Here is a 55,037-nt window from a genome sequence, read left to right as displayed (position 1 = left end):
AGGTCCAGGTTCCCGGCCTCGAGGGAGCCCCACGCGTACACGATGTTGTGGGTGCCCTCGGCGAGCTCGAGATCGGCGGGGCCGATGACGGGCTCGGTGGTGCCCGCGGCGGCCACGGACGCCGAGACCGTGCCGGCGTCGACCGGGAGGGTCTCCTCGTTCGGGTTCTCGAGCCCGGTGATGATCGCCTGGTCGCCCGCGAGGACGTCCACGGCCGGGGCCGCGGCCACGTGCCGGACGGTCAGGTGCGACTTCCCGGCCTCGATCTCGGACATGTCGTTGGTGAACAGCGCGGCCGTGGGGTTGCCCTCGGCGTCGAGGTGGGCCGCGGCCGTGTAGCTCATCCCGGTCTGCAGATCGGCGGTGACGGGACCGATGATCGGCTCCGAGGCGTCGGCGGCGTCGGGGGCCGTGATGGCCAGGTCGTAGCTGCCGGCGGGCAGCTCCAGCGGGCCGGCCAGGGTGCCCGGCTCGAAGTCGTCGAGGGTGAGTTCACCGTTGACGTAGACGTCCACGACGGTGTCGGGGACGCCGTGGAGCACGGAGAGCTCGGCGTGCTCGGCGGCGAACGCCGGGCTCATGCTGAGGGCACCGGCACCGAGGCCGAGGACTGCTGCGGCGGAAAGGGTCTTGCGCATGGTAACTGCTCCTTGAACGGGCTCCCTGGCGGAAGCGGAATCGACCTTGCACCCGTACTACCGCCGTGGACCCCTCCGTGGATGCAGCAGGTCACATTTTTTCCGGGAAGTTTTTCCGGGCCCGTTCCGCACCACCATGAAGAGGGCGGCGCCGTGGCCCGCGCGGCGATCCCGCTGCTCCGGGCCTCCGGACGGGACGCGATCGTCAACGTGGCCTCCGAGGCGGCCCTGCGCGGCTCCGCCGCGGGCGCGGCCTACACCGCCTCCGAGCACGCCGTGGCCGGGCTGACGAAGAGCACCGCCCTCATGCACGCCGCGGACGGCATCCGCACCAACGCGGTCGCCCCCGGCGCCACGGCCACGGCAGAGCAGGTCGCCGCCGTCATCGCCTTCCTCGCGAGCGACGACGCCTCCAACGTCAACGGCGTGATCATGCCCTCGGACGGCGGCTGGTCCGCGGTGTGACGCACCGCGCGGGGTCCTTGCCCCCGCGCGGTGCGCGGCTCACTCCTCCTCGAGCGTGGAGACCTCCTGCGGCTCGTCGAGCACGACCTCCTGGTCCTGCTCCACGAGGTCGTCGGGGTTCGCCTCGAGGGAGGACGCCTCCGAGCGGTCGGGCGCGTGCACCGGAGCCTCCTCGTCCTGGTCGTCGAGATCCTGCTGATCGGCGTCGATCGACTGCTCGAGCCGGTCGGCCTCGTCGTACTCGGGTACGTCGCTCATGACTGCCTCCTGCGTCGTGGGACCTGCGGGACCACCGGCCGTGGGGCCGGTCGTGTGCCTCCGACCCTACTCGTCGGGTCGTCTGTTCCCAGCCCCCTGGTGGTCGGATAACGTGGTCTGCACCACAGGAAGCACCGCTCAACAGCAGGAGTTGTCGATCATGACGAGCCGATTCCACCGCTACGCCGAACTGTTCAAGAGCAAGGGCCCCTGGTGCACCGTGTACACGGACATCAGCACCGGCACCGTCGACTCGCTGCACGCCATCGACGTGCTTCCGGAGAACATCTGCCGAGAGCTGGAGCGCCAGGGTGCGAGCAAGGCCGACCTCGCCGCGGTGGAGGCCGCCGTGCGCCCGGCCGAGGGCGTGCCGGACCCGGTGTGCCGGTACCTGCTGGTGCGCGGAGGCACCGTGGAGATCGACGAGGTCCTCCCCGGGCCCCGGGCCGGCAGCGGTGTCGTCCAGGTGGAGGACGTCCCCGATCTCACTCCCCTGTTCCGGCACCGCCCGGACGACTTCCCGTACGTGGTCGCCGAGGTGGGCCGGGACGGCGGCGAGATCTGCCTCCAGCACGCCAGCCGCGTCCGGGCCGCGGACGAGCAGCAGATCGAGGGCGAGACCGAGCACCTGAAGAAGTTCCCCGGGGGCGGCTGGTCGCAGGGGCGCTGGCAGCGGCACACGGAGGACGTGTGGCGGCGCAACACCGAGCAGGTGGCCGAGCAGATCGACAAGGTCGTGGCCGAGAGCGGGGCCCAGCTCGTCGTCCTGGCCGGGGACCTGCGGGCCCGGGGCCTGGTCGAGGAGCAGCTGTCCAAGGCGAGCCGGGGGATGCTGAGCGTCGTGGACGCCAACACCCGGGCGGAGGGCAGCAAGTCCGCCGACTTCGACCACCAGGTCGAGGAGCGCGTGGCGGAGGTCGTGGCGCACCGCCAGCAGGCGCTGCTCGAGCGGCTCGCCGAGCAGCAGGGACGCGCGGACCCCACCGCCGTCTCGGGGATGGCGCCCGTGGTCTCCGCCCTGCAGCAGGCCCAGGCGGAGACGCTGCTGATCGACGACACCCACCTGGACACGGAGCAGCAGCTCATCGCCCTGGACGCCGAGCCGTGGATCGCCCTGGAGGAGTCGGAGGCCGTGGGCGCCGGCGTGCTGGGCCGGGTCTCCGCCGACGCCGCGCTGGTGCGCGCCGCGGTGCTGACCGACGGCCGCCCCGTCTTCGTGCCGCCGGGGGCGCTGCCCCACGGCACGGACGTCGCGGCCCTGCTGCGCTGGAGCGCCGCACCGGCGTCCTGACGCGGCACGGACGAGGGGCCCCCGCACGCGGGGGCCCCTCGTCCGTGCCCTGCCCCGTGCTCCCGGCGGAGCCGCGGGGTCAGGGGACGGGGGTCAGAGGGCCAGCTGGCGGGCGGGGGTGTCCGCGGCGGAGGGCCTGCCCGCGTAGGCGCCCCGGAACGCGGCGGCGGGGTGGGTGCCGAGCACCTTGGTCTGCCCCTTGCCGTAGAGGTTCTCGCGCAGCGTGGTGCCCTCGTAGCCGGTGCGGTAGCGGCCGCGCTTCTGCAGCTCCGGCACGACCCACTCCACGAAGTCCTCGAACGAGCCCGGGGACACGTGGTAGGCGAGGTTGATGCCGTCCAGCCCGCCCTCGTCGATCCACCGCTCGAGCTCGTCGGCCACGGTCTGCGGGGACCCGACGATCGGCACGCCCATGCCGCCCATCGAGATGTGCTTGGCGACCTCCTTGATCGTCCACTTCTTGTGCGGGTCGGCCGTGGTGAAGGGGGTCAGGAAGGACTGGATCGAGTCGGTCTTGATGTACTCCAGGACGTCGTTCTCGTCGTAGCGGCCCAGGTCCAGCCCGGACCAGCCGCCCACGAGGCCCAGCGCGCCGTCGGTGTCCGCGTACCGCTCGTAGTCGCGGCGCTTCTGCTCGGCCTTCGCGTCGGTCTCGTCGACGATCACGTGCAGCATGGCGAAGATCTTGAGGTCGTCCCGGTTCCGCCCGCCGGCCTCCGCCTCGTCGCGCAGCTTGTCGGTCACCACCCGGGTCAGGTCCGGGCGGATGCCGCCCACGAACACCGCCTCCGCGTGGCGGCCGGCGAACGCCCGCCCGCGGGAGGAGGCCCCGGCCTGGAAGATCAGCGGCGTGCGCTGCGGGGACGGCTCGGTCAGCCCGATGCCGGGGACGTCGAAGTACCTGCCGTGGTGCTGGATCGGGTGGACGAGCGCCGGGTCGGCGAAGACCCCGTTGACCCGGTCGCGCCGGACCGCGCCGTCCTCCCAGGAGCCCTCCCAGAGCTTGTAGCAGACCTCCATGAACTCCTCGGCGATCTCGTAGCGCTCGTCGTGGGAGATCTGCTCCGTCAGCCCGTGGTTCTCGGCGGCCGACTTCAGGTAGGACGTCACCACGTTGAAGCCCATCCGGCCCTTCGTGAGGTGGTCGAGGGTCGCGAACTTCCGGGCGAGCGGGTACGGCTGCTCGTAGGTGATCGCGCTCGTCACGCCGAAGCCGAGGTGCTTCGTCACGGCCGCCATCGCGGAGATCTGCATGAAGGGGTCGTTGACCGGGATCTGGGTGGCGTCCCGGATCACCGGGGCCGCGGAGTTCTGGTAGACGTCGTAGTACCCGACGACGTCCGCGAGGAACAGCGCGTCGAAGAGCCCCTTCTCCAGGACCTGGGCGACGTCCGTCCAGTACTCGATCGTGTTGTACTCGTCCGCCCGGGAGCGGGGGTGCTTCCACAGACCGGGGGCCTGGTGGCCCACGCAGGTCATGTCGAAGGCGTTCAGGGCGATGCGCTTGCTCATGGGGTGTTCCTCCCGGGTCGATGCCGACCCGCGCCCGTGCGTCGTGGAGACCTGCCCGCGGGTCCGACGCACTGGTGGGCGCCGTACTTGCCGCGGAACACGTGCACCGCGGCCCGATGTTCATCTGGGGCACCCCGCTACGGGAGAGGGTTGCCGCCCGACCAGCCAGAGCTTCGTGTCGGGACTCGTCATCGTCGTCGGGGGACAGCTTAGCGGGTGGCCCCTGACCGGGTGCAACCCCTGTGCGGTCCCGCCGCACGGGGACGGTCCCGGCCCGCATCGGGCCTGCGCCCACCCGGTTCGGGCGGCTCCGCCGGGTCGCTCAGCCGGGTCGTTCAGCCGGGCGGGGCGAGCGGCGGGGTCCGGCCCGGGTCCAGGGTCCAGCCCCGCCGGAGCAGGGACCGGAGCTCGATCAGGGGGCAGGTGTCCATGACCACGTCGAGGCCGGCCCGCTCCGCCCGGGCGGCGGCGTCCTCGTCGACGACGCCCAGCTGCAGCCACACCGCGGCGGCGCCCACGGCGATGGCCTGGTCCACCACCGCGCCGACGCGGCGGGAGTTCACGAAGCAGTCCACCACGTCGATCGGCCCCGGGACCTCGGCGAGCGTGCGGTGGCCGGGCTCGCCGTGCACCGGCTCGCCCTTCGGGTTGACCGGGACGATCGTCATGCCGAGGTCGTCCCGGATCCGCTTCGCCACCGAGTGCGCCGGACGGGCCGTGTTGCCGGTCAGCCCCACCACGGCCCACCGGCCGGGCCGTGTCATGAGGCGGTCGATGACGGCGGGGTCGTTGCGGCTCATGCCCCCAGCCTGGCACGGAACCCGTTCCCCCTCCTTCTTCCTCCGCGGGATTGCACGTGTCGGCGACCTCGCGGAGGGGGGAGGGTCAGGAGAAGAGCGGCAGGAGGTCCGCGTGCGCGCCCAGCTCCGCACGCTCCTGGGCGGTCAGCTCCGCCCGGCCGGTGCCCACGCGGGCGAAGTGCTCGTCGCTCCAGTGCTCGAGCGGTTCCCGCTCCCACAGGTCGGTGAGGACCCGGCGGACCTCGGCGAGCCCGTCCACGGCGGGACCCGGGGAGCCGTCCAGGTGCTGGATCAGGTCCAGGTGGTGGACCGTGGCCTCCACCGCGAGGGTGCTCAGCAGGTCCTCGACGCCCAGCACGTGCCCCTGGGTGCGGACCGCGCCGTCGCCGCAGTGCTGCGCGGCGTGCACGAGCGCCCGGGTGGTCTCGCGGTGGAGGGCGCGCACCGGCTCCCAGTCCAGGACCATGGACGCGGCCACGCGGGTGTGGCGCCGGGCCTCGGCGGCCCCCGCGGGATCGCCGCCCCAGTCGGTCCAGTAGGTCGCGGCGTCCCGGTCGGGGCGGGCGGTGGTGGGCGTGTGCAGCGCGACCAGCCCCCGCAGGGCGTCCATCGCGCAGTGGTGGGTGAGGTCCCGGACCGACCACCCCGGGCAGCCCGTGGCGGCCCAGGAGTCGTCGTCGCCGAGCCCGTCGAGGACCGCGCCGAACGCCGCGCAGGCGTCGCGCACCAGGTCCGCCCGGGCCGGGCTTCTGCGGCTCGTCATGGGTCCATGGTGGGGCACGGAGGGCTCCCGTGCCAGCGATGTGTCGCGATCACCACGGATGCGACGGATTTGCCAGGGAACACGCCGAGGACGTTCAATTGGTGGTGTAACCATCCGGAGCGGCTGAGAGACCTGGCTCGTCGACGTCGCAGCAACCGGCACGGATCCGTCTGATCCTCCGTGCGAGGTGCTAATGCCAGGACCGATGGAGTTGATCATGAGCACTTCCCTGCTGGGCTCTGCGCCGGCCACCGCACCGGGCACCGCGAAGCGCGCCTTCTCCGTGGCCTTCGAGCGCGTCGGCAAGGCCTTCCCGTCCGGCCGCGAGACCCACTACGTCCTGCAGGACGTCGACGTCACGGCCCGGCCCGGCGAGGTCCTGGCGGTCCTGGGGCCCTCGGGGTGCGGCAAGTCCACGCTGCTGCGGGCCGCCGCGGGGCTCGACACCGCCTCGGCCGGACGGGTGCTCATCGACGGCACCCCCGTGTCCGGCATCGACCCGCGCTGCGCGGTCGCCTTCCAGGAGCCCCGCCTGCTGCCGTGGCGCTCGGTGCGCGAGAACGTCCGCCTGGGCCTGCCCCGCGGACTCCCCCGGGACGAGGGGGACGCCGTGATCGACGACCTGCTGCGCCTGGTGGGGCTCACCGCGCACGCCGGCCACCGTCCCCGCGCGGTCTCCGGCGGCATGGCCCAGCGCGCGTCCCTGGCCCGGGCCCTGGCCCGCAATCCCGGGGTCCTGCTGCTCGACGAGCCCTTCGGCGCGCTCGACGCCCTGACCCGCCTGCAGATGCAGGACCTGCTGCTCACGATCCACGCGGCCCAGCCCACCACCGTCCTGCTCGTCACCCACGACGTCGACGAGGCGCTGCAGCTCGCGGACCGGATCGTGGTCCTGGGCCGGACCGGGCCCACCGCCCCGGCCTCGATCAGCACGATCCTCGCCGTCCCCGGCGAGCGCCCCCGGGACCGGGCCTCCGAGGTCCTCGCCGAGCTGCGCGTGCAGCTCCTCGGCCACCTCGGCGTCGACACCCACCACCCCGCGACCCGCTGACGCGGCCCGCCCCCACCCCGACTCCCCTCCCCGGACCAGCGGCGGCACCCGCCCGCGCCGCCCGGCACCGTCCGTCCACCACGAAAGGCTCCGCCATGCCCCTGCCCCAGCGCTCCGTCCGCACCGTCCCCGCACTCGCCGCCGTCCTGGCCCTGGGCCTGACCGGGTGCATGGCCGGTGAGGGCTCCGGTGAGCCGCCCGCGGAGGCCGCCGGGGACGGCACCGTCCGCGTGGACTGGGCCACCTACAACCCGCTCTCCGTGGTGATCAAGGAGAAGGGCTGGCTCGAGACCGCGTTCGCCGAGGAGGGCATCGAGGTGGAGTGGGTGCAGTCCGCCGGGTCGAACAAGGCCAACGAGGCGCTGCGTGCGGAGGCGGTGGACATCGGCTCCACCGCGGGCTCCGCGGCGCTGCTGGCCCGCAGCAACGGCACCCCGATCCGGGTGATCGACCTCTACTCGCAGCCGGAGTGGTCCGCCCTGGTCACCACCGCCGGCAGCGAGGTGCAGGAGGTCGCGGACCTCGAGGGCCGCACCGTGGCCGCGACCAAGGGCACCGACCCGTACTTCTTCCTGCTCCAGGCCCTCGACGAGGCCGGTGTGGACGCCGGGGACGTCACGATCCAGAACCTGCAGCACGCCGACGGCCGCGCCGCCCTGGAGAACGGCCAGGTGGACGCCTGGTCCGGGCTCGACCCGATCATGGCCGCCGCGGAGGAGAACGGCGCGGAGCTGTTCTACCGCAACGTCGACTTCAACACCTACGGCTTCCTCAACGCCCACGAGAGCTTCCTCGAGGAGCAGCCCGAGGCCGCCCAGACCGTGGTGGACGTCTACGCCTACGCCCGGCAGTGGGCGCAGGAGAACACGGAGGAGACCGCGCAGCTGCTCGCCGAGGCGGCCGGGATCGAGCTGTCCGTGGCCGAGAAGGTGCTCGAGCGCACCAACCTGGACATCGACCACGTGCCGGGCGACGAGCAGCTGGCGGTCCTCGAGAAGGTCGGGCCGATCTTCGTGGAGTCCGACGACGTGGCCGGCCAGGAGCAGATCGACGAGGCGCTCGGGAGCATCGTGGAGAGCTCCTACGCCGAGAACGCCGACGCGTCCCGCGCGGCCGAGCTGGTCGGGGCCGGGCAGTGACGCAGCCCCTGTCCCCCGCCGAGGAGGCGGAGCGGTTCGACGACGCCCCCGCCGCGGCCCCCCGGCGGCGGCCGCTGCTGCGCACCGGCCTGGGCCTGCTGCTGCCCGCCGCGCTGCTGCTGCTGTGGCACGTGCTGTCCACCGCCGGGGTCTTCAGCGCCGTGCAGCTGCCGGCCCCGCTCGCGGTGCTCGAGGCCGGGATCGGCCTGCTGGCCGGCGGGGACCTGTGGACCCACGTGGGCATCTCGACCCAGCGCGTGCTGATCGGCTTCCTGATCGGCGCCGGGCTCGGCCTCGTGGCCGGGTCCTTCATCGGCCTCTCCCGCTGGGGCTCCACACTGGTGGGCCCCACGATCGGGGCGTTCCGGGCGGTGCCGTCCCTGGCGTGGGTGCCGCTGCTGCTGCTGTGGATCGGCCTCGGCGAGGACTCCAAGGTCACGCTGGTGGCCATCGGCGCGTTCTTCCCGGTCTACACCACCGTCTCCGCGGCCCTGCAGCACGTGGACCGCAACCTCATCGAGGCGGCGCGGGCGTTCGGGCTGCACGGGCTGCGCCTGCTCACCGCGGTGCAGCTGCCGGCCGTCATGCCGTCGGTCATCTCGGGGCTGCGCCTGGCCCTGGCCCAGGCGTGGCTGTTCCTCGTGGCCGCCGAGCTGCTGGGCGCCTCCATGGGCCTGGGCTGGCTGCTCACCGACTCGCAGAACAACGGCCGCACCGACCGCCTGCTCCTCGCCATCGTGCTGCTCGCGGTGCTCGGCAAGGCGACGGACGCGCTGCTGGGGGTCTTCGAGAAGTGGGCCGCCAAGAAATGGGCCTGACACGTGCGCCTGGCACAGTGGAACCGTCGTCCGTGCCGGCCGGAAAGGACAGCAGCACCGTGAGCTTCAGCTGGAGCGACCCCTCCTCCCCCACCCCCAATCCCGCCCTGGTCTCGGACGAGGCCCGGATCGCCTTCTGGGAGGCGCAGGCGTCGCGCCTCGACTGGGCGCGGCCGTGGACCACCGCGCACCGCTTCGAGGCCCCGCGGCGGCTCGGGACGGACGAGCAGGGCGGCCCCACCTGGTCGGTCCCGGAGATCGCGTGGTTCGAGGGCGGCAGGCTCAACGTGGCCCACAACTGCGTGGACCGCCACGTCGAGGCCGGCCGCGGCGCCCACGTGGCCCTGTACTTCGAGGGAGAGCCCGGGGACCGGCTGGTCTACACCTACGCCGACCTGCAGCGGGAGGTCTCCCGCGCCGCCAACGCCCTGCTCGCCCTGGGCGTGGAGCAGGGCGACCGGGTGGTGATCTACCTCCCCGTCATCCCGGAGACCGTCATCATCACGCTGGCCTGCGCCCGCATCGGCGCGGTGCACTCCCTGGTCTTCGGCGGGTTCTCCGCCGAGGCGCTGCGCTTTCGCGTCGAGGACACCGGCGCCAAGGTCCTCGTGACCACGGACGGGCAGCACCGGCGCGGCGCCGTGGTGCCCGTGAAGGCCGTGGCCGACGAGGCCTGCAGCGGTGACAACGCGGTCGAGCACGTCGTCGTCGTGCGCCGCACCTCCCGGCCCGGACGCACGGACCTGCCGCGGGGCACCCGGGGGACGCACTCCAAGGAGGAGGACGCGGTCCCGTGGACGCGCGGGCGGGACGTGTGGTGGCACGAGCTGATCGCCGACCAGTCCGACGTGCACGTGCCCGAGGCGTTCGACGCCGAGACGCCGCTGTTCATCATCTACACCTCCGGGACCACCGGACGGCCCAAGGGCCTGGTGCACACGATGGGCGGCTACCTCGTGCAGACCGCCTACACCCACGCGCTGCTGTTCGACCTGCTGCCCGACGTCGAGGACGAGGACGGCGTGCTGCGCCCGGACGAGCTGGCCACCGTCAACGACCCCGCGAAGGTGGACTCGACCGTCCACTGGTGCACCGCGGACCTCGCGTGGGTCACCGCGCACACCTACGAGATCTACGGGCCGCTGGTCAACGGCGTGTCCGAGGTGATCTACGAGGGCACCCCGAACACCCCGCACTGGGGCCGGCACTTCGAGGTGGTCGAGCGCTACGGGGTCACCGCCTACTACACGGCGCCCACGCTGATCCGCTCCCTGATGGGCGCGTTCCCGAAGGGCGTCCCGCCGCTCTACAACCTCAACTCGATCCGGCTGCTCGGCTCCGTGGGCGAGTCGATCAACCCCGAGGCCTGGCGCTGGCTGCGCGCGCAGCTGGGCAGGGACGAGGTGCCGTTCGTGGACACGTGGTGGCAGTCCGAGACCGGCGCCACCGTGATGTCCCCGCGGCCGCACGACCCCCAGTTCGCGCCCCCGGGGACGTTCGACGACGGAGCCCCGCGCACCGCGCTCAAGCCCGGCTGCGCGACCCGGGCGGTCCCGGGGATCTCCACCCGCGTGGTCGACGAGGCCGGGGAGACGGTCCCGCCCGGGGTGCAGGGCTTCGTGGTGGTGGACCGGACCGGTCCCTCGATGGCCCGCACCGTGTGGGGCGACCCGCAGCGCTACCTCTCCTCCTACTGGCAGGCCTACGCCGAGCAGGGCTGGTTCCTCGCCGGGGACGGCGCCCGCTACGACGAGGAGGGGGACATCTACATCCTGGGGCGGGTCGACGACGTCATCAACGTCTCCGGGCACCGGCTGTCCACCATCGAGATCGAGTCGGCGCTCGTCACCCACCCGTGGGTGGTGGAGGCCGGCGCGGCACCGGTGCGCGACGAGCTGACCGGGCACGCGGTGCTCGCCTACGTGGTGCTGACCCCCGAGGCCGCCCGGGTCCCGGCGGAGGAGCTGACCGCTGCCCTGCGCGAGCACGTGGCGCACGAGATCGGGCCGATCGCCAAGCCGCGGGCGGTCGTGGCGGTCCCCGACCTGCCGAAGACCCGGTCCGGGAAGATCACCCGGCGGCTGCTCGCGCAGCTGTGGGAGGGCGCCCCCCTCGGCGACCGGTCCTCGCTGCAGAACGAGGAGTCCCTCGAGCGCATCGCCGACGTCCTGGCCGCACGGCGCTAGCCCCCGCCGCGAGGGGTCGCTTCCGGCGCTCCTCCGGCCGCGGGGGGTCGCTTTCGGTCGGAATGAGCTGCTCGCACCGGCGGAAAACGACCCCTCGCGCCGCCGCGGAGGCGGGAAACGACCCCTCGGCGCGGCTCCGTGACGGTCCGCGACCCCCTCCGCAAGGACGTTGAGACTTGTGACGTCTCAGCCCGCACCGCCCCTAGGATGAATGCCGTGAACGACTCCCCCCGCCCCGCAGGCACGGCCCGCTCCGCGCCGGACGGGCTGCTGCCCGCCCTGCCGAACACCGACCTCAAGCTCGCGATGGCCGCCTCCGGCGCCCTGTTCTCGGGCTACGTGCTGGTGCACATGCTGGGGAACCTGAAGGTCTACCAGGGCGCGCAGAAGTTCGACGCCTACGCCGAGCTCCTCCGCACGGCGGGCGCCCCCGTGCTGCCGCGCGGCACGGTGCTCTGGGCGGCCCGCGGCGTGCTCGCAGCCGGCCTCGTGGTCCACACGGGCGCCGCCGCGGTGCTCACCGCGCGGTCCTGGGCGGCGAACGGGACGCTGCTGCCGCGCACCGGCCGGCGTCCGCGGGGCCGTCGTCGCTCCCCGTGGACGGTGGCGAAGCGCTCGATGCGCAGCACGGGCGGCGTGCTCGGGCTGTTCACCCTCTTCCACGTGCTCGACCTGACCCTGGGCGCCCGGCCCGCCGCGGCCCGGGGCTTCGAGCACGGCAGCGCCCACGCCAACCTCGTGGCCAGCCTCTCCCGCCCGCCGGTGGCCGCCGCCTACGCCCTGTCCATGGCGGCGCTGGCCGCCCACCTGGTGCACGGCATCCCGGAGATCGCCAATGACGTGGGCGTGGGCGGTGACCGGCGCTTCCAGCGGCGGCTGCGGATCGCCGCGAACGCGTTCGGCGCCGCGGTGGCCGCCGGCAACACCACGATCCCGGTGGCCGTGCTGACCCGCGCGGTGCGCTGAGCCCCGTGGCCGCCCTTCCCCGCCTGCGGGACGACCTCCCGCGGGACGCCCTGCTGCGGGACGACGTCCTGCAGGACGACCTTCTTCGAGACGACTTTCTTCGAGACGACAAGGACCCGAGCGAGTGAGCACCTTCTCCCTGACCGTGGACGTGTGGCGCCAGCCCTCCCCGGAGGAGCCCGGGGACTTCACGGCCTACGACGTCCCGGACGCGAGCCCGGACATGACCGTGCTCGAGCTGCTCGACCGGATCAACGCGCAGCTGGAGGCCGCCGGAGAGGACCCGGTGGTCTTCGACGACGGGTGCCGCGAAGGGGTCTGCGGCAAGTGCGGGGTGACGGTCGACGGCGTGGCGCACGGCCCCGAGCGCAACGCCGCGAGCTGCATGCAGCACCTGGGGGCCTACCGGGACGGGGACCGCGTGCGCATCGAGCCGTTGCGGGCGGCGTCCTTCCCGGTCAAGCGGGACCTCTCCGTGGACAAGAAGGCGCTGCGCCTCGTGGCGAAGGCGGGCAAGTTCCCGGTGGCGATGAAAGCCCTGGCCAACGGCGGCTGCATCAGCTGCGGGGCGTGCGTGGCGTCCTGCCCCAACGGGTCCGGCCAGCTGTTCGTGGGCACGATGCTGCGGGAGCTGCCGCCGCTGGCCAAGGACGACGCCGAGCGCCGGGAGCGTTCCGCCCGGGTGATCGACGCCTCCGAGGAGCAGTTCGGGCCCTGCTCCCTGCTCGGCGACTGCGTGGAGGTCTGCCCGGCCGGGCTGCCGATCGAGAACCTCTCCGCGGTGGCGCAGGAGAACCTGCGCAACCGTTTCCCGCGCCGGAGCAGGGACGCCCCGGACCCCGGATGACCCGGCGCGGCGCGCCTTGCCGCCCGGTGACGTGACTGCTACCTTTCGGGCACGCCCCCGAGACCATGAGGTGGATCACATGAGCGAGCGCCCCGGAAAGATCGTCCCCGAGCAGGGCGAGTTCGACTACGAGCCCGACGACCGCGAACCTGCCCGCCCGGCGGCGAAGACCTGGCTCTTCCGCGGCCTCGGCCTGCTGCTGGCCTTCCTGGTCTGGTTCCTGCTCGGCGGCGCGGACGTCTCGGCCGACGCCCGGGTGGTGGGTGCGGTCGCCACGCTGATGGCGGTCTGGTGGATGACCGAGGCGGTGCCGCTGTCCATCACCTCGCTGCTGCCCATCGTGCTCTTCCCGGTGCTCACGGCGCTCACCGTGGCCGAGACGACCGCACCCTACGCCAACCCGATCGTGTTCCTGTTCCTCGGCGGCTTCCTGATCGCGATCGCGATGCAGAAGTGGAACCTGCACCGCCGGATCGCGCTGCTGACCCTGCGCCGGGTGGGCACCCACCCGCGGCAGATCATCCTCGGCCTGATGATCTCCACAGCCTTCCTCTCCATGTGGGTCTCCAACACCGCGACCACGCTGATGATGCTGCCGATCGGGCTGTCCGTGCTGACCCTGGTGGTCGAGAACAGCCGCAACGCCGGCACCCGGGCCGAGACCGAGGCCATGGGCGAGGACATCCGCGGCGGCAAGGCCATCAGCGACGTCATCGACGATCGCGACGTGCGCCTGTTCGGCGTGGCCCTGGTCCTGGCGATCGCCTGGGCCGCCACCATCGGCGGCCTCGGCACCCTGCTGGGATCCCCGCCCAACGCCATCGTGGCCGGCTACATCAGCGACGAGCTGGACCGGACCGTGGGCTTCGCGCAGTGGATGATGCTCGGCGTGCCGATCGTGGTGGTCTTCATCGGCCTCGCCTGGCTGCTCATCACCCGCGTCATCTTCCGCTTCAACCTGGCGGAGGTGCCCGGCGGCAAGGAGCTGATCAACGAGGAGATCGCCGCCCTGGGGCCCATGAGCAAGGGCGAGAAGACCGTGCTGGCCGTGTTCGTCATCGCCGCGTTCTTCTGGATCGTCCCGGGGCTGCTGTCCGGCATCGGCACCATCGGCGAGCAGCTGCCCTGGCTGGACCTCTTCGACGACACGGTGGTCGCCATCGGCGCCGGCGTGCTGCTCTTCCTGCTCCCCGGCGACAAGCAGGGCAACATGACCCTGGAGTGGAAGGACGCCGAGGAGGGCCTCCCGTGGGGCGTGCTCCTGCTCTTCGGCGGCGGCCTGTCGCTCGCCGCGGCCGTGGCCGGCACGGGCCTGGACGCCTGGTTCGGCGCGCAGGTCTCCGGGCTCGGCGCGCTGCCGATCGTCCTGCTGCTCGCGGCGGTGGTCACGATCGTCCTGCTCCTGACCGAGATCACGTCCAACACCGCCACGGCGGCCACGTTCATCCCGATCCTGGGCGGCGTCGCCGTCGGCATCGGGGTGGACCCCATGACGCTGCTCATCCCGGCGGCGCTGGCGGCCACGTGCGCGTTCATGCTCCCCGTGGGCACCCCGCCCAACGCCATCGTCTTCGCCACCGGCCAGGTCAAGATCGCCGAGATGGTGCGCGGCGGCATCGTCCTCAACATCGTGGGCGTCATCCTGATCACGATCTTCACCGTGCTCATCGGGCCCTTCGCCCTGGGCCTGGTGATCTAGCCCGTCCTCGTCCCGGCGCAGGGGGGCCCGTGGTGTCCACGGGCCCCCCTGGTCGTGCCACCTCCTGCGTCAGGGGGCGTCGGTGCACCGGGCCAGCACGGCCTGCGTGAACTGCTCCGTGCTCGCCGTCCCGCCGAGGTCCCCGGTCAGGGTGCCGCCGGCCATGGTCTGCTCGAAGGAGGACTCCAGGTGCCGGGCCGCCCCGGTCTCCCCGAGGTGGTCCAGCATCATGGCGGCCGCCCACATCGTGCCCACGGGGTTGGCGATGCCCTGTCCGGCGATGTCGGGGGCGGAGCCGTGCACCGGCTCGAACATGGACGGGTGGGTCTTCTCCGGGTTCAGGTTCGCGCTGGGGGCGACACCGATCGAGCCGGCGGCCCCGGCGGCGAGGTCGGAGAGGATGTCGCCGAAGAGGTTGGAGGCGACGATCACGTCGACGCTCCGCGGCTTGAGGACCATCCGGGCGGCCAGCGCGTCGATGAGGACCTTCTCGACCGTCACGCCCGGGTACTCGGCGACCGTGGCCTCCACGACCTCGTCCCAGAACGGCATGGTGTGGATGATGCCGTTGGACTTCGTGGCCGAGACCAGCCGGCCCGTGCGGCGCTGGGCCAGCTCGGCGGCGTAGCGGGCGATCCGGGTGACGCCGGCGCGGGTGAACACGGACTCCTGGACGGCCATCTCCTCGGGCCGGCCGCGGTAGAGCCGGCCGCCGACCTCGGAGTACTCGCCCTCGATGTTCTCGCGGACGACGACGAGGTCCAGCTCGTCGAGCCCGCGCAGGGGCGAGGTCACGCCCGGGAGGATCCGGATCGGCCGGAGGTTGACGTACTGGTGGAACTCGCGGCGGATGGGGATCAGCAGGCCCCACAGGGTGACGTCGTCGGGGATGTCCGGGGCGCCCACCGCCCCGAGCAGGACGCCGTCGCCGGAGGCGAGCTGCTCGATGCCGTCGACGGGCATCATCCGGGAGTGGGCCCGGTAGTGGTCGGAGCCCCACCCCCGCTCGCGCCAGTCGACGGTGAAGCCGTGCGCCTGCGCCAGCGCGTCGACGCAGCGCAGCGCGGACGGCATGACCTCCTGGCCGATGCCGTCACCGGCGATCACGTCGATGGTGTAGTGCCGTGTCCTCGTCACCAGGTCCTCCGCAGCGTCGTGGGCGCGGGAAAGGCGGGCGCCTTCCGCGCATGGCGCAGATCATAGCGCTCCGGCCGGCCCGCCCGGGGTGCGGGCGGCGCCGCCCCGGGCCGGCGGTTGGCGCGGGGCGGCCCCGGGCAGCACAATGGGAGGCAGCCATCCCGAGCGGCCGAGGGACCTGGACCGACGACGCCGCAGCAACCGTGGTCGACGTCGCAGACCGCACGGTGCTACCGCCAGGACCGATGGGGCACCGCACCCCCGGCACCCCCGCCGGGACCCTCCTGACGCCCGGGACCGTCCAGCGGCACCACTCGCACGAGGAGCTTCCCCATGGCCGACCACCAGTTCGGGTTCCGCACCCGCGCCCTGCACGCCGGGGGCACCCCCGACGCCGAGCACGGCGCCCGTGCGGTCCCGATCTACCAGACCACCTCGTTCGTCTTCAAGGACGCCGACGACGCCGCCAACCTGTTCGCCCTGCAGAAGTACGGCAACATCTACTCCCGCATCGGCAACCCGACCGTCGCGGCGTTCGAGGAGCGCGTCGCGTCCCTCGAGGGCGGCATCGGCGCCGTGGCCACCGCCTCCGGCATGTCCGCCGAGTTCCTCGTGTTCGCCGCGCTCGCCCAGGCCGGGGACCACATCGTGGCCTCCGCCCAGCTCTACGGGGGCACGGTCACCCAGCTGGACGTCACCCTGCGCCGCTTCGGGATCGAGACCACGTTCGTCCCCGGCACCGACCCCGCCGACTACCGGGCGGCGGTGCGCCCGGGCACCAAGGCCGTCTACACGGAGGTCGTTGCCAACCCCTCCGGCGACGTCGCGGACCTGGAGGGCCTGGCGGCGGTCGCGCACGAGGCCGGCGTGCCGCTGGTCGTCGACTCGACCATGACCCCGCCGTACCTGGTCCGTCCGATCGAGCACGGGGCGGACATCGTCATCCACTCGGCCACCAAGTTCCTGGGCGGGCACGGCACCACGCTGGGCGGCGTCGTCGTCGAGTCCGGCCGCTTCGACTGGGCGAACGGCAACTTCCCGTCCATGACGGAGCCGGTGCCCACGTACAACGACGTCACCTGGTGGGGGAACTTCGGGGAGTACGGATTCCTGACCCGGCTGCGCACCGAGCAGCTGCGGGACATCGGCCCCGCCCTGGCGCCCCAGTCCGCCTGGAACCTGATCCAGGGCGTGGAGACGCTGCCGCAGCGCATGGACGCGCACCTGGCCAACGCGCGGGCCGTCGCGCGGTGGCTGGAGGAGGACCCCCGGGTCTCCTACGTCAACTGGGCCGGGCTGCCGAGCCACCCCCATCACGAGCGGGCCCGGCGGTACCTGCCCCTCGGCCCGGGCTCCGTGTTCGCGTTCGGGGTCTCCCCCACGGAGCGGCTCGGAGGGCGGGAGGTCGGGGCGCGCTTCATCGAGAACCTGCAGCTGGCCAGCCACCTCGCCAACATCGGGGACGCCCGCACCCTCGTCCTGCACCCCGCCTCCACCACGCACCAACAGCTGAGCGCCGAGCAGCTGGTCGGCGCGGGGGTGCGGGAGGACCTCATCCGCCTGTCGGTGGGCCTCGAGGACGTCGAGGACATCCTCTGGGACCTCGACCAGGCCCTCACGGCGGCCACCGGCCTGCCCCGGGAGACCCCCGGCCGCGCGGCCGGCGCCCCGGCCGGCGCCACCGCCGACGACACCGCTGCTGCCGACGCCGACGTCACGACCGAAGGAGCGCTCCGATGACCGCCGAGACCCGCACGTGGACTGGGCCGAGCGCGCCCGAGCGGCTGAGCATCCTGCACGGCACCGAGTCGATCGCCGTCGTGGGCGCGTCCGACAAACCGTCCCGCGCCTCCTACTTCGTCTCGACCTACCTGCTGTCCTCCTCGCCGTACCGGGTGTACTTCGTCAACCCGGCGCTGCGGGAGATCATGGGCCGGCCCGTCTACCCGTCCCTCGCGGACCTGCCGGAGACGCCCGACGTCGTCGACGCGTTCCGGCGCCACGACGACCTCCCCGGCGTGGCCCACGAGGCCGTGGCCGTCGGGGCGAGGACCCTGTGGCTGCAGCTGGGGTCCTGGCACGAGGAGGCCGCCCGGATCGCCGAGGAGGGCGGGCTCTCCGTGGTCATGGACCGCTGCCTGAAGATCGAGCACGCCCGCTTCCACGGCGGGCTCCACCTGGCCGGCTTCAACACCGGGGTCATCTCGTCGAAGCGCCAGGTCCTGTCCTGAACGCGGAACGGCTCCGTGCGCCCTGAGGCGCACGGAGCCGTACCGCGACCGGCGAGGGTGCGGCCGCTACACGCGCTCGACGACGAACGCCACGTCCGTGTTCAGGCTCTGGCTGACCACGCAGTACCGCTCGGTCGACTTGGCCAGCCGCTGGAGGGTGGCGTCGTCGGCGTCGGTGTCGAGGCGGACAGTGAGGACGACGTCCTGGACCCCCACGGCCACGGACCGGTCCAGGCCCAGCGTCCCGCGGGCGTCGAACATGCCCTCCGCGCGGAGCTCGGCCGACCGGATCGGCACGCCCATGGCCGTCGCCACGCTGCGCAGGGTCACGCCCGCGCAGGCCGCGAGCGCGTCGAGGAGCATGTCCCCGGAGCAGGCGTCGCTGCCGTCACCGCCGGTGGCGGCGTGCAGGCCGGCCCGCACCGGCCCGGCCCACGAGTCGACGGTGGTCGTGAGCCCGGTGTCGCGGAAGTCGCCGCGGGCGTGCAGGGGTGTGCGGGCCTCCTCGGGGTGCTCCCGGTAGCGTTCCTTGAGGGGGGCCTGCAGCTGCCGCAGGGCCGAGGCGTCGATGTCCGTACGAGATTCCATGACCTCACTGTAGAGGGGCCGGGGCCGGGGCCGCCACGCGGTCCCGGCCCCGGCCTGCTGCTCCGTGCCCGTCAGCGGGTCCTCGTGGGCTTCTGCGCCAGCTCGTCCCAGTAGCCGCGGGTGGTCACCACGTCGGTGCCGTCCCACGCGCCGAGCCCGGACAGGCCCGGGACGTCGCCGCTGTGGAAGATCGGCTCGAGCCCCTGCTTGCGCTGGGCCTCGTAGTTCCGGAGCACCCGGACGGCCACGCCGGCGAGCAGCACCAGGGCCACCAGGTTTATGGTGGCCATGACCGCCATGAACAGGTCGGCCAGGGACCAGACGAGGTCCAGGGCCAGCACGGCGCCGCCGAAGACGAACACCAGCACCAGCACGCGGTAGGCGGTCATCGCCGCGGGCGAGCCCGTGAGGAAGCGGACGTTGGACTCGCCGTAGTAGTAGTTGCCGATCACGGAGGTGAACGCGAACAGGAAGATCGCCACGGTCAGGAAGTGCACCGCCCAGTTGCCCAGCTGCAGGGCCAGCGCGGACTGGGTCAGGGACGCGCCCTCCCGGCCGCCGAACTCGGGGTTGGAGAGGAGCACGATGAACGCGGTGATCGAGCAGATCAGCCAGGTGTCGAAGTACACGCCGAGCGCCTGCAGGAAGCCCTGCTTCGCCGGGTGGGACACGGACGCGGTGGCGCCGGCGTTGGGGGCCGACCCCATGCCGGCCTCGTTGGAGAACAGGCCGCGCTTCATGCCCTGGATGATGACGCCGATCAGCCCGCCGGTGACGAACTCGCGGATGCCGAAGGCCCCCTCGAGGATCTGGCCGAGCACGGCGGGGACCTCGCCGAGGTTCAGGAAGACCACGAGCAGGCCCAGCAGGAGGTAGAGCACCGCCATGATCGGGACGACGATCTCGGAGACCGCGGAGATCCGGCGGATGCCGCCGAAGATGATCGCAGCGGTCAGCCCCACGAGCACGGCGCCGACCAGGATCCGGAACCACAGGGCCTCCGCCGCCGCGATGTCCACGCCCAGGGAGCCGCCGAGCGCGTCCACGATCGAGTTGGACTGCACGGAGTTGAACACGAACCCGTAGGTAAAGGTGATGACGACCGCGAAGAGCAGCCCCATCCAGCGGGCGCCGAGGCCGCGCTCCATGTAGTAGGCGGGCCCGCCCACGTAGCCGGTGGGCGCCTTGACCTTGTAGAGCTGGCCCAGCAGGGACTCCGTGAACGCGCTGGCCGCGCCGATGCCGGCGATCACCCACATCCAGAACACGGCGCCCGGCCCGCCCAGGCTGATGGCGATCGCGACGCCGGCGATGTTGCCGGTGCCCACCCGGGACGCGGCGGAGACGGTGAAGGCCCGGAACGCGGAGATGCCCTTCTGGCCGTCCTCGGCCAGACCGGGCTTGTCGTTGAGCACCCGGAACATCTCCGGGACCAGCCGCAGCTGCACGACGCCGGTGCGGACGGTCAGGTAGAGCCCCACCCCGATGAGGATGGCGAAGACCACGTTCCACACCCAGCCGCCGAGGGTGCCCACGAGATCGGTGACGAGTTCCATTGCAGCTCCGAACTGTGACGGACGCGGGTCCCCGGCGTGGGGTCTGCGGGGCCCGCGTGAAAGACCGGGCGCAGCGGTTGCGCGCCCCGACGGAACTCTAGTGGAAGTGACCCGCGTCTCGGTGCCCTGCGGGCGCCGGAATCACGGCCGGAGGGGTCAGATCACGCGCACGGCGCCCTTGTCCGCGGAGGTGACCATCGAGGCGTAGGCGCGCAGGGCCTTGGAGACCTGGCGCTCGCGCGGCTTCGTGGGGTACCACGGGGCCGGCCCCCTGGCCTGCCGCCGGGCGGCCAGCGTCGCGTCGTCCACGTTCACGCGCAGCACGCGCCGGGCGACGTCGATCTCGATCTCGTCGCCGGTCTCGATGAGGCCCACGGCGCCGCCGGCGGCGGCCTCCGGGGAGATGTGCCCGATCGAGAGGCCGGAGGTGCCGCCGGAGAAGCGGCCGTCGGTGATGAGCGCGCACTCCCGGCCGAGGCCGAGGCCCTTGAGGTAGGAGGTCGGGTAGAGCATCTCCTGCATGCCCGGACCGCCCTTGGGGCCCTCGTGGGTGATGACCACGATGTCGCCGGGCTCCACGTTCTTGGACAGGATCTCGAAGACGGCCTCGTCCTGGGACTCGACCACGAAGGCCCTCCCCACGAAGTGGAACAGCTCCTCGTCGATGCCGGCGGTCTTGATGACCGCCCCGTCCTCGGCGATGTTGCCGTAGAGGATCGCCAGGCCGCCGTCCCGCGTGTAGGCGTGCTCCACCGAGCGGATGCAGCCGTCCTCGCCGTCGAGGTCGAGGGACTCGAACGTGTTGGCCGTGGAGAACGCCTGCGTGGTGCGCACGCCGCCGGGCGCGGCGTGGAAGAGCGCCCGGGCGCGCTCCGAGGACCGGCCGCTGCGGACGTCCCACTCGTCCAGCCAGGTGGCCAGGTCCGGGGCGTGCACCGAGTGCACGTCCTCGTTGAGCAGGCCCGCGCGGCGCAGCTCGCCGAGGAGCGCGGGGATCCCGCCGGCGCGGTGCACGTGCTCGATGTGGAACCGGGTGGAGTTCGGCGCGACCTTGCACAGGCAGGGCACCCGGCGGGACAGGGCGTCGATGTCCGGGAGGGTGAAGTCGACCTCGCCCTCCTGGGCCGCGGCGAGGATGTGCAGGATCGTGTTGGTGGACCCGCCCATGGCGATGTCCAGGGCCATGGCGTTCTCGAACGCGGCCTTGGTGGCGATGTTGCGCGGGAGCACGGACTCGTCGTCCTGCTCGTAGTACCGGCAGCACAGGTCCACCACCCGGCGGCCGGCCTCGAGGAAGAGCTCCTTGCGGGCCACCTGGGTGGCCAGCGTGGTGCCGTTGCCGGGCAGGGACAGGCCGAGGGCCTCGGTGAGGCAGTTCATGGAGTTGGCGGTGAACATGCCCGAGCAGGACCCGCAGGTGGGGCAGGCGTTGCGCTCGATCTGGCCCAGCTGCTCGTCGGTGACGGACTCGTCGACGGCCATGGACATCGCGTCCACGAGGTCCAGGCGGTGCTCCACGACGCCCTCGACGGCCTCGCCGGACTCCATGGGCCCGCCGGAGACGAAGACCACCGGGATGTTCAGCCGCAGCGCGGCCAGCAGCATGCCCGGCGTGATCTTGTCGCAGTTGGAGATGCAGACCAGGGCGTCGGCCCGGTGGGCGTTGACCATGTACTCCACGGAGTCCGCGATGATGTCGCGGGAGGGCAGGGAGTAGAGCATCCCGTCGTGGCCCATCGCGATGCCGTCGTCGACCGCGATGGTGTTGAACTCCTTGGCCACGCCCCCCGCCTCCCGGATCGCGGAGGCCACGAGGTCGCCCATGTCCTTGAGGTGCACGTGGCCCGGCACGAACTGCGTGTAGGAGTTCGCGATCGCGACGATCGGCTTCCCGAAGTCGTCGTCGCCCATGCCGGTGGCACGCCACAGGGCGCGGGCGCCGGCCATGTTGCGGCCGTGGGTCGAGGTGCGGGAGCGGAGGTGGGGCATGGCGGAGCTGGGTCTCCTCGGTCGGGGATGTCCGGTGGCGGGGCGGACGGCGCACGGGCCGTGGGGCACCCGGGCCGGCCGCCGGCGGTCCGCCGTCCAGAATACGCTTTTCGACCGCAACGTCCTGGTGGGCGGACTCGCGTCTCACGATGTGACCGTCGCTCCGCGCCGCCTCCTACACTGGGGCCAGCCGCGCAGCCCCCAGGAGGAGCCGACCATGAGCCACCACCCGACGCCCCCACGGCCGGACGACGGCGCCGCGTTCAGCGTGGACCTGCGCGAGGCCCTCGATCCGCTGGTGATGGCCCTGGACGTCGGCTCCACGGGCAGCCGGGGCGGTCTGCACGACGCCACGGGGACCCCCGTGCGGGGCTACCGGCACAAGATCGAGCACGAGTTCACCACCGCGGCGGACGGGACCTCCGTGATCGACCCCGACCAGGTGACGGAGGAGCTCGCGGCGGTCCTCGACCTCGTCCTGGCCGACCCCGCACTGGCCGGCCGGGTGACGGGCGTCGCCCTGGACACCTTCGCGTCCTCGCTGGTGGGCGTCGGGACCGACGGCGCCGCGGTCACCACGTGCTTCACCTACGCCGACTCCCGGTGCGCCGAGCAGCTGGCCGGGCTGCGCGGCGAGCTCGACGAGCCCGCCGCCCTGCAGCGCACGGGCGCCCGCCTGCACACCTCGTACCTGGCCCCGCGGCTGCGGTGGCTCCGGGAGACGGACCCGGAGGCGTGGGGGCGGGCCCGGCGGTGGATGTCCCTGGGCGAGTACGTGCACCTGCGCCTGCTGGGCACCGCGCGCGCCGGGACCGCCACGGCCGCGTGGACCGGGATGCTGGACCGCCGCACGGGCCGGTGGGACGAGCCCCTGCTCCTGGCCTGCGGGCTGGACGCGGAGCAGTTCAACCCGCTCGCCGACCCGCACGAGCCGATCCCGGACGTCGCCGCGTCCGTGGCCGAGCGCTGGCCGGTCCTCGAGGGCGCGGCGTGGTTCGCGCCGGTGGCCGACGGGCTGAGCGCGAACCTCGGCACGGGCGGCACCGACGCCTCGACGATGGTCGTCTCCACCGCCACCTCGGGGGCCGCGCGCGTGCTGCTGCACCGGATCCCCGAGCGGGTGCCGGCCGGGCTGTGGTGCTACCGCGTCGACGCGCGGCGGTGCCTGCTGGGCGGGGCCCTCAACGACGTCGGCCGGGCGCTCGCCTGGCTCGAGCGCACGGTGGCCCTGCCGGAGGGCACCACGCTCGCGGACGTCGCCGCCGCGGACGTGTCCGGATCCACCCCCGTGGTCCTGCCGTTCTTCACGGGCGAGCGCTCGACGGGCTGGGCCGGCGGCGCCCGGGCGGTGTTCGTCGGCGTCTCGGCCTCCAGCACCGGGGCCGACCTGGCCCGCGGGGTGCTCGAGGGCGTCGCGGTCTCGTACGCCCGGGTGGCCGAGCAGCTCGAGGACGCCGCCGGCGGCGTGGACCGCGTGGTGGCCTCCGGCAGCGCGTCGCAGGACGTGCCGGAGCTGCTGCAGCTGCTCGCCGACGCCCTCGGCAAGCCGGTGGCGCGGGCCGAGTTCAAGCGGGCGACCCTGCGCGGCACCGCCCTGCTCGCCCTCGAGAGCCTCGCCCCGGACGTGGAGCGGGCCTCCCCGCCCTACGGGCCGGAGCACCGGCCGGTGCCCGGACGCGCGGAGCACTACCGCACCGCGCGCGCCCGCTTCGAGGAGCTCTACGGGGCGGTCGTCGGCTCCTGACCCGGCCGGGCGGCTCGGCGTCGCCTGGGTGCCGGCCGGGTGTTCCCTCACACTCGGACACAATGGTGTACCTCCGCTAATACCGTGGCCCCGGCCCTGCCGCCTTCCTACCGTGGAGCCTGTGGATGCGGGGCGCGCTCCCTCCGGAGTTCGAGCACCCTGCTGCCGCACCCCCTACCCCCGCACCCCGCACCGCACGGAAGGAACCACGATGGAGGACTCCCTGGGCCGGGAACAAGTAGTCGGACTGCACCAGGCGCTCGAGCGGGCGTCGATCGGGCACCGCCGGCTCTGGGTCCGCTACCTGTACCTGGGCGGGACGGCCGACGAGCTCGAGGTCAGCGCGTACCTGCACCAGTGCCTGGACCTGCCGGTCCGCGAGCGGGACCTGCTGAGCTGGGCGGCCAACACCCTCCTCGACCGCCGGTACCACCCGCGCGTGCCCTCGAGCGCCGACTTCCTGCGCCACGGCACCGGCCGCGGCGCCCCGGAGCGCACCGCCTGAGCACACGCTCCCCGGCCGCCGCGGCACGGATCCAGCGGCACGGAGCCGGCGGCGCGGGCCGAGGCCCGCTCAGCCCGCGCCGACGAGCAGCAGGGTCGCCCCGAACACCAGGCCCGAGACCACGAGCACCACGGTGGTGTAGCCCAGGATGTCGCGGATCTTGAGCCCGGCGATGGCCAGCAGCGGCAGCGCCCAGAACGGCTGGATCATGTTGGTCCACTGGTCGCCGTAGGAGATCGCCATGATCACCACGGCCGGGTCCACGTCGAGGCGGGCGCCGGCGTCCAGCAGGATCGGGGCCTGCACGGCCACCTGCCCGCCGCCGGAGGGGACGAAGAAGTTCACGAGCCCCGCCGAGAGGAACGCGAGCAGCCCCAGCGTCTGGGGCGTGGCGACGGCCACGACCGAGTCGGAGAGCACCTGGATCAGGCCGGTCGCCGCCATCATCCCCATGATCCCGGCGTAGAGCGGGAACTGCAGGAGGATGTCGCCCACGTTCGCGGCGGCGTTCTTGACCAGCGCCATGACCTCGAAGGCGTTGTGCGCGAGCAGGAAGATCAGGCCCAGGAACATCCAGTTCACGACGTCGAGCGTCACCGTCCCGCCCTCGGCGAAGTGCAGCACCAGGTAGCCGGCGAGCGCCAGCCCCACGACCAGGGTGGGGACCCGGCTGGCATCGAGCCGGTCGGCGGGGGTGACGACCTCCTCCTCGGTGACCGTCTGCTCCGAGGCGGCGAGGGCGGCGGCGGTCATCCGGTGGGCGGGGTCCACGGCCCGGGGCGCGATGAGCCACAGGGCCAGCGCGACGAGGACCACGGTGGCGACGACGGCGGTGAGGTTCCAGGCGGAGAACGTGGTCTCGGTGATGGGCACGGTGCGTCCGAGCTGTTCCTCGATGAAGGAGCCGGGGGTGGCCGCGGTGAGCGGCCCGGACCCGGAGTAGCCCATGTGCCAGACCACGAACCCGGAGAACCCGGAGGCCACGAGCATCGGGAAGCTCAGCTCCAGGCCGCGTCGGTCCCCCGCGGCGGCGACGTCGCGGGCGAGCAGGGCGCCGACGACGAGGCCGAGCCCCCACGTGATGAGGGAGGCGACCGCCGCCACCAGGAACACGAACACGTACGCCTGGAGGGGCGTCCGGGGCACCTGCGCCAGGGCGCCGAGCAGCCGGCGCACGGGACGGGTGTTGGCGAGGGCGTGGCCCAGCAGCAGGATCAGCGCCATCTGCGTCATGAACGCGAGCAGCCCGGCGAGCCCCTCGCCCCAGCCGCGCAGCACGTCGGCGGGTCCGGCGTCGGTGAGCAGCAGGGCCATGAGCCCGACGGCGACGCTCAGCAGGATGGCGAAGTTGAGCGCGGACGGGATGTACTTCTCGACGACCGAGTTGACGGGCCGCATCGCCCGGGCGATCGCGGGTTCACGGGTGCCGGTGCTCATGGCGGGGACTCCTGCTGTCGGCGGGCGCGCGGGCGGCCACGCCCTCCCCCGCCGGCCGCGGCGCGGCGGGGTCGGCGGGGGTGATCGTGGTCACCGGCGGGGGACGGGACCAGTATTCAGGTGGCGGGCAGGATCGTGGCGGTGCACTCGCCGAGGTCGATGACGGAGCCGCCGGGGCCGGGCGCGGTGCCGGTGAGGGTCACGCTCTGGCCGTCGGCCAGGAACGTCATCTCGGTGCCCCCGGGCAGGGCGAACGGCTCCTTGCCGCCCCAGGAGAGCTCCAGGAAGGACCCGCGCTGGTCCTTCTCCGGGCCGGAGACGGTGCCGGAGCCGAAGAAGTCCCCCGGGCGCAGGGACGCGCCGTTGACGCTCATGTGCGCAACCATCTGGGGTGCGGTCCAGTACAGGGTGGACGCCGGGGGGTGCGAGACGGTCCGGCCGTCCACGCTCACGCCCAGGGTGATGTCCAGTCCCCATGGCTCCTTGCCCTCGTCGTCGAGGTAGGGGGCGAGCTCGTGCTCGCGCGCCGGGGGCGCCACGCGGGCCGCGGTCAGGGCCTGCCAGGGCACGACCCACAGCGAGATCGAGGACGCGAAGGACTTGCCCAGGTAGGGGCCCAGGGGAACGTACTCGTAGGCCTGGATGTCGCGGGCGGACCAGTCGTTGAACAGCACCACCCCGAAGAGGTGCTCTGCCGCCGCCTGCTCCAGGGAGACCTCCCCGGCCGGGGCCGCCCCGCCGAGGACGAAGCCGAGCTCCGCCTCGATGTCCAGGCGGCGGGAGGGGCCGAAGCTGGGCGGCCCGTCCTGCTCGGGGCGCAGGCCCTTGGGTCGGGGGAAGTCCTTGCCGGAGGGGATCACGGTGCCGGCCCGGCCGTGGTAGCCCACGGGCAGGTGCTTCCAGTTGGGCAGCAGCGGGGCCTGGTCCGGACGGAACATCCTCCCCACGTTGGAGGCGTGGTGCTCGGAGGCGTAGTAGTCGACGTAGTCGGCCACCGTGAACGGCATGTGCAGGGTGATCCCGTCCACCGGGTGGGAGGCCTGCTCCACCGTGTCCGCGAGCCCGTCGGCGGTCACGACCTCGACGAGCCAGGCCCGCAGCGCGGTCCAGGTCCCGTGGCCGGCCGCGAGCAGCGCGTCCAGGTTCGGGGCCGACACCGCCGTGCGCGCGGCGTCGTCGAGCCCCTCCACCGTGGCGGCCAGGGCGGCGACGTCGATCGCCCGGTCCCCCAGGCGCACCCCCAGGCGCGGGTCCCCGCCGGTGGGCGAGAAGGAGGCGTAGGGCAGGTTCTCGGGGCCGAAGCCCTCGGCGGCGAAACGGTCGGCGGCGGTGCTCACGGGGTGGATCTCCTTGGACGTGGGGGGACGGTGGCGACGGCGGCGCCCTCCCGCCCCGGTGGTCCCGGGGCGGGAGGGCGCCGTGTCAGGTGAGGCCGTGCGGGAAGAGGCCGAGGCGCTCGAGGCTCGCGGCGGGCTCGCCCACGCTGCACGTCCCGAAGGACGTGAAGGACCTGCGCCAGGACCCGTCGGAGGCCCAGGCGAGCTCGACGAGCGGTGCCGGGTCGGTCTCGGTGAGCAGCCGGGCCACCCGCTCGGCGGGCTCGTGGGCGCGGGCGGCCTCGGTGGCCATCGCGATGTTGAGGAAGCCGTGGTGGGTGAACCCCGTGGCGGGGTTCGTGTACCGCACGGCCTCGTGCAGCCCGGCGGTGAGCTTGAACGGGATCCGGGCGGCCACGGCCTCGGTGAGCACCGCGGCCAGCTGCTCGGGGCTGGGGAACAGGTGCGCCTCGATCCCGCCGGTGCGGTGCTTGAGGCGCAGCCCGGTGCCCTCCAGCAGCTCCAGCGCCCCGCCGCGGACCTGGTCCGCGGTCAGCTCGACGTAGACCGGGACGTCCTGCACCCGGGCCGCCTCGGTGATCTGCGCCTGCCAGGCGTCGGTGTCCGACGGGTCCGTCCTGAGCTCGACCGAGACGACCCGCAGCTCGGGCCCGGCCTGCTCGACGGCGTCCAGTGCGGCCTGCAGCTGCCCGGTTGGCGTCACGACGGAGACCTCGACCGCCCGGCCGCCGCGGTCCAGGCCGGCGGCGATGCGCCGGGCCTCCGGCAGGTCGTCGAGCTTCAGCACGGCCGGACCCACGGCGGCGACGAGCGGGTCCGCCCACCGCGCCACGTGGTCCGTGACCGCCTTCTCCAGCGGGGCGAGTCCCGGCGGGAAGGTCGCGGCGTCGTCGAAGAACGCAACGAACTGGGCCGGGACGCGCCGCTCGGCGGTCTCCGTGGTCGGGGCGGCGCTCACGAGTTCGACCAGAGCCCGCCGGTCCACTCCCGGCCGGGGGTCCAGGACGTGACGTACTTGCCGTCGTCGCCGGCCAGGCCGGCCTCGCCCAGCTCCAGCGGGGCGAAGGTGTCGACCATGACGGCGGTCTCGTCGAAGTACTCCACGCCCAGGGACTTCTCGATCGCCCCGGGCTGCGGGCCGTGCGGGTGCCCGCCCGGGTGCAGGGAGATCGACCCCCTGCCGATGCCCGAGCCCTTGCGCGCCTCGTAGTCCCCGTCCACGTAGAACATGACCTCGTCCGAGTCCACGTTCGAGTGGTAGTAGGGCACCGGGACGGCCAGCTCGTGGTAGTCGACCTTCCGCGGCACGAAGTTGCAGATCACGAAGTTGCGCCCCTCGAAGACCTGGTGCACGGGCGGCGGCTGGTGCACCTTGCCGGTGATCGGCATGTAGTCCTTGATGTTGAAGGTGTACGGGTAGAGGCACCCGTCCCAGCCCACCACGTCGAAGGGGTGCTGCGGCAGGACGTGGACCGTCCCGTCCAGGCCGGAGGGGCCGCGGCCGCGGTGCTTGACGTAGACGTCCACGTCGGTCTCGTCCCGCAGGAGCACGCCGGTGGGACCGTGCAGGTCGCGCTCGCAGTAGGGGGCGTGCTCGAGCAGCTGCCCGTACTTGGAGAGGTAGCGGTGCGGCGGGGTGATGTGGGAGTTCGCCTCCACGAAGTAGAGCCGGGCCGTCTCGCCCTCCCGCAGCACCCAGCGGTGGATCGTGGCGCGCGGGATCATGACGTAGTCGCCCTCGACGGCCTCGAGCGGGCCGAACTGGGTCTCCACCAGGGCGGAGCCGCGCTCCACGTAGACGCACTCGTCGCCCACGGCGTTCTTGTACAGCGGGGACGTCTTCCCCACCCAGGCGTAGGAGAGCCGCACGTCCGCGTTGCCCATCACCAGCCGGCGGCCGGTCACCGCGTCGGTCCCGGCGGCCTGCTCCTCGGTGAACAGCTCGTGCAGCTTCAGGTGCCGCGGCAGCAGCGGGTCGTTGGGGGTCAGGGTCTGGTCGGGCAGCTCCCAGCCGCGGGTCCCGACGATCGCCGAGGGGATGTGCCGGTGGTAGAGCAGCGACGAGTCGGAGGAGAAGCCCTCCTCGCCCATGAGCTCCTCGTAGAGGATCCTGCCCTCGTCGTCCTTGAACAGGGTGTGACGCTGCCGGGGCACCGGGCCCAGCTGCCGGTAGTAGGCCATGGCCGTCTCCTTGCGTGTGGCGGTCTGTGATCCAGCTCTCCCCCAGATAGTAAAGCGTTGTATTATATGGGGCAACCCCTCCCCTAGAATCGACGCCATGCCCCTCGCCGACCGCACCGAGCCCCCAGCGACGCCCACCCGGGCGTCCACCGAGGCGTCCACCGCGACGCCCTCCGCCGCCGCGCTGCCCGACTACTGGTCCTTCGTCCAGGCCGCCCAGCGCCGGATCTCCGAGGAGTTCCCCGACGCCGACCTCGCGGCCAACCGGGTGTTCCTCTCGCTCAACCGGTCCTCGTCCACCGCGGTCTACGACTTCGAGTCGTCGATCCACCGCCCCGCCGGCGGAACCTGGTCGAGCTTCCGGCTGCTCCTGGCCCTCTGGGTGGCCGGTCCCCTCAACCCCCACGAGGCCGCCCGCCTCACGGGGATGAGCCGCGCGGCGGTCTCCAACCTGACGGGCACGCTGGTCGGCAAGGACCTGCTCCGGCGCGAGGCCTCTGCCGCCGACGGCCGGTCCGTGACCCTGCACCTCACCGAGGCCGGGCAGGAGAAGATCCGCACGGCGTTCCGGGCCCAGAACGACCGGGAGAGCCAGTGGGCCGAGGCCCTCACCGAGGAGGAGCAGCACACGCTCGTGACGCTGCTGGAGAAGCTCATGGAGCAGCGCGAGCGGATCGGCGCCCGCGCCCGCAAGTAGCCCCGCGGGCGGAGCACCGCCGGGACCGCAGATCACCCCCTCGCCGGATGACCCGCTGGGGCCCGGGTGACCACGATTTTTCGTGGTCACCCGGGCCCCGGCGGGTCATCGGGTCATTCCGGGGTCAGGCGCGTCGAGCTCCGTCCGCACTGCACGCCGGGCGCTCACGCATCCCCCTCCCGGGCACCGTCCCCGTGCCGGGCCGGACCTCGGACGGGCGGGCCCCGCCGCGGTGAGCCTGACCCCATGACCACGCTGCCCGGCCGGCTCCTGACCCTTGAAGCGCTGCAGGACCTCGGCCTCTCGCCGTCCACCGTCACCCGGGCCGTCCGCCGGGGCGACCTCCTCCGGATCAGGCAGGGGGTGTACGCGACACCGTCCTGGTGGCGGGACCTGGGAGCGGAGGGACGGCTGCGGCAGATGCACGCCGCCCTGGCCCTGCGCGCCGCCAGTGCCCCGGTGTTCGGGCACTCCTCGGCGGCCCTGCTCCACGGCCTGGACCTGCTGCACCGACCGGCGGCACCGCACGTCGTCTCTCCGCCCGGCCGCGGTTCCCGGAACAACCGGACCTGCGTCCACCACTGGGCCGAGCTGCCGCCGGAGCACGTCGTCCGAGTGGGCGGGCTGCTGGCCACGTCCGTGCCCCGCACCGTGCTGGACTGCGCGTCCACCCTGCCCCTCCGCGAGGCGGTGGTGACCGCCGACCACGCCCTCCGCCGGGGCACCGAGCGCGCGGAACTCCTCGCCCTGCTCGAGCGCCGCGCCGGCGCGCCGGGGTGCCGCCGGGCCCGGCGGGTGCTCGACCTCGCCGACGGTCGCTCCGAGTCGCCCGGCGAGACGCTGACCCGGCTGGTGCTGCTTCGCGCGCGACTGCCCCGGCCGGAGCTGCAGGTGCGCATCCGGACGCCGCGCGGCCTGTATCGCGGGGACTTCGGGTGGCGGATCCTGCGGACGGACTGGGCCACCGTGGTGCACCGGCCGGACGACCTGGTGGCTCTCGTGCGCCGGGAGCTCGCCGCGCGTGACCGCAGGATCATCGAATGACCCGCGGGGGCCCGGGTGACCACGAAAAACCGTGGTCACCCGGGCCCCCGCGGGTCAGCGGAGGGGGCGGGGGTCAGTCGCGGTAGAGCAGCAGCGCCTCGCCCTGGCCGCCGCCGCCGCACAGCGAGACCGCGGCCCGGCCGGAGCCCCGGCGAGAGAGCTCGAACGCCGCGTGCAGCGCCAACCGGGCCCCGGAGGCGCCGATCGGGTGCCCGACGGCCACAGCGCCGCCGTGGATGTTGGCCTTCTCCACCGAGTAGTCGAGGTCGCGCAGGGACTGGATCAGCACGGACGCGAACGCCTCGTTGATCTCGATGAAGTCCAGGTCCTGCACGGACCAGCCGGCCCGCTCGAGCGCGGCCTCGATCGCCCGGGACGGCTGGGAGTGCAGCGAGGTGTCGGGGCCGGCCACCTGGCCCGGGGCACCGACCACGGCCAGGTACTCGAGGCCGTGGCGCTCGGCGTACTCCCGGCTGGTCAGGACCACGGCGGCCGCGCCGTCCGAGAGCGGCGAGGAGTTGCCGGCGGTGATCGTGCCGTCCTTCGCGAACGCGGGGCGCAGCCTCGCCATGGACTCCGCGCTGGAGTCGGGGCGCACGCCCTGGTCGGTGTCGACGACGAGCGGGTCGCCCTTGCGCTGCGGGACGGACACGGGGGCGATCTCGTCGCGGAAGACGCCCTCCTCCGCGGCGCGGGCCGCGCGCTGGTGGCTCAGGGCAGCGACCTGGTCCTGCTCCTCGCGGGAGATCGAGCGATCGCTGTTGCCGGACTCGGTGAGCGAGCCCATGGACACGCACGCGGCGACGTCGACGAGCCCGTCCTTGGCCACCGCGTCCTCGAGCTTGAGGTCGCCGTAGCTCTTGCCCTGCCGCACGCCCATCGCGAGGTGCGGGGCGTTGGTCATGGACTCCTGGCCGCCGGCCACGACGATCTCGGCCTCGCCCGCGCGGATCATCCGGGCGGCGTTGGTGATGGCCACGAGCCCGGAGAGGCAGACCTTGTTGACGGTCTCGGCGGGCACGCTCAGCGGGATGCCCGCGGTGACGGCCGCCTGGCGGGCCGGGTTCTGCCCGGCGCCGGCCTGCAGGACGTGGCCCATGAGCACGTAGTCCACCTGCTCGGGGGCGATCCCGCCGCGCTCGAGCGCGGCCCGGATGGCGTGGGCGCCCAGCTCGGCCGCGGTGAAGGACGCCAGGTGGCCCAGGATCTTGCCCTGGGGCGTGCGGGCGCCGGACAGGACGACGACGTCGGTGGCGGTGCTCATCGGTTCTCCTCAGCGCCGCCGGCGGCGGCGGTCTCGGTGGGGACGGTGTCGGGGGTGACGTCCTGCAGGTCCGTGCGGAAGGACGCCTCGGTCTTCTCGCGGATCTCGTCCTCGGTGACCCCGGGGGCGAGGCTGCGCAGCACGAGCTCGCCGTCCTCGACGTCGAACACGCACAGGTCCGTGACGATGCGGTCGACCACGCGCACCCCGGTGAGCGGGAGATCGCACTCGGTCTTGATCTTGGCGGAGCCGTCCTTGGTGACGTGCTCGGTCAGCACGACGACGCGCGGGGTGCCGGCCACCAGGTCCATGGCGCCGCCCATCCCCTTGACCATCTTGCCGGGGATCATCCAGTTGGCGAGGTCACCGGTGCCGGAGACCTGCATGGCGCCGAGGATCGCGATCTTGACGTGGCCGCCGCGGATCATCCCGAAGGACGTGGCGGAGTCGAAGATGGAGGCCCCGGGCAGCAGTGTGATGGTCTGCTTGCCGGCGTTGATGAGGTCCGGGTCCTCGTCGCCCTCGTAGGGGAACGGGCCCATGCCGAGCACGCCGTTCTCGGACTGCAGCACCACGTCGACGCCCTCGGGCAGGTTGTTGGCCACGAGGGTGGGGATGCCGATGCCGAGGTTGACGTAGTCGCCGTCGGAGAGCTCGACGGCGGCGATCGCCGCCATCTCGTCGCGGGTCCAGCTCATGCCTGGTCTCCGTTCTGCTGGGCGGCCCGCCCGGCGGGGCGGGGGCGGACGGTGCGCTGCTCGATGTCCTTGGGCGCGCCGCTGTACTGCGCGACGTGCTGGACGTAGACGCCCGGGGTCACGATGTGGTCGGGGTGGATCTCGCCGACCGCCACGACGTGCTCGACCTCGGCGAAGGTGACCTTCCCGGCGGTCGCGACGATCGGGTTGAAGTTGCGCGCGGTGTAGCGGTAGACGAGGTTGCCGTCGGCGTCCCCGGTGTGGGCGTGGACCAGGGCGATGTCGGCGACGATGCCGCGCTCCTGCACGTAGGTCTCGCCGTCGAACTCGGCGTGCGGCTTGCCCTCGGCCACGAGGGTGCCGACCCCGGTCTTCGTGTAGAAGGCGGGGATGCCCGCGCCGCCGGCTCGGAGCCGCTCGGCGAGGGTGCCCTGGGGGTTGAACTCGACCTCGAGCTCGCCGTCCAGGTACTGCTGGGCGAACAGCTTGTTCTCGCCCACGTAGGAGGCGAGGACCTTCTTCACCTGGCGGTTCTCGAGCAGGACCCCGAGGCCCTTGCCGTCCACGCCCATGTTGTTGGAGACCACCGTGAGGTCCGTGACCCCGGAGTCCCGCACCGCGTCGATGAGATCCCGGGGGATCCCGCTCAGCCCGAACCCGCCCACGGCGAGCGTCATGCCGTCCCGCAGGCTCTCCGCCAGCAGCTCGGCGGCGTTGTCTCTGACCTTGGACACCCTTGTCCCTTCCTCTCGTCGGACTGTGACCCAGCACTCAATCTAGGGAGCCTCCACATGCCGGTCAACAGATCCGGCGGCACGACGGCGCTTCTCCTCAGCATCCGGCCATTCGTCCCCTGACTGTCCATATAGTGGAGTCATGGGACAGGAGCGGACGACGGGCCAGGGGACCCAGGTGGTCCACCGGGTGGGGCAGCTGCTGCGGGCCGTCGCGGGGCGGGAACGGGGCAGCACGGTGGCGGAGCTCGCCGCCGAGACCGGGCTGACCCGCCCCACCGTGCACCGGCTGCTCACGGGGCTGGCCGAGGAGGGCCTCGTGGACCGCGACGCCGGGACCGGAGCCTGGCAGCTGGGCCCCGAGCTGTACGTGCTGGGCGCGGTGGCGGCCCACCGCTATCCGATCCGGGAGCTGGCCGGGCCCTCGCTGCGCCGGCTCGCGGAGGCCACCGGCGAGAGTGCGTTCCTCTCGGTCCGCCGCGGGCTGGAGACCGTCTGCCTGGCGCGCGTGGAGGGCGCCTTCCCCATCCGCTCCCACGTCCTCTACGAGGGGCTGCGGCTGCCGCTCGGCGTGGCCTCGGCGGGGCTGGCGGTCCTGGCCCACCTCCCGGACGCGGAGGTGGACCGGGTCCTCGCGGCCACGGCCGGGGCCCGCGCCGAGTGGGGCCCGCTGCACACGCCCGAGCGGATCCGGGAGCTGCTCGCGGACGTCCGGCGGGAGGGCTTCGCCGTGAACCCGGGGCTGATCGTCGAGGGCAGCTGGGGCATGGCCGCCGCGGTCTTCGACGCGACGGGCGCGCCGGTCTACGCGCTGAGCCTCACGGGCATCGAGCCCCGGTTCAGCGGCGAGCGCCGGCAGCTCCTGGGCCGGGCCCTGCTCACGGAGGCCCACCGGCTCTCCCGGGAGCTGGGTCACCGCTGAGCGGCCCGAGGCGGGCTCAGCGCGCCGTCCAGCCGCCGTCCATCGTGTAGGAGGCCCCGGTGACCATGGACGCGTGCGGTCCGGCCAGCCACGCGACCAGGCTGCCGACGTCCTCCGGGTCCACGAGCTTCTTGATCGGCGTCTCGCCGAGCATGATCCGCTCCACCACCTCGGACTCGGGGATCCCGTGCACCCTCGCCTGGTCGGCGATCTGCTTCTCGACGAGCGGGGTGCGCACGTAGCCGGGGTTGATGCAGTTGCTCGTCACCCCGTGGGCCGCGCCCTCCACCGCGACGGTCTTGGACAGCCCCTCCAGGCCGTGCTTCGCCGAGACGTAGGCACTCTTGTAGGGGGACGCCCGCAGCCCGTGCACGGAGGAGACGTTGATGACGCGCCCCCAGCCCCGCTCGTACATGTGCGGCAGCGCGGCGCGCACCAGCAGGAACGGGGACTCCAGCATCAGCACCAGGATCCGGTGGAAGTCCGCGGGGTCGAACTCCTGGAGGGGGGCGACCTTCTGGATGCCGGCGTTGTTGACCAGCACGTCGACCTCGAGGCTCAGCTCGGCGAGCGCCGCGGTGTCGAGCAGGTCGACGGCCCACGCGCGGCCGCCGAGCTCGTCCGCGACGCGCTGCGCCCCGGCCTCGTCGACGTCGGCCACGACCACGTGCGCGCCGGAGCCGGCGAGGGCCCGGGCGGCGGCCAGACCGATGCCGCTCGCGCCACCGGTGACGAGCGCCGTGCGGCCCTCGAGGTCCTGCTGCTGGGGCGTCTGGGACATGGGGGTCCTTCCTCTGGTCCGTCGTGCCCGCGGGGTGAGGGGCACGGATCACCGCCACGGTATGTGATCCAGGCCATGTTCGCGAAGGACAGCTCCTCCCGGGAGTGCGCGCCGGGTCGCGTCACACGGCGTCATGTCCGTCATCCGGGCGCCGAATGGCGCAGCGCGCACGGGTGCGCTTGGATGACAGGGTCACCATCCAGAGCGGCCGAGAGATCTGGCTCGACGACGCCGCAGCAACCCGGGCGACGGCATCCCCGTCCCGCCTCCGGTGCTACCGCCAGGACCGATGGAAAGGACGCACGACCCATGCTGCGAAGCGCCGACCGCATCCGCACGACCCACGCCGGGTCCCTCCCGCGCACCCCGGCGCTGCTCGAGGCCAACCGGGCGAAGGGGGCCGTCCCGGAGGCGGAGTACGACCGGCTCCTGCAGGACTCGGTGGTCGACGTGGTCCGCCGACAGCGCGAGCTCGGGATCGACGTGGTCAACGACGGCGAGTACGGCCACGTCATGGCCGCGGAGGTCGACTACGGCGCGTGGTGGCACTACGTCTTCGCCCGGATCTCGGGCCTCACCCCCGGCGACGTGGACCTGTGGGAGCAGGAGCCGCAGCGCTCCTCGCCCGGCAGGGTGGTCCTGACGAGCTTCGGGGACCGCCGGGACCGCCGGCTCTTCCACGAGGCGTACACGGACCCCTCCTCGGGCATCACCACGGGCAAGCAGGCGCCGTTCCCGAAGATCACCGGGAAGCTGGAGTACACGGGCCACGCGGCGCTGGAGGCGGACATCCGCAACCTCAAGGCCGGGCTGCAGGCCACGGGCGCGAGCGAGGGCTACCTCGCCGCGCTGTCCCCGGGCTCGTGCGCGCGGCTGGAGAACACCCACTACGCGGACGAGGACGAGGTGCTGACCGCCTGCGCCGAGGTGATGCGCGAGGAGTACCGGGCGATCACCGACGCCGGGCTGATCGTGCAGATCGACGACCCGTCCATCGCGGAGAACTGGGACCAGGTCAATCCCGAGCCCGGCGTGGAGGACTACCTCGCGTTCACCCGCAAGCGGGTCGAGGCCCTCAACTACGCCCTCGAGGGCATCCCGGAGGAGCAGGTCCGCTTCCACCTGTGCTGGGGCTCCTGGCACGGCCCGCACACCACGGACCTCGGGTTCGAGCACCTGGTGGAGCTCATGCTCTCCATCAGGGCCGGCGGCTACAGCTTCGAGGCCGCCAACGCCCGGCACGAGCACGAGTGGAAGGTCTGGCAGGACCACGAGCTGCCCGAGGGCAAGATCATCATCCCGGGGATCGTCTCCCACGCCACCAACGTGGTGGAGCACCCGGAGCTGGTGGCCGACCGGATCGAGCGCTTCGCCCGCCAGGTGGGCCGCGAGAACGTGATCGCCTCGACCGACTGCGGCCTGGGCGGGCGGATCCATCCGCAGATCGCCGCGGCGAAGCTCGAGACCCTCGCCCGCGGGGCCGAGCTCGCCTCCCGCCGGCTCTGGTCCTGACCGGCCCCCGACCTTCCCGCAGACCCTCAGGAGGACACGCATGACCATGCAGAACACCGACCACGTGCAGACCACCCACGTGGGCTCCCTGCCGCGGACCCCGCGGCTGCTCGAGGCCAACCAGCGGCACGCCGAGGGCGCCATCACGTTCGAGCAGCTCACCGACGAGCTCGCCGTGGGCGTCGAGGACGTGGTGCGCCGGCAGCGCGAGATCGGCGTGGACGTGGTCAACGACGGCGAGTACGGGCACACGATGTCCAGCGCGGTCGACTACGGCGCGTGGTGGAACTACTCCTTCTCCCGCCTCGGCGGGCTCACCCCGACCGACGAGGACCGGTGGGCGTCCACGGAGAAGAGGCGCTCCTCGCCCGGCCACATCGTGCTCACGAGCTTCCCGGACCGCCGGGACCGCGAGCGCTTCCGGGAGGCGTACGAGGACCCGGCGTCGGGCATCCTCACCGGGCGCTCCTCGACCACGCAGCCCAAGATCACCGGGCCGCTGACCTACACGGGACAGGAGGCCGTGGCCTCGGACGTCCGCAACCTCCGGGCGGCCATGGCGGCCACCGGGGCGCAGACCGGGTTCGTGGCCGCCCTCTCCCCCGGCTCCGCCGCGCGCGTGACGAACGAGTACTACAGGACCGACGAGGAGCTCGTCTACGCGTGCGCCGACGCGATGCGCGAGGAGTACCTGGCGATCACGGACGCCGGGCTGACCGTGCAGATCGACGACCCGTCCATCGCGGAGTCCTGGGACCAGATCAACCCCGAGCCCACGGTCGAGGACTACCTGGCGTTCACGCGGCTGCGCGTCGAGGCGCTCAACCACGCGCTGCGGGGGATCCCCGAGGAGCAGGTCCGCTTCCACCTGTGCTGGGGCTCCTGGCACGGCCCGCACACCACGGACCTCGAGCTGAAGCACCTCGTGGACCTGATGCTGACCATCAACGCCGGCGGCTACACCTTCGAGGGCGCCTCCGCCCGGCACGCCCACGAGTGGAAGGTCTGGAAGGACCACGCGCTGCCCGAGGGCCGCGTGATCATCCCGGGCGTGGTCTCCCACTCGACGAACGTGGTGGAGCACCCGGAGCTGGTGGCCGACCGGATCGAGCAGTTCGCCTCGGTCGTGGGCCGCGAGAACGTCGTCGCGTCGACCGACTGCGGTCTGGGCGGGCGCCTGCACCCGCAGATCGCCTGGGCCAAGCTCGAGTCCCTCGTCGAGGGAGCGCGCCTGGCCACGGAGCGGCTCTACCGCTGAGCCGCATCCCGGCGTCCCCGACGCCCCTGCCGCGCCGCCGGGCCCGGTCCTCCTGCGAGGGCCGGGCCCGGCGGTTTCCATCCCCGGTGGTCTGTGTCACATTAGTGATACATGGTTTGATTATTCCGTCCGGAGGGTGACAGGCGTCACTTCCACCCGTAGTATCACAATGCAATACCGAACGTTCGGTCATGATGCGTTCGGTTCCGCCGCGGACGTCGCCGTCCCCGATTCCCTGGAGATCCCATGGCGCACCCATCCTCCGCCCCGGCCGGGCGGCACGAGATGTCGCGCGAGGAGCGCAAGGTCCTCGCCGGCACCCTCGTGGGCACCACCATCGAGTGGTACGACTTCTTCATCTACGCCCAGGCCGCGGCCTTCGTCCTTGCGCCGCTGTACTTCGCGCCGCTGTCCGAGGAGAACGCCGGCCTCGCCCAGGTGGTCGCGTGGGCCTCCCTGGGCATCAGCTTCCTCTTCCGCCCGCTGGGCGCGGTGGTCGCCGGCCACCTCGGCGACAAGTACGGCCGCAAGATCGTCCTGGTCCTCACCCTGGTGGGCATGGGTGCCGCGACGATGCTGATCGGCATGCTCCCCACCTACGCGACGATCGGCATCTGGGCCCCGATCTTCCTGGTGCTCCTGCGCATCATGCAGGGCTTCTCGGCCGGCGGCGAGTGGGGCGGCGCGGCCCTGATGTCCGTGGAGCACGCCCCGCGGAACAAGCGCGGGCTCTTCGGCGCCTACCCGCAGATCGGCGTGCCGCTGGGCATGCTGCTCGCCACGTCCTTCATGTTCGCCCTCACCTCGATGATGTCCCCCGAGGACTTCCAGGCCTGGGGCTGGCGCATCCCGTTCCTGTCCTCCGTGGTGCTGATCGTGGTCGGCTACCTGATCCGCAAGACCGTCGACGAGTCCCCGGTCTTCAAGGAGATGCAGCTGCGCAAGAAGGAGTCCTCCGCTCCCCTGGGCCAGCTGTTCAAGCACCACAAGAAGCCGGTCACCCTCGCGGCCCTGATCTTCGCCGCCAACAACGCCGCCGGCTACCTGGTGATCGCGTTCTTCGCCTCCTACGGCTCCAACGTGCTGGGCATGCCGCGCTCGCAGACCCTCATCGCCTCCCTGATCGGCGGCGTGGGCTGGCTCGTCTTCACGATGTTCGGCGGCTGGATCTCGGACCGGATCGGGCGCGTGCGCACCTTCCAGATCGGCTACGCCATCATCATCCTGTGGGCCGTGCCGATGTGGTTCCTGCTGGACACCGCGTCCCTGCCGCTGTTCGCCCTGGCGATCGTGATCCTCACCGTGGGACTCGGCCCGTCCTACGGCCCGCAGTCGGCGCTCTACGCCGAGATGTTCCCGGCCCGCGTGCGCTACTCGGGCGTCTCGATCGGCTACGCGTTCGGCTCCATCATCGGCGGCGCGTTCGCTCCGATGATCGCGCAGCTGCTGCTCAACGAGACCGGGATGTCCTGGACGATCGGCGTCTACATCGCCGGCATCGCGATCGTCTCCTTCATCGCCGTCTCGATGGTGCCGAAGGACATCCAGGAGATCGACCTGCACGTCGAGGAGGTGCACGAGGACTACGTCGCCGAGCACCCCGAGGCCGCCGAGATCCTCGCGGCCGCCCAGGCCGCCGAGAAGCAGCGCGACTGAGCGCCGCCCCGGCCGAGGACCGAGCCGCCCGCCGGCACCCACGGGTGCCGGCGGGCGGCTCCGCTCGTGCGGGCACCCCGAGCACACCCCGCTCCCACCCCGGGCTCCCACCGGAGCCCCGCCGAAAGGACTCCTCCATGACCACCGGCCTCCTGCTCCCCACGGTCTCGACGGCCGTGGCCGACGTGCTCGCCGAGCGCACCGACCACCTGTTCGGCCTGATGGGCAACGGCAACGCGCACCTGATCAGCTCGCTGACCTCCCGCGGCTTCGGCTTCACCTCCGCCCGGCACGAGTCCGCCACCGTTGCCATGGCCGACGCCTACCACCGTGCCACCGGGCGGACCGGGGCCGCCACGACCACCTACGGTGCCGGGTTCACCAACACCTACACCGCCCTGGCCGAGGCGCGGCTGGCCCGGATCCCCCTGGTCCTGGTCGTCGGCGACGCCCCGACCACCGGGCGGCGGGCCTTCGACGTCGACCAGACCACCGCGGCCGCCGCCGCCGGGGTCACCACCCTGGTCGCGGCCCCGGACAACGCGACCGCGATCACCCACCGGGCCTTCGACCTCGCCGCCCAGACCGTGCAGCCGGTGGTGCTGGCCCTCCCCTACGACCACGCCACCGCCCCCCTCACCAAGCAGACCGTCCTGGAGCCGCTGCCGGTCAAGCCCACCTTCACCGCCTCCACCGAGGACCTCGACCGCATCGCCGGGCTGCTGCGCGCCGCGAGCAGGCCCCTGATCCTCGCCGGGCGCGGAGTGCTCCTGGCCGGGGCCACCACCCCGCTCACCGAGATCGGGGACCGGCTCGGGGCGCTGTTCATGACCTCCGCCATGGCCACCGGGGTCTTCGGCTCCCCGTGGGACCTGGGCATCGCCGGGGGCTTCACCCGCGCCCACCGCCTGGAGCTCGCCCGGCAGGCCGACGTCGTGCTGGTCGCCGGGGCATCGCTGAACGCCTTCCAGCTGCGCTACGGCACGCTCTTCGCCGAGGGCACCCGGGTGATCCGCATCGACAACGAGCCCGAGGACCGCACGCCCCCGGTCACCGACTACGTGCGCGCGGACCTGGGACCGTTCCTCCAGGGACTCACCGGCCGGATCTCCGCCGCCGCCCCGGAGAACACCTGGCGGGCGGCCGCCCCGGAGGTCGCCACCGACGCCTTCCGCGGCTCCGCCCCGGTCGAGGACCCGGCCGAGTTCGGCCCGGACGGCCGGCTCAACCCCCGCGCCGTCGTCGCCGCCCTCGAGCACGTCCTCCCCGCCGAGCGCTCCGTGGTGATGGACGGCGGCCACTTCATCGGCTGGGCCCCGATGTACCTGACCGTGCCGGACCCGCAGGCCATGGTCCTGGTCGGCACCGCCTTCCAGTCCATCGGCCTCGGCTTCGGCTCCGCCGCCGGGGTCTCGGTGGCCCGCCCCGACCGCACCACCGTGTTCGTCACCGGCGACGGCGGCGGGCTGATGGGCCTGGCCGACCTCGAGACGTTCCTGCGCGCCACGAAGCGCGGGGTGATCGTGGTGCTCAACGACTCCGCCTACGGCGCCGAGCTGCACCAGTACGCGTCCAAGGGCCTGGACCCCACCGCGATGCTCATCGACGAGGTCGACTTCGCCGCCGTGGGCCGGGCGATGGGCGCGGCCGGGGCCAAGGCGCACACCCTGGCCGACCTCACCGCGCTCACCGACTGGCTGGCCACCCACGACGAGGGCGTCTTCGTCCTCGACGTGGCCATCTCCCAGCAGGTCGTCGCCGAGTTCATGTCCGCCTCCCTCACCGCCGGCCCCGGCGAGGCCCCGGCGAGGCCCCGGCGGACCCCTGCGGACCTTCGCGGATCAGCCGGGCGAACCGGCCCCCCGGTCCGCCTCCACCGCCCGGACGAAGTCCGCGCACCGGCGCGGCCACTCGGCCAGCTCGGCGGGCGTGCCGGCCACGTGCAGGGCGTCGCCGGGCAGGGCCGCGCGCAGCGCCTCGGCCGTGGACAGCGGGTGGGTGGCGTCCTCGGACCAGGCCAGCACCAGGGTCGGCACGCCGATCCGCGACAGCTCCTCGACCGGCGGGAGGTCGGTGCCGGCCGCGCCGCGCAGCACGGCGGGCAGCAGGCCGGGGCCGACGCGCGGCGGGTGCACCGGCCGGTCCGCCACGGCGGGCGGCCGGGTCGCGGCCTGGCCGGCCCGGAGGTAGGCCTCGAGGCCGTGGCGCTCCACCAGGTCCGCGCCCTGCCGGTACGTCCCCGCCTGGCCGCGGCGCGAGGCCCAGGCCGTGGAGGGCACGCAGAGCGTCAGCGAGCGGAACCGCCCGGGCTCGGCGAGGGCGGCGTGCAGCAGCGTGGCCGCCCCCATGGACGGGCCGATCCCGTGGACCGGCTCACCGGGCGCCACGGCGTCCAGCAGGCGCAGCAGGTCCTCGGCCAGCCGGGGCCAGGTCCAGTCCGCGGCCACGGGCTCCGCGGCGGAGCCGCCGTGGCCCCGGGCGTCGTAGCGCACCGTCCGGTGCCCGCTCAGCCCGGCCGCCAGGTCCAGACCGCCCGCGGTGTTGGCGGCCCGGTCGGACAGCAGCCCGTGCAGCTGGACGGCAGGCGGGCCGGAGCCGGTCACGTCGTAGGTCAGGCGGCAGCGGGGGAGCTCGAGCGTCGGCATGCCGCCACGGTACGCGTAGATTGTGACCACCCGTGGACCGGACGCGTCCTCGGCGGCCGGCCCCCCGGCCCGACCAGGAGGTGCGCATGCGGCTGACCAGCATCACGCACGCCCGGCTGCCCGAGGGCCGCCTGTCCAGCTGCACCGTCCCCGCCGAGGGCGCCGGCCGGCCGCTGCCGGTGTCCTTCGACCAGGGCATGCACGTCGGAGCCGGTCCCCGCCCGGGGTCCTGGATGGCCGTGGCCGTGGAGCTTCCCGCGCCGGTGGACGCCGCGCACCTGGGCGAGGCCTGGGCGGGTGTCGTGCGGCGGCACCACACGCTGCGCACCGTCTTCTCCGCCGACGACGACGGCCGCGTCCGGCTGCACGAGATCGCCGACGCCGTGCGGCCCGTGTGGACCCGGCACGAGGTCGGCGCCGCCGGGACGCGGGCGGCCCTGCAGGCGGTGGCCGACGCCGCCTGCTCCCCGCTGGCCCGGCCCTCGCACCGGCTGTGCCTGATCGAGCCCGCGGCCGGGCCCGCCGTCGTCGTGCTCGCCGCCGACCACGCGCACGTGGACGCCTGGTCCCTGCCCCTGCTCGCCCGGGACCTGCTCGACGGGCTGGACGATCTCCGCGCCGGCCGCCCGGCCGGCGCGGGCCGGGCGCCCGCGGCGTCCTTCGCCGAGCACACGCGGGAGCTCGCCGCCCGCCCCCCGGCACCGCCGCACGTGGTGCGGCGCTGGGCGCGGATCCTCGCGGACGGCGACGGCGCCCTGCCCGTCTTCCCCCTGCCGCTGGGGGAGCCCGGCGCCCCGGCACCCGAGACGGTGACCACGCACGACGTCCTCGACGCCGAGGGCCTGGCCCGCCTGGAGGCGCGCGCCGACGGGCTGCACGTCCGGCTGCTGGTCCTGGTGGTCTCGGTGCTGACCCGGGCGACCGCCGAGCTGGCCGGCCGGCCCCTGCGCGCGGTCCTGCCCGTGCACAGCCGCACCGAGCCGCACTGGCGCGACGCCGTGGGCTGGTTCATCACCAACTCGGTGCTCGAGTGCTCGGACCCCGATCCGCAGGCCTGCCGCGCCGCCGTGCGCGAGACGCTGGAGCTGGGCTCGCACGCCCTGGAGCCGATCCTGCGGCCCCACGGCGGCATGCCCGTCCCGCCGGGGATGTTCATGCTGTCCTACCTCGACTACCGGCGGCTGCCCGCCACCCTGGCGCCGGAGCTGCGGGCGCAGCACATCTCCGCGTCGGCGCCGACCACCGGGGTGCAGGTGTGGTTCGTGGTGGGCGAGGGCGGCCTGCACCTGCGGGCGCGCTACCCGGGCACCGGGCAGGCCCGCTCGTCGGTGGAGGCGTGGCTGGGCGCCGTCGGCGCGGGGCTGCGCGCGCAGGCGCGCCCGGAACCGGACCGCGGATAGCCGCGGGCCCGGACGCCCCCGAGGGCCCGGTCCGGGTACCCGTGCGCCCTGCCCCCGCCCCGGTCCGCCGACTATCCTGGTGGCAGCGGGCAGAAGGGGTCAGATGGACGACCGGACGATCGCCAGGACGCAGGCCAGGTTGATCCGCACCGCGCTGACGAGCACCGGGCTGGGTGCGCGCGACCTGTGGCTGCGGTACGTCCACCTGGGCGGAGAGGTCGGGGAGCTGGAGCTCGACGCCTACCTGCACCACGCCCTGTACCTGCCGCCCCGGCACCGGGACAGCCTGGCGCGGGCCGCCAACCAGCTGGTGCCCGGCCACCGGGTCCCGTGCAGCCGGGACCTGCGCCCGGAGGAGTACCCGCCCGAGGCCTGAGCGCCCGGCCGGGGCCCGGCGGGCCTACGCGGCGCGCTCGGGCAGGGGCGCCGCCTCGCCCTGCTTCTTCTGCCACGGCCACCGCCCGCTGATCTCGAGCTCGAGGGACCAGCTGAGGAAGGTCCGCACGACCACGATGAGCGCCAGCACCCCCACCGACTCGAACGTGGGGGTGATGGCGACGGTCTTGATGATGTCCGCGGCCACGAGCAGCTCCAGGCCCAGCAGGATCGAACGGCCGAGCCGCTGCCGGTAGCTCTCGTAGGTGTCGCGCTCCCCGCTCCCCCGCCCCAGCAGGTCCCGCCCGGCCAGGAGGGTCGCCACCACCGTCCCGACGACGATGGCGACCACGCCGGCGACGTCGACGGCCTCCCCGACCAGCTCCATGGACTCCTGGAACGACATCCTGCACCTCCGGTGACCCCGGCGGGACGCGCCGGCTCGAGTCTGCGATGAGGACGCCAGGATCTCACGGGTCCGCCGTCAGCCGGCGGCGGCGACCTCCTGGGGCACGGTCTCCGGCACGGAGCCCCGCCGCCTGGGGGGCCCCGGCGGCCGCTCGCGCTCGGCGAGGACCCGGGCCGCCTCCGAACCGGGGGCGGCGACGGTGTTCCGCAGGGCCCGGCTCAGCGCACGGGGGTCCGTGCCGTCCACCACGGCCGCGATGTGCGAGTCGGGGCGGATCACCCACACGTCGGTCGGCTCCGGCTTCAGCGCCTCGGCGAGCTTGCCGGTGGTGTCGATGTCCGCGATGGCGTGCAGGCGCAGCGGGGACCGGATGGCGGCGAGCGCGGTCCCGCGCACGAGCTCCTGGTCGACCGCCGGGCCGGTGAGGAGCAGGATCCCGAAGCGGGCGAGCTCGCGGACGCGGTCGGCGGCGATGCCCGGGACGGCGACCGGGACGTCCGGCAGCAGCACGCCGGGGACGGGGTCGGGGACCTCCCCCTTGGGCGGGCGCCCGGCGAAGGTCCGGGTGGGGTGCGGGGTGGTGAGCGGGGAGTCGACGTACCAGAAGGGCTCGGCCAGGCGCCCGGAGTCCACGTAGGTGGACGCGGCCGGGTCGCCGATCGCCCGCTCGAGCTTGGCGAGCCGCTCGGCCAGCTGCTCCTCGGTGCGGGGCACGAGGAAGTCCATGGTGGCCTCGGTGACCTCGAGGTTCTCGACGGCGGCGGCGCGGCGCTCGACGTCGTAGGACTCCAGCAGCGCCGGATCGGCGTTGCCGCGCAGCACCGAGGTCAGCTTCCAGGCGGCGTTCTCGGCGTCGCCCACGCCCGAGTTGAGCCCGCGGGCGCCGAACGGGGAGACGATGTGCGCGCAGTCCCCGGCCAGCAGCACCCGGCCCACCCGCATCCGGGAGGCCAGCCGGGCGTGGAAGCGGTAGACGGACTTCCAGACGATCTCGTAGTCCGTGTCCCCGATGATCTGGCGGATCCTCGCGTCGAGGGCCCCGGAGGCCTCCTCGGCGTCGAGGTCGTAGTCGCCGGGCACCTGCCAGTCGATCCGGAAGGTCGAGTCCGGGCACGGGTGGATGAGCACCTGCCGGCCGGGGTTCCACTCGGGGTCGAAGTAGAAGCGGCGCTCGGTGGCCCAGCCGGGGATGTCGGCCCGGATGTCGCAGATCAGGAACTTGTCCTCGAACGAGCGGCCGTCGAAGCTCACCCCGAGCTGGTCGCGCAGCCAGCGCGCCTTCGAGCCGAGCGCGGCGATCGCGTAGTCGGCCACGATCTCGGCCCGGCCCCCGTCGCGGCAGGAGCACACCACGGTCACGGAGCGCTCGTCCTGGGTGATCGAGACGATCTCGTGGCCCCAGACCTCCTCGATCAGCGGCTCGGCGGCGATCTTCTGCGCGAGCAGCTCCTCGGTGCGGGTCTGCGAGATGTTCACGAACGGCGGGAACGGGGACTGCCCCCTGTCCCGGAAGGGCTGGGCGAACAGCTCCTTCTCCCGGTAGAAGGTGCGCGCGGTGTCCCACGTGACGCCCTCGGCGGCCACCTGCCGGCCCACGCCCACGGCCTCCCAGACCTCCAGGACGTCGCGCTGCTGGCAGATCGCCTTGGACCCGATGGGGTCCCGCTCGGCGCGGGCGTCCAGGACCGTGACGGGGATGCCCCACCGCGCCAGCAGCAGCGCCGCGGTCTGGCCCACGGGCCCGTTGCCGAGCACCAGCACCTTGCCGGAGTCGAATCGTCTCACTGTCGCCCTCCTCGTTCTCGTGTCGCTGCTCGTGGGGACCGGGTCAGCCGTTCTGGAGCTGGTCCCAGACCTCGCGGTCGCGCTCGGCGGTCCAGATGACGGGCCGCTCGATGCCCGAGAGCTCGTCCCACAGCCGGGAGACGTCGAAGGGCAGGCAGTGCTCGAAGATCGGCCAGTGGCCGAAGTCGTCGTAGAGGGCGGTGTGCACGGCCTCGAAGGCGTCCTTGAGCGTCCCGCCGTTCTTCTGGACGGTGCCGACCTCCTCGATCATGACGTCCAGGAAGCGGCGGGTCTGCTCGATCGCCGCGTCCACGGCCTCCCGGCCCCTCGAGACCGCCCCGCGCCCGCCCACGAGCTGCTCCGCACCCAGCGCCTTGACGGCGTCGAGGGTGTGGCTCGCCCAGTCGCGGTGGAAGGCGTCCCCGGTGTAGAGGGCGGCCTCGGCCTCGACCAGGTCCCCGGCGAAGAGGATCTTCTGCTGGGGCAGCCAGGCGACGATGTCGCCCTCGGTGTGGCCGCGGCCGAAGTGCTGGAGCACGAGGTCCCCGCGGTCCCCGCCGAGGTCGATGGTCAGCTTGTCCCGGAAGGTCACCGTGGGCCAGGTCAGGCCCGGGACGGTGTCCGCGCCCTTGGCCAGGCGCGGCATGCGGCCGAACTCGGAGGCCCAGTCCTCCTTGCCGCGCTCCACGATGAGGTCGTAGGTGTTCTCGTGGGCGACGATCGTCTCGGCGTGGAAGGCCGAGGCGCCGAGCACGCGCACCGCGTGGTAGTGGGAGAGCACCAGGTAGCGGATCGGCTTGTCGGTGTGCTTCCGCAGCTCCGTCAGCCACTCGGCGGCCACCACGGGGGTGGCCAGGGCCTCGAAGCAGACCAGGAAGTCCTCCCCCTCGATCGCCCCGATGTTCGGGTCCCCCTCGGCCGTGAGGGCGTAGACGCCCTCGGCCAGGATCTCGAGGGTCTTCTGCTTCTCGCCGAGGTCCGCCGAGGACGCGAACGACTTGGTGGTGCCCATGTGCCGTCTCCTTCGTGGGGCCGCGCAGGGCCCGGGATAGTCAAATGCTGTATTAGTTCCACGGTAGCCCCCGGACCTTGATTTGTGAAGCAGGCCACAGGCGATTGCTGTCGCAGCTCTGTTGACCCCGCGGGCGCACGCGTGGGAAGGTTTGATGAACGATCGGTCGGTAAATTCGGGCGACGATGCCCGGACGCCGGCCGCACCCCGTCGCGACAGGAGCCCACCCATGCCCGCAACCCCTCAGGCCCTCCTCGTCGGCGGGGCCCGCACCCCGGTGGGCCGCTACGGCGGCGCGCTGGCGAGCGTGCGCCCCGACGACCTCGCCGCCCTCGTGGTCAGGCACGCGGTGACCGACGCCGGGATCGACCCGCACGACGTCGACGAGGTGATCCTCGGCAACGCCAACGGCGCCGGCGAGGAGAACCGCAACGTCGCCCGCATGGCCTGGCTGCTCGCCGGCTTCCCCGACACCGTCCCCGGCATCACCGTCAACCGGCTCTGCGCCTCCGGGCTCTCGGCCATCATCATGGCCTCCCACATGATCAAGGCCGGCGCCGCCGACATCGTCGTCGCCGGCGGCGTGGAGTCCATGTCCCGGGCCCCCTGGGTGATGGAGAAGCCGGCCAAGGCGTTCGCGAAGCCCGGCGACGTCTTCGACACCTCCATCGGCTGGCGCTTCACCAACCCCGAGTTCAAGAAGCAGGACAAGATGACCTACTCGATGCCGGAGACGGCCGAGGAGGTCGCGATCGTCGACGGGATCTCGCGCGAGGACGCCGACGCCTTCGCCGTGGCCTCCCACGAGAAGGCGATCGCCGCGATCGACGCCGGGCGCTTCGCCCCCGAGATCGTCCCGGTGACCGTCACGGGCCGCAAGGGTGCGACGACCGTCGTCGACACGGACGAGGGCCCCCGCCCGGGCACCACGATGGACGCCCTCGCGAAGCTGCGTCCCGTGGTGGACCACGGGACGGTCGTCACCGCCGGCAACGCCTCCTCCCTCAACGACGGCGCCTCGGCGATCCTCGTGGTCTCCGAGCGCGCGGCCGAGAAGTACGGGCTGGCCGCCCGGGCCCGGATCGTCGACGGCGCCTCCGCCGGCGTGGCCCCGGAGATCATGGGCATCGGCCCTGTCCCCGCCACCCAGAAGGTGCTCGGGCGCACCGGGTGGGGCATCGGCGACCTCGGGGCGGTCGAGCTCAACGAGGCCTTCGCCTCCCAGTCCCTGGCCTGCATCCGCCGCCTCGGCCTCGACGCCGGCACCGTCAACAACGACGGCGGGGCGATCGCGCTCGGCCACCCCCTGGGCTCCTCCGGCTCCCGGCTCGTGGTGACGCTGCTGGGCCGGATGGAGCGCGAGGGCGCCGACCGCGGCCTGGCCACCATGTGCGTGGGCGTGGGCCAGGGCACCGCGATGCTCGTGGAGAAGCTCTGATGGTCGGGCCCAGCGAGATCCTCGGCGCGGAGTTCACCGCCCTGCGGCTCGAGGAGCGCGAGGACCGCCTGCACGTGGTCCTGGACCGCCCCGCCGTGCGCAACGCCATCGACGCGACCATGGTCGAGGAGCTGCACACCGTGTGCAGCCACCTCGAGCGGCACCCGAAGATCCTGATACTCTCCGGCACCGAGGTGAACGGCCGGGGGGTCTTCGCCTCCGGCGCCGACATCGCGCAGCTGCGGGAACGCCGCCGCGACGACGCCCTGGCCGGGATCAACTCCCGGATCTTCGACCGGATCCACAGGCTGCCCATGCCGGTGATCGCCGCGATCGACGGCTACGCCCTGGGCGGCGGCGCGGAGCTGGCCTACGCCGCGGACTTCCGCATCGCCACCCCGCACCTCACGATCGGCCAGCCGGAGACGAACCTGGGCATCATCGCCGCCGCCGGCGGGCTGTGGCGGCTCAAGGAGCTGGTCGGCGAGGCGGTCGCCCTGGACATCCTGCTCGCCGGCCGGCTCCTCGGCGCGGACGAGGCCCTGGCCCTGCACCTCGTCACCGAGCTGCACGAGCCCGCGGAGCTCGTCGGCGCCGCGCACGCGCTCGCCGACCGGATCAGCGCCCAGGACCCCCTGGCCGTGCGGATCTCCAAGCGGGTCTTCGCGGCGCCCCCGTCCGCCCACCCGCACATCGACGAGCTGGCCCAGGCCGTGCTCTTCGAGTCGGAGGCGAAGTTCGACCGCATGCAGGCCTTCCTGGACCGCAAGAAGAACAAGAAGTAGGAGCACCCCGACCATGACCGAGATGCACGCACTGGCCGTTCCCGCCGTCGTCGGCGTCCTGGGCGGAGGCCGCATGGGCGCAGGCATCGCCCACGCCTTCCTGCTCGCCGGGGCGAGGGTGACCGTGGTGGAGCGGGACGGGCAGGCAGCGGAGGCCGCCCGCGAGCGGATCGAGCGGGACCTCGCCAAGTCCCTGGAGCGCGGGGGCGTGGACGGCAACCTGGACGAGTGGGCCGAGAACCTGACCGTCTCCCTCGACCACGCCGACTTCGCGGACTGCGAGCTCGTCGTCGAGGCCGTCCCCGAGGCGTGGGACCTGAAGGTCACGGCCTTGCAGGAGGTCGAGCGCCACCTCGCCGAGACCGCGTGGCTGGCCACCAACACCTCCTCGCTGTCCGTGGACGGGCTGGCCGAGCAGCTGGGACGCCCCGAGCGGTTCTGCGGGCTGCACTTCTTCAACCCCGTGCCGGCCTCGAAGCTCGTGGAGGTCGTGAACTCGAAGCACACCGGCGAGGAGCTCAGGCGGCTCTCGGTGCAGTGGGTCGAGGGCCTCGGCAAGACCCCGGTGGTCGTCAACGACGCCCCCGGCTTCGCCTCGTCGCGGCTGGGCGTGGCGATCGCCCTCGAGGCCATCCGGATGGTCGAGGAGGGCGTGGCCTCTCCCGCCGACATCGACAACGCCATGGTCCTGGGCTACAGGTTCCCGGTCGGCCCCCTGGCCCTGACGGACATCGTGGGCCTGGACGTGCGCCTGGGCATCGCCGAGTACCTCGAGTCGCAGCTCGGCCCGCGCTTCGCCCCCCCGCAGCTGATGCGGGACATGGTGGCCCGCGGCGAGCTCGGCCGCAAGACCGGCAAGGGCTTCTTCGACTACGACCAGTAGCACCCGCCCCCTGCCGTCCCGCCCTCCCGGGCGCGGGCGGGCGGGACGCGCCGTCGGACGCGGGTCCTAGGGTGGGGGCATGCACGCACAGCCCGGGACCCCCGCCGCGTGGGACGGCGCGCTCAACGCCCGGCGCCTGGCCGGCGACGTGTGGCGGATGGGCCGCTCCGAGCGGCTGAGCCCCTCGGGGTGGCGCGCCGCCGCGGCGGACGGGGTGCGCACGGTCGTGGACCTGCGCAACGCGGACGAGCGGCGGCGCCGGCCCACGGACCCCGCGGACGACCCGGCCGCCCGCGCCGGCATCACGGTCCTGCACCGCCCCACCGAGGACCCCGCCCATCCGCAGTTCCCGCTGGTGGGCACGCCCTACCTCCACCACCCGCGCGGCTACCGCGACTACCTGCGGCTGTTCCCGGCCTTCCTGGCCGAGGCGGTGCGGGCGGTGGCGACCGCCGAGGGCGCCGTGGTGGTGCACTGCTCGGCCGGCCGCGACCGCACCGGGGTGCTCGCGCTGCTGCTCCTGGGGCTGGCCGGAGCGCCCCCGGAGCGCCTCGTCGCGGAGGACGAGGCCGCCGCGCGCGGGATCAACGAGTGGCACCGCGTCTCGCCCGTCCCCCACCCGGTCGAGCGCCACCACCCCGAGCACGAGCTCGCCCCGCTGCTCGCGGGGCGTCGCGCGGCCCTCGAGGAGCTGCTGGACGGGTTCGACGCCGAGCGCTGGCTCGTGGACGCCGGGCTGTCGCCCGAGGAGCTGGCCGCCCTGCGCCGGCGGCTCCACGGCCCGTCCTGATCCGCCCTTTTCCGGCGTCCCGGACGGATCCGTACAGCAGCTCCCGGCCCGCCGGCGGGCGGACCCCCGGGCCTGGTTCCCGGTCTAGCCCTCGGCGGGGTTCGTGGCCTGCTGCGGCTTGTCCTTGAGGAAGTTCGTGATCCGCACGGTGCACAGCCGGGCGCCGTCCTCGTGCTCGAGGACCACCTCGTGGCACGTGAGGGAGCGTCCGAGCTGCAGGGCGGTGGCCGTGGCGGTCACGGTGCCCGTGCGGGACGACCGGTGGTGGGTGGCGTTGACGTCCACGCCCACGGCGACCTTGCCCATCGTGGAGGCGTGGATCACCGCGGCCCAGGAACCGACGGCCTCGCCGAGGGCCACCATGGCGCCGCCGTGGAGCAGGCCCAGCGACTGGCGGTTGCCCTCGACGGGCATGGAGGCGACCACGCGCTCCGCCGACTCCTCGAGGACGGTGACGCCCATCTTCTCGTCGAGCTCGCCCAGGACGATGCGCCAGGGCTCGTGGGTCTCGGTCGTGGTCATGGCACTCCTCGGGCGCTCGGCGACGGGGCAGGACCACCGTGGGGCAGTGGTCCCGGGGTGTGACGTAGGTTATCGTGGTCATAATACCGAACGATCGGTCAGGATGCGGGCGACGGACCGGCCGCCCGCGCGCACCCGAGCGAAAGGACCACGCACCGTGGCAGCACAGACCCAGACCATCCTTCCCAGCTACCTGAGGGGCCGGTGGTGGTCGCCGGAGAACCCGCAGAAGGTGACGGAGGTGGCCGACGCCTCGACCGGCGAGGTCGTGGCGCGCGTGTCCACGGACGGCATCGACATCGCCTCCGCCGTGGACTACGGCCGGACCGCGGGGCAGCGCTCCCTCGGGGAGCTCACCATCCACGAGCGGGCGCTCAAGCTCAAGGAGCTCGCCCAGTACCTCACCGAGCACAAGCAGGAGCTCTACGACGTCTCCTACTCGACCGGGGCCACGCTGAAGGACCACTTCTTCGACGTGGACGGCGGCATCGGCACCCTCTTCACGTTCTCCTCCAAGGGCCGGCGCGAGCTGCCCAACGCCAACGTCGTCGTGGACGGGGCGGTGGAGCAGCTCTCCAAGGACGGGTCCTTCCTGGGCGAGCACATCTACACCCGCATGCCCGGCGTCGCCGTGCAGATCAACGCGTTCAACTTCCCGGTGTGGGGCATGCTCGAGAAGTTCGCCCCCGCCTTCATCGCCGGCATGCCGACCCTGGTGAAGCCGGCCACGCCGACCGGCTACGTCACGGCCGCCTGCGTGCGCCTGATGATCGACTCCGGCATCCTGCCGGAGGGCTCCCTGCAGCTGGTCTCCGGCTCCGCCCGGGACCTGCTCGACCACCTGGACTACCGCGACCACGTGGCCTTCACCGGCTCCGCCGGCACCGCGCAGTCGCTGCGCCACCACGAGAACGTCATCGACGGCGGAGTGCGCTTCACCGCCGAGACGGACTCCCTCAACGCCGCGATCCTCGGCCCCGACGCCACCCCGGAGACCCCGGAGTTCGACGCCTTCGTGAAGGCGGTGTTCGTCGAGATCACCTCCAAGGCCGGGCAGAAGTGCACGGCCATCCGGCGCGTCATCGTCCCGCAGGACCGCGTGGAGGACGTCGTGGCCGCCGTCGCCGAGCGCGTGCAGCAGCGCGTGGTCATCGGCGACCCCCGCACCGAGGGCGTCACCATGGGCGCCCTGGCCTCCAAGGAGCAGCAGGGCGAGGTCCGCAAGGCCGTGGAGCGCCTGGTCGCCGCCGGCGGCACCGTCCGCCTGGGCGGCCCGGACGCCTCCGTCGGCGACGCCGACACCGGGGCGGGCGCCTTCTTCCCCGTCACGGTGCTGTCCTTCGACGACCCGGACACCCCGGAGGTGCACTTCGTCGAGGCCTTCGGCCCCGTCACCTCCGTGCTCGGCTACACCGACGTCGACGACGCCGTGCGGCTCGCCGCGCTCGGCGGCGGCTCGCTCGTGGCGACCGTGTGCACGAACGACGGCGCGACCGCCGCCCGGTTCACCGCGGGCATCGGCTCGCACCACGGGCGCGTGCACTTCCTCAACCGCCAGGACGCGAAGACCTCCACCGGCCACGGCTCCCCCATGCCGCACCTGGTCCACGGCGGCCCCGGCCGCGCCGGCGGCGGCGAGGAGCTGGGCGGCGTGCGCGGCGTCAAGCACTACATGCAGCGCACCGCGATCCAGGGGCCCCCGGACATCCTCACGGCGGTGACCGGGGTCTGGCACCGGGGCGCCGCGGCGAACACCGTGACCCGCGAGGCGGTCGAGAACGGCACCGGCGAGCACCCGTTCCGCAAGTCCCTGGAGACGCTGCGGATCGGCGACCAGTTCGCCTCCGAGCTGCGCACCGTGACCCTCGAGGACATCACCGAGTTCGCCGAGAAGACCGGCGACACCTTCTACGCGCACACCGACGAGAAGGCCGCCACGGCCAACCCGTTCTTCCCGCGCCGGGTGGCCCACGGCTACCTGCTGGTCTCCTGGGCCGCCGGGCTGTTCGTGGAGCCCGCCCCCGGTCCCGTCCTGGCGAACTACGGCCTGGAGAACCTGCGCTTCATCACGCCGGTGACCTACGACGACCACATCCGGGTGACCCTCACCGCCAAGCAGATCACCCCGCGGGTCACCGACGAGTACGGCGAGGTCTGCTGGGACGCGATCCTGCACAACCAGCACGACGAGATCGTGGCGACCTACGACGTGCTGACCCTGGTCGCGAAGACCTGGCCCACCGCCTGACCCGGGCGAGACCCGCCCGGACTGCCGGGTCCCCCCGAAGCACGCGATCCCTCACGCACCGGGCGTGGGGGATCGCGTGCTTCGGGGGACCCGGCGGCGAGCGGCCTCCGCGGTCGGGGCTCGGCGGAGCGACCGGGCGAGGGCTCAGGAGGCCCGCAGCCCCGAGAAGGCGAGCGCGACCACGGTGTCGGCCAGCCCGTCGTCGGCCCTGTCCGGGTCCGGCCGGTACCAGTCGACGATCGAGTTGATCATGCCCAGGAGCAGCCGCGAGGCGGACCGGCCGCTGAGGTCGCGGCGCAGGTCGCCCTCCGCCTGCGCCTGCTCGATGAGCGCGCCGACCCGGCGGGTGACCGTGCGGCGGCGCTCGAGCGCCCTCGTCTCGACCTCCGAGTTGCCCCGCAGCCGCAGCAGCAGGGTCACGTACGGCATCTGCTCCACGAGCACGTGCACGGTCCCGCGGATCACCTGCTCGAGCCGCTCGACCGCCGGGGCCTGCGTCCGCTCGGCGGCGGCCAGGACCTCCTCGAGCGCGTCGAGGGCCCGGCCCAGCGCCTGCTCGAGGATCTCCTCCTTGGACTCCACGTGGTGGTAGATCGCGGACTTGGAGATCCCCAGGTGCTTGGACAGCGTTCCCATCGACGTGGCGTCGTAGCCGTGCACGTTGAAGACCTCCACGCACACGGCGAGCAGCGTCTCGCGGTCGTAGCCGGGCCGGCCCCGGCGCGGGGCCGCGCCGTCCGGAGGGGCGGGCGCCGGTGCGTGCGTCATGGGGACCTCGATCTCGGTGGGGACGGGCAGGACAACGATCTTATGCCGCGGCGGGCCCCCGGGCCGTCCCGGGGGCCAGCCGCGGCACGGGTCGGCGCCGGTGCGTCACGCGTCCTTGCGGTGGTCGTAGACGCGGCGCAGCTTGCCGGAGGACCGGGCGAGGGTCCCCGGCTCGGCGATCCGGATCGAGGCCGAGGAGCCGATCTTCGTCTTGATGGCGTGCAGGAGCTTCTGGCCGCCCGCCTCGGCGGCCTCGACGGTCACCTGCTCGCG

The 55,037-nt window shown here is 73.2% G+C and carries 50 protein-coding genes, 2 pseudogenes and 3 riboswitches (2 of these 55 running past the window's edge); of the genes and pseudogenes, 28 read left to right on the top strand and 24 right to left on the bottom strand.

Going from position 1 to position 55,037, the window contains the following annotated elements; all coding sequences use genetic code 11:
- Positions 1-638, bottom strand: the 5' portion of a protein-coding gene (locus EQG70_RS03635; protein ID WP_035927860.1) for a DUF4397 domain-containing protein. Its footprint begins 181 nt before the window's first position; the window shows 638 of its 819 coding nt (coding positions 1-638); the start codon lies at positions 636-638; its stop codon lies off the left edge, out of view.
- Positions 639-791: 153 nt separating this feature from the next.
- Between EQG70_RS03635 and EQG70_RS03630 the strand changes: the two are divergent.
- Positions 792-1,103 (top strand): annotated as a pseudogene (locus tag EQG70_RS03630) (SDR family oxidoreductase); the annotation flags it as partial.
- 39 nt (positions 1,104-1,142) lie between these two features.
- Here EQG70_RS03630 and EQG70_RS03625 read toward each other — a convergent pair.
- On the bottom strand, positions 1,143-1,361 hold the full coding sequence (locus EQG70_RS03625; RefSeq protein WP_017833866.1) for a hypothetical protein: 219 nt from the start codon (positions 1,359-1,361) through the stop codon (positions 1,143-1,145).
- A gap of 160 nt (positions 1,362-1,521) precedes the next feature.
- On the opposite strand from EQG70_RS03625, the gene EQG70_RS03620 reads away from it, so the two are divergent.
- Complete coding sequence (locus EQG70_RS03620; protein WP_017833865.1) at positions 1,522-2,652, top strand: baeRF2 domain-containing protein; 1,131 nt, start codon at positions 1,522-1,524, stop codon at positions 2,650-2,652.
- A gap of 93 nt (positions 2,653-2,745) precedes the next feature.
- Here EQG70_RS03620 and EQG70_RS03615 read toward each other — a convergent pair whose 3' ends face one another.
- The 3 genes from EQG70_RS03615 to EQG70_RS18715 all read right to left on the bottom strand — a co-directional run bounded on the left by EQG70_RS03615 (position 2,746) and on the right by EQG70_RS18715 (position 5,727).
- Positions 2,746-4,164: an LLM class flavin-dependent oxidoreductase gene (locus tag EQG70_RS03615; protein ID WP_017833864.1), complete on the bottom strand. Its 1,419-nt coding sequence runs from the start codon at positions 4,162-4,164 to the stop codon at positions 2,746-2,748.
- Between the two features lie 78 nt (positions 4,165-4,242).
- A riboswitch (SAM riboswitch) is annotated at positions 4,243-4,357 on the bottom strand.
- A 142-nt stretch (positions 4,358-4,499) separates the two neighbouring features.
- Positions 4,500-4,964 carry a CoA-binding protein gene (locus tag EQG70_RS03610; RefSeq protein WP_017833863.1) on the bottom strand — a complete coding sequence of 155 codons (465 nt, stop codon included), beginning with the start codon at positions 4,962-4,964 and terminating at the stop codon, positions 4,500-4,502.
- Positions 4,965-5,049: 85 nt separating this feature from the next.
- Positions 5,050-5,727 (bottom strand): maleylpyruvate isomerase N-terminal domain-containing protein, encoded by a 678-nt coding sequence (locus tag EQG70_RS18715; protein WP_109268518.1) that lies wholly within the window; start codon positions 5,725-5,727, stop codon positions 5,050-5,052.
- A gap of 107 nt (positions 5,728-5,834) precedes the next feature.
- Positions 5,835-5,939, top strand: a riboswitch (SAM riboswitch).
- A 5-nt stretch (positions 5,940-5,944) separates the two neighbouring features.
- Here EQG70_RS18715 and EQG70_RS03600 point away from each other — a divergent pair.
- The 8 genes from EQG70_RS03600 (at position 5,945) to EQG70_RS03570 (ending at position 14,433) form a co-directional block, all read left to right on the top strand.
- Entirely contained in the window at positions 5,945-6,778 is an 834-nt protein-coding gene (locus EQG70_RS03600) for an ABC transporter ATP-binding protein (protein ID WP_109268572.1), read from the top strand.
- 95 nt (positions 6,779-6,873) lie between these two features.
- Positions 6,874-7,917 (top strand): aliphatic sulfonate ABC transporter substrate-binding protein, encoded by a 1,044-nt coding sequence (locus EQG70_RS03595; protein ID WP_017833860.1) that lies wholly within the window; start codon positions 6,874-6,876, stop codon positions 7,915-7,917.
- Positions 7,914-8,735, top strand: a complete 822-nt coding sequence (locus EQG70_RS03590; protein ID WP_109268519.1) for an ABC transporter permease — start codon at positions 7,914-7,916, stop codon at positions 8,733-8,735. The genes EQG70_RS03595 and EQG70_RS03590 overlap by 4 nt, the downstream gene beginning before the upstream one ends.
- Before the next feature lie 59 nt (positions 8,736-8,794).
- Positions 8,795-10,921, top strand: coding sequence for an AMP-binding protein (locus tag EQG70_RS03585; protein WP_109268520.1), 2,127 nt, complete (start codon positions 8,795-8,797; stop codon positions 10,919-10,921).
- A gap of 207 nt (positions 10,922-11,128) precedes the next feature.
- Positions 11,129-11,887 (top strand): succinate dehydrogenase/fumarate reductase transmembrane subunit, encoded by a 759-nt coding sequence (locus tag EQG70_RS03580; RefSeq protein WP_241975613.1) that lies wholly within the window; start codon positions 11,129-11,131, stop codon positions 11,885-11,887.
- A 5-nt stretch (positions 11,888-11,892) separates the two neighbouring features.
- On the top strand, positions 11,893-12,015 hold the full coding sequence (locus tag EQG70_RS18710; RefSeq protein WP_017833856.1) for a hypothetical protein: 123 nt from the start codon (positions 11,893-11,895) through the stop codon (positions 12,013-12,015).
- Positions 12,012-12,734: a 2Fe-2S iron-sulfur cluster-binding protein gene (locus tag EQG70_RS03575; protein ID WP_017833855.1), complete on the top strand. Its 723-nt coding sequence runs from the start codon at positions 12,012-12,014 to the stop codon at positions 12,732-12,734. The genes EQG70_RS18710 and EQG70_RS03575 overlap by 4 nt, the downstream gene beginning before the upstream one ends.
- Before the next feature lie 79 nt (positions 12,735-12,813).
- On the top strand, positions 12,814-14,433 hold the full coding sequence (locus EQG70_RS03570) for an SLC13 family permease (protein ID WP_109268521.1): 1,620 nt from the start codon (positions 12,814-12,816) through the stop codon (positions 14,431-14,433).
- A gap of 69 nt (positions 14,434-14,502) precedes the next feature.
- Here the strand turns inward: EQG70_RS03570 and EQG70_RS03565 are convergent, their stop codons facing one another.
- Positions 14,503-15,570 (bottom strand): tartrate dehydrogenase, encoded by a 1,068-nt coding sequence (locus tag EQG70_RS03565; RefSeq protein WP_109242965.1) that lies wholly within the window; start codon positions 15,568-15,570, stop codon positions 14,503-14,505.
- 333 nt (positions 15,571-15,903) lie between these two features.
- Between EQG70_RS03565 and EQG70_RS03560 the strand changes: the two genes are divergently transcribed.
- Together EQG70_RS03560 and EQG70_RS03555 are read left to right on the top strand one after the other, a co-directional pair.
- Entirely contained in the window at positions 15,904-17,310 is a 1,407-nt protein-coding gene (locus EQG70_RS03560) for an O-acetylhomoserine aminocarboxypropyltransferase/cysteine synthase family protein (protein ID WP_109268522.1), read from the top strand.
- Complete coding sequence (locus EQG70_RS03555) at positions 17,307-17,801, top strand: CoA-binding protein (protein WP_017833126.1); 495 nt, start codon at positions 17,307-17,309, stop codon at positions 17,799-17,801. The genes EQG70_RS03560 and EQG70_RS03555 overlap by 4 nt, the downstream gene beginning before the upstream one ends.
- A 66-nt stretch (positions 17,802-17,867) precedes the next feature.
- On the opposite strand, the gene EQG70_RS03550 is transcribed toward EQG70_RS03555, so the two are convergent.
- From EQG70_RS03550 to ilvD, 3 genes are all read right to left on the bottom strand, one after another.
- Positions 17,868-18,389 carry an OsmC family protein gene (locus EQG70_RS03550; RefSeq protein ID WP_017833125.1) on the bottom strand — a complete coding sequence of 174 codons (522 nt, stop codon included), beginning with the start codon at positions 18,387-18,389 and terminating at the stop codon, positions 17,868-17,870.
- Between the two features lie 71 nt (positions 18,390-18,460).
- Positions 18,461-19,945 (bottom strand): alanine/glycine:cation symporter family protein, encoded by a 1,485-nt coding sequence (locus EQG70_RS03545; protein WP_109268523.1) that lies wholly within the window; start codon positions 19,943-19,945, stop codon positions 18,461-18,463.
- Positions 19,946-20,101: 156 nt separating this feature from the next.
- Positions 20,102-21,934: a dihydroxy-acid dehydratase gene (ilvD, locus tag EQG70_RS03540; RefSeq protein WP_017833123.1), complete on the bottom strand. Its 1,833-nt coding sequence runs from the start codon at positions 21,932-21,934 to the stop codon at positions 20,102-20,104.
- A 217-nt stretch (positions 21,935-22,151) separates the two neighbouring features.
- Between ilvD and EQG70_RS03535 the strand changes: the two genes are divergently transcribed.
- Together EQG70_RS03535 and EQG70_RS03530 are read left to right on the top strand one after the other, a co-directional pair.
- Entirely contained in the window at positions 22,152-23,678 is a 1,527-nt protein-coding gene (locus tag EQG70_RS03535) for a gluconokinase (protein WP_109268524.1), read from the top strand.
- 211 nt (positions 23,679-23,889) lie between these two features.
- A complete protein-coding gene (locus EQG70_RS03530) occupies positions 23,890-24,183 on the top strand; it encodes a hypothetical protein (RefSeq protein ID WP_109268525.1) in 294 nt (97 codons plus the stop codon).
- A gap of 69 nt (positions 24,184-24,252) precedes the next feature.
- On the opposite strand, the gene EQG70_RS03525 is transcribed toward EQG70_RS03530, so the two are convergent.
- The 4 genes from EQG70_RS03525 to EQG70_RS03510 form a co-directional block, all read right to left on the bottom strand.
- Positions 24,253-25,620, bottom strand: a complete 1,368-nt coding sequence (locus EQG70_RS03525; RefSeq protein ID WP_109268526.1) for a short-chain fatty acid transporter — start codon at positions 25,618-25,620, stop codon at positions 24,253-24,255.
- 116 nt (positions 25,621-25,736) lie between these two features.
- Positions 25,737-26,957, bottom strand: a complete 1,221-nt coding sequence (gene fahA / locus EQG70_RS03520; RefSeq protein WP_109268527.1) for a fumarylacetoacetase — start codon at positions 26,955-26,957, stop codon at positions 25,737-25,739.
- Between the two features lie 85 nt (positions 26,958-27,042).
- Positions 27,043-27,915, bottom strand: coding sequence for a hypothetical protein (locus tag EQG70_RS03515; RefSeq protein ID WP_138976448.1), 873 nt, complete (start codon positions 27,913-27,915; stop codon positions 27,043-27,045).
- On the bottom strand, positions 27,912-29,138 hold the full coding sequence (locus EQG70_RS03510) for a homogentisate 1,2-dioxygenase (protein ID WP_035927917.1): 1,227 nt from the start codon (positions 29,136-29,138) through the stop codon (positions 27,912-27,914). Before EQG70_RS03510 ends, EQG70_RS03515 begins: the two co-directional genes overlap by 4 nt.
- A gap of 97 nt (positions 29,139-29,235) precedes the next feature.
- On the opposite strand from EQG70_RS03510, the gene EQG70_RS03505 reads away from it, so the two are divergent.
- Together EQG70_RS03505 and EQG70_RS03500 are read left to right on the top strand one after the other, a co-directional pair.
- Positions 29,236-29,835 carry a MarR family winged helix-turn-helix transcriptional regulator gene (locus tag EQG70_RS03505; protein WP_017833116.1) on the top strand — a complete coding sequence of 200 codons (600 nt, stop codon included), beginning with the start codon at positions 29,236-29,238 and terminating at the stop codon, positions 29,833-29,835.
- 246 nt (positions 29,836-30,081) lie between these two features.
- On the top strand, positions 30,082-30,879 hold the full coding sequence (locus tag EQG70_RS03500) for a type IV toxin-antitoxin system AbiEi family antitoxin domain-containing protein (RefSeq protein WP_052132988.1): 798 nt from the start codon (positions 30,082-30,084) through the stop codon (positions 30,877-30,879).
- A 73-nt stretch (positions 30,880-30,952) separates the two neighbouring features.
- On the opposite strand, the gene EQG70_RS03495 is transcribed toward EQG70_RS03500, so the two are convergent.
- The 3 genes from EQG70_RS03495 to EQG70_RS03485 are packed head-to-tail and all read right to left on the bottom strand — an operon-like array spanning position 30,953 to position 33,575.
- Positions 30,953-32,143: an acetyl-CoA C-acetyltransferase gene (locus tag EQG70_RS03495; protein ID WP_109242974.1), complete on the bottom strand. Its 1,191-nt coding sequence runs from the start codon at positions 32,141-32,143 to the stop codon at positions 30,953-30,955.
- The gene (locus tag EQG70_RS03490) at positions 32,140-32,841 is read right to left on the bottom strand and encodes a CoA transferase subunit B (protein ID WP_017833114.1); all 702 of its coding nucleotides are present in this window, start codon (positions 32,839-32,841) and stop codon (positions 32,140-32,142) included. Before EQG70_RS03490 ends, EQG70_RS03495 begins: the two co-directional genes overlap by 4 nt.
- Positions 32,838-33,575, bottom strand: coding sequence for a CoA transferase subunit A (locus EQG70_RS03485; RefSeq protein WP_017833113.1), 738 nt, complete (start codon positions 33,573-33,575; stop codon positions 32,838-32,840). Before EQG70_RS03485 ends, EQG70_RS03490 begins: the two co-directional genes overlap by 4 nt.
- Positions 33,576-33,717: 142 nt before the next feature.
- On the opposite strand from EQG70_RS03485, the gene EQG70_RS03480 reads away from it, so the two are divergent.
- Positions 33,718-34,497, top strand: coding sequence for an IclR family transcriptional regulator (locus tag EQG70_RS03480; protein WP_035927930.1), 780 nt, complete (start codon positions 33,718-33,720; stop codon positions 34,495-34,497).
- Between the two features lie 16 nt (positions 34,498-34,513).
- Here the strand turns inward: EQG70_RS03480 and EQG70_RS03475 are convergent, their stop codons facing one another.
- Positions 34,514-35,278, bottom strand: a complete 765-nt coding sequence (locus EQG70_RS03475; RefSeq protein WP_035927934.1) for a 3-hydroxybutyrate dehydrogenase — start codon at positions 35,276-35,278, stop codon at positions 34,514-34,516.
- A 192-nt stretch (positions 35,279-35,470) separates the two neighbouring features.
- A riboswitch (SAM riboswitch) is annotated at positions 35,471-35,574 on the top strand.
- A gap of 13 nt (positions 35,575-35,587) precedes the next feature.
- On the opposite strand from EQG70_RS03475, the gene EQG70_RS03470 reads away from it, so the two are divergent.
- The 4 genes and pseudogenes from EQG70_RS03470 to EQG70_RS03455 all read left to right on the top strand — a co-directional run.
- A complete protein-coding gene (locus tag EQG70_RS03470) occupies positions 35,588-36,790 on the top strand; it encodes a cobalamin-independent methionine synthase II family protein (RefSeq protein WP_017833110.1) in 1,203 nt (400 codons plus the stop codon).
- A gap of 40 nt (positions 36,791-36,830) precedes the next feature.
- Positions 36,831-38,048: a cobalamin-independent methionine synthase II family protein gene (locus EQG70_RS03465; RefSeq protein ID WP_052132989.1), complete on the top strand. Its 1,218-nt coding sequence runs from the start codon at positions 36,831-36,833 to the stop codon at positions 38,046-38,048.
- Between the two features lie 246 nt (positions 38,049-38,294).
- Positions 38,295-39,704, top strand: coding sequence for an MFS transporter (locus tag EQG70_RS03460; protein ID WP_035927938.1), 1,410 nt, complete (start codon positions 38,295-38,297; stop codon positions 39,702-39,704).
- Positions 39,705-39,841: 137 nt separating this feature from the next.
- Positions 39,842-41,374: pseudogene (locus EQG70_RS03455) on the top strand (thiamine pyrophosphate-binding protein); the annotation flags it as partial.
- Between the two features lie 171 nt (positions 41,375-41,545).
- Here EQG70_RS03455 and EQG70_RS03450 read toward each other — a convergent pair.
- Complete coding sequence (locus EQG70_RS03450) at positions 41,546-42,349, bottom strand: alpha/beta fold hydrolase (RefSeq protein WP_109268573.1); 804 nt, start codon at positions 42,347-42,349, stop codon at positions 41,546-41,548.
- An 86-nt stretch (positions 42,350-42,435) separates the two neighbouring features.
- Between EQG70_RS03450 and EQG70_RS03445 the strand changes: the two genes are divergently transcribed.
- Together EQG70_RS03445 and EQG70_RS03440 are read left to right on the top strand one after the other, a co-directional pair.
- On the top strand, positions 42,436-43,749 hold the full coding sequence (locus tag EQG70_RS03445) for a condensation domain-containing protein (protein WP_052132990.1): 1,314 nt from the start codon (positions 42,436-42,438) through the stop codon (positions 43,747-43,749).
- Between the two features lie 103 nt (positions 43,750-43,852).
- Positions 43,853-44,125 carry a hypothetical protein gene (locus tag EQG70_RS03440; RefSeq protein ID WP_052132991.1) on the top strand — a complete coding sequence of 91 codons (273 nt, stop codon included), beginning with the start codon at positions 43,853-43,855 and terminating at the stop codon, positions 44,123-44,125.
- Positions 44,126-44,149: 24 nt separating this feature from the next.
- Here the strand turns inward: EQG70_RS03440 and EQG70_RS03435 are convergent, their stop codons facing one another.
- From EQG70_RS03435 to EQG70_RS03425, 3 genes are all read right to left on the bottom strand, one after another.
- Positions 44,150-44,530 carry a DUF1622 domain-containing protein gene (locus EQG70_RS03435; RefSeq protein WP_017833103.1) on the bottom strand — a complete coding sequence of 127 codons (381 nt, stop codon included), beginning with the start codon at positions 44,528-44,530 and terminating at the stop codon, positions 44,150-44,152.
- Positions 44,531-44,608: 78 nt separating this feature from the next.
- Positions 44,609-46,318, bottom strand: a complete 1,710-nt coding sequence (locus EQG70_RS03430; protein ID WP_109268529.1) for an FAD-dependent monooxygenase — start codon at positions 46,316-46,318, stop codon at positions 44,609-44,611.
- A 43-nt stretch (positions 46,319-46,361) separates the two neighbouring features.
- Entirely contained in the window at positions 46,362-47,330 is a 969-nt protein-coding gene (locus EQG70_RS03425; protein ID WP_035927953.1) for an MBL fold metallo-hydrolase, read from the bottom strand.
- Between the two features lie 229 nt (positions 47,331-47,559).
- Here EQG70_RS03425 and EQG70_RS03420 point away from each other — a divergent pair, with 229 nt between their 5' ends.
- The 4 genes from EQG70_RS03420 (at position 47,560) to EQG70_RS03405 (ending at position 51,226) form a co-directional block, all read left to right on the top strand.
- Positions 47,560-48,768, top strand: a complete 1,209-nt coding sequence (locus EQG70_RS03420) for a thiolase family protein (protein ID WP_017833100.1) — start codon at positions 47,560-47,562, stop codon at positions 48,766-48,768.
- Entirely contained in the window at positions 48,768-49,553 is a 786-nt protein-coding gene (locus EQG70_RS03415; protein WP_109268530.1) for an enoyl-CoA hydratase/isomerase family protein, read from the top strand. Before EQG70_RS03420 ends, EQG70_RS03415 begins: the two co-directional genes overlap by 1 nt.
- A 13-nt stretch (positions 49,554-49,566) precedes the next feature.
- Positions 49,567-50,436, top strand: a complete 870-nt coding sequence (locus EQG70_RS03410) for a 3-hydroxyacyl-CoA dehydrogenase family protein (RefSeq protein WP_109268531.1) — start codon at positions 49,567-49,569, stop codon at positions 50,434-50,436.
- A 79-nt stretch (positions 50,437-50,515) separates the two neighbouring features.
- Complete coding sequence (locus EQG70_RS03405; protein ID WP_095649812.1) at positions 50,516-51,226, top strand: tyrosine-protein phosphatase; 711 nt, start codon at positions 50,516-50,518, stop codon at positions 51,224-51,226.
- Positions 51,227-51,310: 84 nt separating this feature from the next.
- Here EQG70_RS03405 and EQG70_RS03400 read toward each other — a convergent pair whose 3' ends face one another.
- Entirely contained in the window at positions 51,311-51,748 is a 438-nt protein-coding gene (locus tag EQG70_RS03400) for a PaaI family thioesterase (protein WP_017833096.1), read from the bottom strand.
- A 103-nt stretch (positions 51,749-51,851) separates the two neighbouring features.
- Between EQG70_RS03400 and paaZ the strand changes: the two genes are divergently transcribed.
- Complete coding sequence (gene paaZ, locus EQG70_RS03395; protein WP_419095454.1) at positions 51,852-53,996, top strand: phenylacetic acid degradation bifunctional protein PaaZ; 2,145 nt, start codon at positions 51,852-51,854, stop codon at positions 53,994-53,996.
- 144 nt (positions 53,997-54,140) lie between these two features.
- Here paaZ and EQG70_RS03390 read toward each other — a convergent pair whose 3' ends face one another.
- The gene (locus EQG70_RS03390) at positions 54,141-54,764 is read right to left on the bottom strand and encodes a TetR/AcrR family transcriptional regulator (RefSeq protein WP_109268533.1); all 624 of its coding nucleotides are present in this window, start codon (positions 54,762-54,764) and stop codon (positions 54,141-54,143) included.
- A gap of 105 nt (positions 54,765-54,869) precedes the next feature.
- On the bottom strand, positions 54,870-55,037 hold the 3' portion of the coding sequence (locus EQG70_RS03385) for a phenylacetate--CoA ligase family protein (RefSeq protein WP_109268534.1). The gene runs 1,176 nt beyond the window's last position; only the last 168 of its 1,344 coding nucleotides appear in the window; its start codon lies off the right edge, out of view — the gene reads right to left on this strand; the stop codon is at positions 54,870-54,872.

Source organism: Kocuria rosea (assembly GCF_006094695.1).
Taxonomy (GTDB): Bacteria; Actinomycetota; Actinomycetes; order Actinomycetales; family Micrococcaceae; genus Kocuria; species Kocuria rosea.
The sequence above is the reverse complement of the archived record's forward strand: the minus strand, read 5'-3'. Positions and strand labels throughout refer to the sequence as shown.

Excerpts from the sequence above, each read along its gene's own strand:
- EQG70_RS03535 (WP_109268524.1), top strand. The coding sequence starts at position 22,152 with ATGAGCCACCACCCGACGCCCCCACGGCCGGACGACGGCGCCGCGTTC.
- EQG70_RS03435 (WP_017833103.1), bottom strand. The coding sequence starts at position 44,530 with ATGTCGTTCCAGGAGTCCATGGAGCTGGTCGGGGAGGCCGTCGACGTC.
- EQG70_RS03555 (WP_017833126.1), top strand. The coding sequence starts at position 17,307 with ATGACCGCCGAGACCCGCACGTGGACTGGGCCGAGCGCGCCCGAGCGG.
- EQG70_RS03580 (WP_241975613.1), top strand. The coding sequence starts at position 11,129 with ATGAATGCCGTGAACGACTCCCCCCGCCCCGCAGGCACGGCCCGCTCC.
- EQG70_RS03600 (WP_109268572.1), top strand. The coding sequence starts at position 5,945 with ATGAGCACTTCCCTGCTGGGCTCTGCGCCGGCCACCGCACCGGGCACC.
- EQG70_RS03550 (WP_017833125.1), bottom strand. The coding sequence starts at position 18,389 with ATGGAATCTCGTACGGACATCGACGCCTCGGCCCTGCGGCAGCTGCAG.
- EQG70_RS03570 (WP_109268521.1), top strand. The coding sequence starts at position 12,814 with ATGAGCGAGCGCCCCGGAAAGATCGTCCCCGAGCAGGGCGAGTTCGAC.
- EQG70_RS03560 (WP_109268522.1), top strand. The coding sequence starts at position 15,904 with ATGGCCGACCACCAGTTCGGGTTCCGCACCCGCGCCCTGCACGCCGGG.
- EQG70_RS03510 (WP_035927917.1), bottom strand. The coding sequence starts at position 29,138 with ATGGCCTACTACCGGCAGCTGGGCCCGGTGCCCCGGCAGCGTCACACC.
- EQG70_RS03475 (WP_035927934.1), bottom strand. The coding sequence starts at position 35,278 with ATGTCCCAGACGCCCCAGCAGCAGGACCTCGAGGGCCGCACGGCGCTC.
- EQG70_RS03610 (WP_017833863.1), bottom strand. The coding sequence starts at position 4,964 with ATGAGCCGCAACGACCCCGCCGTCATCGACCGCCTCATGACACGGCCC.
- EQG70_RS03620 (WP_017833865.1), top strand. The coding sequence starts at position 1,522 with ATGACGAGCCGATTCCACCGCTACGCCGAACTGTTCAAGAGCAAGGGC.
- EQG70_RS03595 (WP_017833860.1), top strand. The coding sequence starts at position 6,874 with ATGCCCCTGCCCCAGCGCTCCGTCCGCACCGTCCCCGCACTCGCCGCC.
- EQG70_RS03465 (WP_052132989.1), top strand. The coding sequence starts at position 36,831 with ATGACCATGCAGAACACCGACCACGTGCAGACCACCCACGTGGGCTCC.
- EQG70_RS03470 (WP_017833110.1), top strand. The coding sequence starts at position 35,588 with ATGCTGCGAAGCGCCGACCGCATCCGCACGACCCACGCCGGGTCCCTC.
- EQG70_RS03625 (WP_017833866.1), bottom strand. The coding sequence starts at position 1,361 with ATGAGCGACGTACCCGAGTACGACGAGGCCGACCGGCTCGAGCAGTCG.
- EQG70_RS03530 (WP_109268525.1), top strand. The coding sequence starts at position 23,890 with ATGGAGGACTCCCTGGGCCGGGAACAAGTAGTCGGACTGCACCAGGCG.
- EQG70_RS03545 (WP_109268523.1), bottom strand. The coding sequence starts at position 19,945 with ATGGAACTCGTCACCGATCTCGTGGGCACCCTCGGCGGCTGGGTGTGG.
- paaZ (WP_419095454.1), top strand. The coding sequence starts at position 51,852 with ATGCGGGCGACGGACCGGCCGCCCGCGCGCACCCGAGCGAAAGGACCA.
- EQG70_RS03405 (WP_095649812.1), top strand. The coding sequence starts at position 50,516 with ATGCACGCACAGCCCGGGACCCCCGCCGCGTGGGACGGCGCGCTCAAC.
- EQG70_RS03525 (WP_109268526.1), bottom strand. The coding sequence starts at position 25,620 with ATGAGCACCGGCACCCGTGAACCCGCGATCGCCCGGGCGATGCGGCCC.
- ilvD (WP_017833123.1), bottom strand. The coding sequence starts at position 21,934 with ATGCCCCACCTCCGCTCCCGCACCTCGACCCACGGCCGCAACATGGCC.
- EQG70_RS03400 (WP_017833096.1), bottom strand. The coding sequence starts at position 51,748 with ATGACCACGACCGAGACCCACGAGCCCTGGCGCATCGTCCTGGGCGAG.
- EQG70_RS03390 (WP_109268533.1), bottom strand. The coding sequence starts at position 54,764 with ATGACGCACGCACCGGCGCCCGCCCCTCCGGACGGCGCGGCCCCGCGC.
- EQG70_RS03410 (WP_109268531.1), top strand. The coding sequence starts at position 49,567 with ATGACCGAGATGCACGCACTGGCCGTTCCCGCCGTCGTCGGCGTCCTG.
- EQG70_RS03440 (WP_052132991.1), top strand. The coding sequence starts at position 43,853 with ATGGACGACCGGACGATCGCCAGGACGCAGGCCAGGTTGATCCGCACC.
- EQG70_RS03415 (WP_109268530.1), top strand. The coding sequence starts at position 48,768 with ATGGTCGGGCCCAGCGAGATCCTCGGCGCGGAGTTCACCGCCCTGCGG.
- EQG70_RS03450 (WP_109268573.1), bottom strand. The coding sequence starts at position 42,349 with ATGCCGACGCTCGAGCTCCCCCGCTGCCGCCTGACCTACGACGTGACC.
- EQG70_RS18715 (WP_109268518.1), bottom strand. The coding sequence starts at position 5,727 with ATGACGAGCCGCAGAAGCCCGGCCCGGGCGGACCTGGTGCGCGACGCC.
- EQG70_RS03500 (WP_052132988.1), top strand. The coding sequence starts at position 30,082 with ATGACCACGCTGCCCGGCCGGCTCCTGACCCTTGAAGCGCTGCAGGAC.
- EQG70_RS03615 (WP_017833864.1), bottom strand. The coding sequence starts at position 4,164 with ATGAGCAAGCGCATCGCCCTGAACGCCTTCGACATGACCTGCGTGGGC.
- EQG70_RS03425 (WP_035927953.1), bottom strand. The coding sequence starts at position 47,330 with ATGGGCACCACCAAGTCGTTCGCGTCCTCGGCGGACCTCGGCGAGAAG.
- EQG70_RS03460 (WP_035927938.1), top strand. The coding sequence starts at position 38,295 with ATGGCGCACCCATCCTCCGCCCCGGCCGGGCGGCACGAGATGTCGCGC.
- EQG70_RS03490 (WP_017833114.1), bottom strand. The coding sequence starts at position 32,841 with ATGAGCTGGACCCGCGACGAGATGGCGGCGATCGCCGCCGTCGAGCTC.
- EQG70_RS03505 (WP_017833116.1), top strand. The coding sequence starts at position 29,236 with ATGCCCCTCGCCGACCGCACCGAGCCCCCAGCGACGCCCACCCGGGCG.
- EQG70_RS03495 (WP_109242974.1), bottom strand. The coding sequence starts at position 32,143 with ATGAGCACCGCCACCGACGTCGTCGTCCTGTCCGGCGCCCGCACGCCC.
- EQG70_RS03445 (WP_052132990.1), top strand. The coding sequence starts at position 42,436 with ATGCGGCTGACCAGCATCACGCACGCCCGGCTGCCCGAGGGCCGCCTG.
- EQG70_RS03420 (WP_017833100.1), top strand. The coding sequence starts at position 47,560 with ATGCCCGCAACCCCTCAGGCCCTCCTCGTCGGCGGGGCCCGCACCCCG.
- EQG70_RS03480 (WP_035927930.1), top strand. The coding sequence starts at position 33,718 with ATGGGACAGGAGCGGACGACGGGCCAGGGGACCCAGGTGGTCCACCGG.